At 42.0% G+C, this 57,671-nt stretch carries 53 protein-coding genes and 3 pseudogenes (1 of these 56 running past the window's edge); 8 read left to right on the top strand and 48 right to left on the bottom strand.

Annotated features, from left to right (window positions below):
- From M3205_RS12360 to M3205_RS12210, 31 genes are all read right to left on the bottom strand, one after another.
- A protein-coding gene (locus M3205_RS12360; protein ID WP_251170189.1) for a branched-chain amino acid ABC transporter permease crosses the window boundary here: on the bottom strand, positions 1-800 show its 5' portion. Its footprint begins 235 nt before the window's first position; the window shows 800 of its 1,035 coding nt (coding positions 1-800); its start codon is at positions 798-800; its stop codon lies off the left edge, out of view.
- Between the two features lie 2 nt (positions 801-802).
- Positions 803-1,666, bottom strand: coding sequence for a branched-chain amino acid ABC transporter permease (locus tag M3205_RS12355; RefSeq protein WP_251170188.1), 864 nt, complete (start codon positions 1,664-1,666; stop codon positions 803-805).
- A 325-nt stretch (positions 1,667-1,991) separates the two neighbouring features.
- On the bottom strand, positions 1,992-2,720 hold the full coding sequence (locus M3205_RS12350) for a 2-phosphosulfolactate phosphatase (RefSeq protein ID WP_251170187.1): 729 nt from the start codon (positions 2,718-2,720) through the stop codon (positions 1,992-1,994).
- A 25-nt stretch (positions 2,721-2,745) separates the two neighbouring features.
- The gene (locus M3205_RS12345) at positions 2,746-3,801 is read right to left on the bottom strand and encodes a phosphotransferase family protein (RefSeq protein WP_251170186.1); all 1,056 of its coding nucleotides are present in this window, start codon (positions 3,799-3,801) and stop codon (positions 2,746-2,748) included.
- Between the two features lie 88 nt (positions 3,802-3,889).
- Positions 3,890-5,059, bottom strand: coding sequence for a thiolase family protein (locus M3205_RS12340; protein ID WP_251170185.1), 1,170 nt, complete (start codon positions 5,057-5,059; stop codon positions 3,890-3,892).
- Positions 5,060-5,089: 30 nt separating this feature from the next.
- Positions 5,090-5,863, bottom strand: coding sequence for an SDR family oxidoreductase (locus M3205_RS12335; protein WP_251170184.1), 774 nt, complete (start codon positions 5,861-5,863; stop codon positions 5,090-5,092).
- A gap of 12 nt (positions 5,864-5,875) precedes the next feature.
- Positions 5,876-7,081, bottom strand: coding sequence for an acyl-CoA dehydrogenase family protein (locus M3205_RS12330; protein ID WP_251170183.1), 1,206 nt, complete (start codon positions 7,079-7,081; stop codon positions 5,876-5,878).
- A gap of 246 nt (positions 7,082-7,327) precedes the next feature.
- Positions 7,328-7,735: a MaoC/PaaZ C-terminal domain-containing protein gene (locus tag M3205_RS12325; RefSeq protein WP_251170182.1), complete on the bottom strand. Its 408-nt coding sequence runs from the start codon at positions 7,733-7,735 to the stop codon at positions 7,328-7,330.
- A complete protein-coding gene (locus M3205_RS12320) occupies positions 7,732-8,181 on the bottom strand; it encodes a MaoC family dehydratase N-terminal domain-containing protein (RefSeq protein ID WP_251170181.1) in 450 nt (149 codons plus the stop codon). The genes M3205_RS12325 and M3205_RS12320 overlap by 4 nt, the downstream gene beginning before the upstream one ends.
- A gap of 22 nt (positions 8,182-8,203) precedes the next feature.
- Entirely contained in the window at positions 8,204-8,968 is a 765-nt protein-coding gene (gene fabG, locus M3205_RS12315; protein ID WP_251170180.1) for a 3-oxoacyl-ACP reductase FabG, read from the bottom strand.
- Between the two features lie 36 nt (positions 8,969-9,004).
- A complete protein-coding gene (locus M3205_RS12310) occupies positions 9,005-10,180 on the bottom strand; it encodes an acyl-CoA dehydrogenase family protein (protein ID WP_251170179.1) in 1,176 nt (391 codons plus the stop codon).
- A gap of 230 nt (positions 10,181-10,410) precedes the next feature.
- Complete coding sequence (locus M3205_RS12305) at positions 10,411-11,610, bottom strand: iron-containing alcohol dehydrogenase (RefSeq protein ID WP_251170178.1); 1,200 nt, start codon at positions 11,608-11,610, stop codon at positions 10,411-10,413.
- A 40-nt stretch (positions 11,611-11,650) separates the two neighbouring features.
- On the bottom strand, positions 11,651-13,177 hold the full coding sequence (locus M3205_RS12300) for a class I adenylate-forming enzyme family protein (protein ID WP_251170177.1): 1,527 nt from the start codon (positions 13,175-13,177) through the stop codon (positions 11,651-11,653).
- Between the two features lie 48 nt (positions 13,178-13,225).
- Entirely contained in the window at positions 13,226-14,170 is a 945-nt protein-coding gene (locus M3205_RS12295; RefSeq protein ID WP_251170176.1) for an MBL fold metallo-hydrolase, read from the bottom strand.
- A gap of 197 nt (positions 14,171-14,367) precedes the next feature.
- Positions 14,368-15,147 carry an enoyl-CoA hydratase/isomerase family protein gene (locus tag M3205_RS12290; protein ID WP_251170175.1) on the bottom strand — a complete coding sequence of 260 codons (780 nt, stop codon included), beginning with the start codon at positions 15,145-15,147 and terminating at the stop codon, positions 14,368-14,370.
- 16 nt (positions 15,148-15,163) lie between these two features.
- Entirely contained in the window at positions 15,164-15,943 is a 780-nt protein-coding gene (locus M3205_RS12285) for an SDR family NAD(P)-dependent oxidoreductase (RefSeq protein WP_251170174.1), read from the bottom strand.
- A gap of 178 nt (positions 15,944-16,121) precedes the next feature.
- Positions 16,122-16,688 (bottom strand): TetR/AcrR family transcriptional regulator, encoded by a 567-nt coding sequence (locus tag M3205_RS12280; protein WP_251170173.1) that lies wholly within the window; start codon positions 16,686-16,688, stop codon positions 16,122-16,124.
- 663 nt (positions 16,689-17,351) lie between these two features.
- Positions 17,352-17,753, bottom strand: a complete 402-nt coding sequence (locus M3205_RS12275) for a PaaI family thioesterase (RefSeq protein ID WP_251170172.1) — start codon at positions 17,751-17,753, stop codon at positions 17,352-17,354.
- Between the two features lie 18 nt (positions 17,754-17,771).
- Positions 17,772-18,551: an enoyl-CoA hydratase/isomerase family protein gene (locus M3205_RS12270; protein WP_251170171.1), complete on the bottom strand. Its 780-nt coding sequence runs from the start codon at positions 18,549-18,551 to the stop codon at positions 17,772-17,774.
- Between the two features lie 155 nt (positions 18,552-18,706).
- Positions 18,707-18,919, bottom strand: a complete 213-nt coding sequence (locus M3205_RS12265; protein ID WP_251170170.1) for a hypothetical protein — start codon at positions 18,917-18,919, stop codon at positions 18,707-18,709.
- A gap of 38 nt (positions 18,920-18,957) precedes the next feature.
- A complete protein-coding gene (locus tag M3205_RS12260) occupies positions 18,958-20,166 on the bottom strand; it encodes a thiolase family protein (RefSeq protein ID WP_251170169.1) in 1,209 nt (402 codons plus the stop codon).
- Positions 20,167-20,294: 128 nt separating this feature from the next.
- A complete protein-coding gene (locus M3205_RS12255) occupies positions 20,295-21,272 on the bottom strand; it encodes an electron transfer flavoprotein subunit alpha/FixB family protein (protein ID WP_251170168.1) in 978 nt (325 codons plus the stop codon).
- Between the two features lie 13 nt (positions 21,273-21,285).
- Entirely contained in the window at positions 21,286-22,059 is a 774-nt protein-coding gene (locus tag M3205_RS12250) for an electron transfer flavoprotein subunit beta/FixA family protein (protein WP_251170167.1), read from the bottom strand.
- A 13-nt stretch (positions 22,060-22,072) separates the two neighbouring features.
- The gene (locus M3205_RS12245) at positions 22,073-22,951 is read right to left on the bottom strand and encodes a 3-hydroxyacyl-CoA dehydrogenase family protein (RefSeq protein WP_251170166.1); all 879 of its coding nucleotides are present in this window, start codon (positions 22,949-22,951) and stop codon (positions 22,073-22,075) included.
- Positions 22,941-24,563, bottom strand: a complete 1,623-nt coding sequence (locus M3205_RS12240; RefSeq protein ID WP_251170165.1) for a long-chain-fatty-acid--CoA ligase — start codon at positions 24,561-24,563, stop codon at positions 22,941-22,943. Before M3205_RS12240 ends, M3205_RS12245 begins: the two co-directional genes overlap by 11 nt.
- Positions 24,564-24,584: 21 nt before the next feature.
- Positions 24,585-25,595 carry a TAXI family TRAP transporter solute-binding subunit gene (locus tag M3205_RS12235; RefSeq protein ID WP_251170164.1) on the bottom strand — a complete coding sequence of 337 codons (1,011 nt, stop codon included), beginning with the start codon at positions 25,593-25,595 and terminating at the stop codon, positions 24,585-24,587.
- Between the two features lie 24 nt (positions 25,596-25,619).
- Positions 25,620-27,578, bottom strand: coding sequence for a TRAP transporter permease (locus tag M3205_RS12230; protein ID WP_251170163.1), 1,959 nt, complete (start codon positions 27,576-27,578; stop codon positions 25,620-25,622).
- Between the two features lie 34 nt (positions 27,579-27,612).
- On the bottom strand, positions 27,613-28,389 hold the full coding sequence (locus M3205_RS12225) for an SDR family oxidoreductase (RefSeq protein ID WP_251170162.1): 777 nt from the start codon (positions 28,387-28,389) through the stop codon (positions 27,613-27,615).
- A 6-nt stretch (positions 28,390-28,395) separates the two neighbouring features.
- On the bottom strand, positions 28,396-29,544 hold the full coding sequence (locus tag M3205_RS12220) for an acyl-CoA dehydrogenase family protein (protein ID WP_251170161.1): 1,149 nt from the start codon (positions 29,542-29,544) through the stop codon (positions 28,396-28,398).
- Positions 29,545-29,802: 258 nt separating this feature from the next.
- On the bottom strand, positions 29,803-30,714 hold the full coding sequence (locus tag M3205_RS12215) for a ketopantoate reductase family protein (RefSeq protein ID WP_251170160.1): 912 nt from the start codon (positions 30,712-30,714) through the stop codon (positions 29,803-29,805).
- 11 nt (positions 30,715-30,725) lie between these two features.
- A complete protein-coding gene (locus tag M3205_RS12210) occupies positions 30,726-32,402 on the bottom strand; it encodes a sigma-54 interaction domain-containing protein (protein WP_251170159.1) in 1,677 nt (558 codons plus the stop codon).
- A 610-nt stretch (positions 32,403-33,012) separates the two neighbouring features.
- Between M3205_RS12210 and M3205_RS12205 the strand changes: the two genes are divergently transcribed.
- The gene (locus M3205_RS12205; RefSeq protein ID WP_251170158.1) at positions 33,013-33,948 is read left to right on the top strand and encodes a transporter substrate-binding domain-containing protein; all 936 of its coding nucleotides are present in this window, start codon (positions 33,013-33,015) and stop codon (positions 33,946-33,948) included.
- A gap of 28 nt (positions 33,949-33,976) precedes the next feature.
- On the opposite strand, the gene M3205_RS25625 is transcribed toward M3205_RS12205, so the two are convergent.
- The 7 genes and pseudogenes from M3205_RS25625 to M3205_RS12185 all read right to left on the bottom strand — a co-directional run.
- Positions 33,977-34,099, bottom strand: a complete 123-nt coding sequence (locus tag M3205_RS25625; protein ID WP_285886280.1) for a hypothetical protein — start codon at positions 34,097-34,099, stop codon at positions 33,977-33,979.
- Positions 34,100-34,541: 442 nt separating this feature from the next.
- Positions 34,542-35,003, bottom strand: a complete 462-nt coding sequence (locus tag M3205_RS12200) for a YrhA family protein (protein WP_251170157.1) — start codon at positions 35,001-35,003, stop codon at positions 34,542-34,544.
- Positions 35,004-35,020: 17 nt separating this feature from the next.
- Positions 35,021-36,199, bottom strand: coding sequence for an HNH endonuclease signature motif containing protein (locus tag M3205_RS12195; protein WP_251170156.1), 1,179 nt, complete (start codon positions 36,197-36,199; stop codon positions 35,021-35,023).
- Positions 36,200-36,211: 12 nt separating this feature from the next.
- Positions 36,212-36,547: pseudogene (locus M3205_RS25925) on the bottom strand (T7SS effector LXG polymorphic toxin); the annotation flags it as partial.
- A complete protein-coding gene (locus tag M3205_RS12190; protein WP_251170155.1) occupies positions 36,531-36,746 on the bottom strand; it encodes a T7SS effector LXG polymorphic toxin in 216 nt (71 codons plus the stop codon). The gene M3205_RS12190 and the pseudogene M3205_RS25925, both read right to left, overlap by 17 nt.
- A gap of 531 nt (positions 36,747-37,277) precedes the next feature.
- On the bottom strand, positions 37,278-37,421 hold the full coding sequence (locus tag M3205_RS26055) for a DUF7662 domain-containing protein (RefSeq protein WP_445662645.1): 144 nt from the start codon (positions 37,419-37,421) through the stop codon (positions 37,278-37,280).
- Between the two features lie 50 nt (positions 37,422-37,471).
- Positions 37,472-37,678 (bottom strand): annotated as a pseudogene (locus M3205_RS12185) (SRPBCC family protein); the annotation flags it as partial.
- 105 nt (positions 37,679-37,783) lie between these two features.
- Here M3205_RS12185 and M3205_RS12180 point away from each other — a divergent pair.
- Both M3205_RS12180 and M3205_RS12175 read left to right on the top strand, forming a co-directional pair.
- A complete protein-coding gene (locus tag M3205_RS12180; RefSeq protein WP_251170154.1) occupies positions 37,784-38,131 on the top strand; it encodes a PadR family transcriptional regulator in 348 nt (115 codons plus the stop codon).
- Positions 38,118-39,119, top strand: coding sequence for an HAAS signaling domain-containing protein (locus tag M3205_RS12175; protein WP_251170153.1), 1,002 nt, complete (start codon positions 38,118-38,120; stop codon positions 39,117-39,119). The genes M3205_RS12180 and M3205_RS12175 overlap by 14 nt, the downstream gene beginning before the upstream one ends.
- A 39-nt stretch (positions 39,120-39,158) precedes the next feature.
- Here the strand turns inward: M3205_RS12175 and cyoE are convergent, their stop codons facing one another.
- The 9 genes from cyoE to M3205_RS12130 all read right to left on the bottom strand — a co-directional run bounded on the left by cyoE (position 39,159) and on the right by M3205_RS12130 (position 51,918).
- Positions 39,159-40,076, bottom strand: a complete 918-nt coding sequence (gene cyoE, locus M3205_RS12170; protein WP_251170152.1) for a heme o synthase — start codon at positions 40,074-40,076, stop codon at positions 39,159-39,161.
- A gap of 431 nt (positions 40,077-40,507) precedes the next feature.
- Complete coding sequence (locus M3205_RS12165; RefSeq protein ID WP_251170151.1) at positions 40,508-40,996, bottom strand: coiled-coil domain-containing protein; 489 nt, start codon at positions 40,994-40,996, stop codon at positions 40,508-40,510.
- A 184-nt stretch (positions 40,997-41,180) separates the two neighbouring features.
- On the bottom strand, positions 41,181-41,744 hold the full coding sequence (locus tag M3205_RS12160) for a competence protein ComK (RefSeq protein ID WP_251170150.1): 564 nt from the start codon (positions 41,742-41,744) through the stop codon (positions 41,181-41,183).
- 154 nt (positions 41,745-41,898) lie between these two features.
- Positions 41,899-42,933 (bottom strand): DNA sulfur modification protein DndB, encoded by a 1,035-nt coding sequence (locus M3205_RS12155; protein ID WP_251170149.1) that lies wholly within the window; start codon positions 42,931-42,933, stop codon positions 41,899-41,901.
- Positions 42,930-44,054 carry a DNA sulfur modification protein DndB gene (locus tag M3205_RS12150; protein WP_251170148.1) on the bottom strand — a complete coding sequence of 375 codons (1,125 nt, stop codon included), beginning with the start codon at positions 44,052-44,054 and terminating at the stop codon, positions 42,930-42,932. The genes M3205_RS12155 and M3205_RS12150 overlap by 4 nt, the downstream gene beginning before the upstream one ends.
- Before the next feature lie 322 nt (positions 44,055-44,376).
- Positions 44,377-45,510, bottom strand: a complete 1,134-nt coding sequence (locus M3205_RS12145; protein WP_251170147.1) for a glycerate kinase family protein — start codon at positions 45,508-45,510, stop codon at positions 44,377-44,379.
- A gap of 12 nt (positions 45,511-45,522) precedes the next feature.
- A complete protein-coding gene (locus tag M3205_RS12140; protein WP_251170146.1) occupies positions 45,523-47,211 on the bottom strand; it encodes an alpha-amylase family glycosyl hydrolase in 1,689 nt (562 codons plus the stop codon).
- A 2-nt stretch (positions 47,212-47,213) separates the two neighbouring features.
- Complete coding sequence (locus M3205_RS12135) at positions 47,214-49,874, bottom strand: glycoside hydrolase family 38 N-terminal domain-containing protein (RefSeq protein WP_251170145.1); 2,661 nt, start codon at positions 49,872-49,874, stop codon at positions 47,214-47,216.
- An 82-nt stretch (positions 49,875-49,956) separates the two neighbouring features.
- Complete coding sequence (locus tag M3205_RS12130; RefSeq protein WP_251170144.1) at positions 49,957-51,918, bottom strand: fructose-specific PTS transporter subunit EIIC; 1,962 nt, start codon at positions 51,916-51,918, stop codon at positions 49,957-49,959.
- A gap of 231 nt (positions 51,919-52,149) precedes the next feature.
- On the opposite strand from M3205_RS12130, the gene M3205_RS12125 reads away from it, so the two are divergent.
- Positions 52,150-52,914: a MurR/RpiR family transcriptional regulator gene (locus M3205_RS12125; protein WP_251170143.1), complete on the top strand. Its 765-nt coding sequence runs from the start codon at positions 52,150-52,152 to the stop codon at positions 52,912-52,914.
- A 184-nt stretch (positions 52,915-53,098) separates the two neighbouring features.
- On the opposite strand, the pseudogene M3205_RS12120 reads toward M3205_RS12125, so the two are convergent.
- A pseudogene (locus M3205_RS12120) lies at positions 53,099-53,299 on the bottom strand (type I phosphomannose isomerase catalytic subunit); the annotation flags it as partial.
- 233 nt (positions 53,300-53,532) lie between these two features.
- Here M3205_RS12120 and M3205_RS12115 point away from each other — a divergent pair.
- The 4 genes from M3205_RS12115 to M3205_RS12100 all read left to right on the top strand — a co-directional run bounded on the left by M3205_RS12115 (position 53,533) and on the right by M3205_RS12100 (position 57,533).
- Positions 53,533-53,766: a hypothetical protein gene (locus M3205_RS12115; protein WP_251170142.1), complete on the top strand. Its 234-nt coding sequence runs from the start codon at positions 53,533-53,535 to the stop codon at positions 53,764-53,766.
- 118 nt (positions 53,767-53,884) lie between these two features.
- The gene (locus tag M3205_RS12110) at positions 53,885-54,976 is read left to right on the top strand and encodes an endospore germination permease (RefSeq protein ID WP_251170141.1); all 1,092 of its coding nucleotides are present in this window, start codon (positions 53,885-53,887) and stop codon (positions 54,974-54,976) included.
- Positions 54,957-56,414 (top strand): spore germination protein, encoded by a 1,458-nt coding sequence (locus M3205_RS12105; protein ID WP_251170140.1) that lies wholly within the window; start codon positions 54,957-54,959, stop codon positions 56,412-56,414. The genes M3205_RS12110 and M3205_RS12105 overlap by 20 nt, the downstream gene beginning before the upstream one ends.
- A 3-nt stretch (positions 56,415-56,417) precedes the next feature.
- Entirely contained in the window at positions 56,418-57,533 is a 1,116-nt protein-coding gene (locus M3205_RS12100) for a Ger(x)C family spore germination protein (RefSeq protein ID WP_251170139.1), read from the top strand.
- Positions 57,534-57,671: the final 138 nt, after the last annotated feature.

Here is a 57,671-nt window from a genome sequence, read left to right as displayed (position 1 = left end):
AGAACAGTACCGACAATCGGTCCCGAAAGTGTTCCGATCCCGCCAACCAGCAAATATGTCAGCAGATCAAAAGTAATAACGGTATGCCCAATATCCGGACCTATAAATCGGATGAAGGATGCATAAAGGGCACCTGATAATCCTGCAAAAAAAGTGGAAAGCACAAATGCAGTCAACTTATTCTTTATTGTCGAAATTCCTATGGCCTGTGCAAGGTCCTCGCTATTACGTATTGCAATATACGTTCTGCCGGTCAGTGAATGAATAATCCGATACATTGCCAGGACGGACAGAAGCAAGATAGACAAGACCAGGTAGTATTGCGACAACGGTGTCTGAAATGAAATCGGTCCGATGTTTCCTGGTGCAGGAATACCTATCAATCCCCGGACCCCTTCGGTTAAACTCTCCCATTTATCAATGACCAAATAAATAATATAGCCGACACACAGGGTGTATATTGCAAAAAAATGTTCCTTAGTCCTTAACGCAAGGAGTCCCACCAAAAATCCTATAACACTGGTTATGACTAGTGCCAGAACAAATGCAGCCCAAAAATTCATCTGCGCTTTTACAGTCAGCAAGCCGAGCGAATAGGCTCCTATTGCAAAAAACCCCGCATGTGCCAAGGATAAATACCCCGTATATCCAGCCAATAAATTTAAACCATACACACCGATCATCCAGATGAATGAAAGTGTCATCACATGAACCAGGTATTCATTTTGAGTGACTAGAGGAAAGAAAATGGCAAATAACAGCATTGCCAGAATGATATATTGCCGTTTCAGTATTTTCATCTTTAATGCCCTCCCTTTGCAAACAGGCCAGTAGGCTTAATTGATAGGATAATGACCAGGAGGATAAATGCTATGATATCTTTATAATCATTTGAAATATAGGTTGCCCCTAGACTTTCAGAAAATCCCAAAATGTATCCCCCTACAATCGCACCAGGTATGCTTCCCATTCCGCCTAGAATAATAATGACAAAGGCTTTTAAAATGACCAGATGGCCCATCCCTGGAAAGACTAGGTTAATAGGTGCCGCCAGAGAGCTTGCGATGGCTGCCAGCCCTCCTGAAATTAGAAAGGTAAGGATTGCCACTCGGCTTGTATTGATTCCAACCAGGCTAGCACCGTCCCGATCCTGTGACATCGCAATAATTGTTGCCCCGGTAAAGGTTTTCTTCAGGAACAGATAAAGAAGTAGCATAACTACAATAGCTGAAACAATAATCAATAGCCTTTGCATGGTAAATGTCAGCCCGAAAAGCTGAACGACCTGACCGTATGGAGATGGCATCGTTTTATATTCAGCACCCCAGACATATTGTGCAAAAGCTTCCAAAAATAGCAAAATGCCAATGGCAGCAATTTTGTCATGAATAGGAGGGGCATTTCTTAAAGGATGAAAAACGAGCCTCTCCATAAGCACTCCGATCAAACCAACTGTTAAAACAGAAAAAAGAATGGCCAGCCAGTAATGAAGGCCGTAATTCACCATCATCATTAAGGTAATATAGCCACCCATCATGTACAAAGCGCCATGTGCAAAGTTTGGAATATGAAGGATACCATACACTAGGGTCAGCCCAAGGGCTACAAGGGAATATACACTTCCGATTGTCAGCCCATTGAATAGCTGCTGAATCAAAATCTCCATCAGTCTCCTCCTTTATTTGTTTAATCGTTTTTATACAGTCAGCATGAAATGTTGAAAAGAATATGTCCTCATCTACTTTTTTTGCTTTATTCATTCTATTCGCTCCTCGATAATAGCCACCAGTTCATCTAGGATCTTCAATTTTAGCCAGCTTTTTCAGCCTTCATGGCTCTGGCACGATCATTTAAATGCTATATAACCGATCAGGAGTCTCCTCTTCAATTACGATGCCGAATTTTTGGCGAACATTCCAGCAAGGCTTTAACTTCCTTTTTTATGACATAAAGTACGTCTCCTTTATGTAAACGCTATCATTTAAGGGTACTTAAACGGAGATTAAATACTTATTTCCTTTCAGCTTGGGAATCACTGTAAACACACCTTCTTGTGAGATAAAATCAATTTCCTTTTCAAACCCATTTCTCATAAGCATTTTGCCAACACGCGAAGCTTTTAACACATCGGCACCATCCCGTTTGTTTGTTTGGTAGAACTTATGGGAAGCGATAGCAGAGTCATTTAGATTAATCTTCCCCTTGTATTGTTTCAAAAGGGAATCAATGAAGCATCCTGCCCCAAAGAAGTCTTCTAAATTAAATTCGTTCGACGAGCCAGAGCAAACCAGGATGATTGTCTCATCCTTATATTCTTTTAAAATATGATTTCCAACTGCCACTGAATTGAGAATGGAAGCAGCATAGACAGCCTTTGCTTCAGAGGAATTTTTGAGTGCAACTGTTCCGTTTGTTGTCGATAGTATGATCGTTTTTCCTTGAATCTTTTCTTTTAATGCAAGTGGATTTGGGGATAGGAAGCCATCAATTGTATTCCCCTGATATTCCCCCACCAGAACAAAACTGCCCTCTTCCATCCCCTTTGATTCTTCTTCAGCTGCAGTGCCACCCAGAACCGGGATCACCTCTCTTGCTCCGAATTCCAGAGCAGAGACGACAGTAGAAGTTGCTAGCAAAACATCAAAAACGACAGCAATTTTATTGTTGCGCATTTTATTGCAGTCAATGTCTTCCTTCTTTAATAGAAGATGAATCTTCATTATATTCAGCACCCCAATCCGTTTTTCATTTCTTGTCAGCTGTATAAAGTGAATATTGAATCAGGCCGCTTACAAAATCATCAAGTCTTGAAAAACGTTCATCCTTTGTCTGTCCTTTTTTCCATCTGTAATAAATCTGCTGGCAAATGACTGCAAGCTTAAAGTAGGCAAAAGTTAGATAAAAATTCATACTGGTCAAATCCCTGCCGCTTTTTATGGCATAGCTTTCCATAAACTCTTCCCTGGTCATAAATCCGGAAGTGGCTGTAATTGGCGGCATGCCCATGCCCCTTTTCAGAAGATTAGAATCATCAGGCTCAATCCAATAGCTCATTGCCACACCTAAATCGGCTAGCGGATCCCCGACGGTAGTCATCTCCCAATCGAATAGCCCAACCATTTGCTTTAATTGCTCATCGAACATTGAATTATTCAACTTGTAATCGTAATGGATAATAGCTGGTTCTTCTGATTCAGCGACATGAGTGATCATCCATTTCTTCAGTTTCTCCACACCCTCAATGTCTTCCGTTTCAACCTTTTCATACCGCTGAATCCAGCCAATGACCTGCCTTTTCATGAATCCTTCCGGCCTGGTTATTTCTGTTAACCCTGTTTTTGTATAGTCGATACTATGAAGAGCCACGAGTTGATCGACCATCGTTTCTGACAGGTTTCTACAAATTTCTATTGTCGGGACAACTCCTTCAGGGAAATCTGTATCTAAAACGATCCCTTTTTTTCTTTCCATAATAAAAAATGGAGCACCAATTACACTTTTATCTGCAAATATAAAAGGCTTAGGAGCTGCCTGAAAATGCGGGCTGATTTCTTCCAGTATCCGGTATTCTCTTCCCATGTCATGAGCTCTTGGGGTAACCGGTCCTAATGGCGGACGTCTTAATACCGCTTCCCAATTCCCTAATTTAAGCAAATAGGTTAAATTTGACTTTCCAAAACTAAATTGTTCAACAGTTAGAGGTCCCTCAGGAAGGTTAGGTAAATGCTCTCTCATAAATGCCTCGATTGCTGCAGCATCCAATTCTTCCCCTTTTCTGATAGGAATCGTATCAGAAGCCATAAAACCCAGCCTCCTTTTTCAAATTATTATTTGGCACTCCTGCAAAGGGGGAGACCAGCTATTTTAGCGTATATCTCCCCTTTTGTTATTACTCTCGTTCAATAATGGTTGCAATTCCCTGACCGCCGCCTATACAAGCCGTTATTAATGCATATCTCCCACCTCTTCTTTCGAGCTCATACACTGCTTTTGTAATCAAAATGGCTCCCGTTGCACCTAATGGATGCCCATGAGCAATGGCTCCGCCATTTACATTCACTTTTTCCATATCCATGTCAAGCTCACGGTTACAGGCAATAACCTGAGCAGCAAAGGCCTCGTTGATTTCAATGAGATCCATGTCCTCCAGTGTTAGCCCAGATTTGTCAAGAACTCTCCTTACTGCTGGGACAGGACCTATTCCCATGATGTTCGGATCCACCCCTGCCAAAGCTTGTTCTCTTATTACAGCCAAAGGCTTTATATCGAGTTCTGCCGCTTTATCCCTTGACATGACCACAAGTGCTGCTGCCGCATCATTCAAGCCTGAACTGTTGCCCGCCGTAACAGTGCCTCCCTGTAAGAATGCAGGCTGTAGCTTGGATAAAGCTTCAAGTGTTGTTTGCGGGCGAGGGTGTTCATCTCTTTTAAATAGGAGAGGGTCCCCTTTTTTCATAGGAATTGCAATCGGGACAATCTGCTCCTCGAAACGTCCATCTTCCATGGCATATGCCATTTTCCTCTGGCTTAAGAGTGAGTATTCATCCTGCTCCCTCCTACTAATTGAATATTTTTCAGCAAGATTTTCCGCTGTGATCCCCATGGTCGGATCCCCTATTTCCTTTGGGGAAAGCTGTGATTTTCTGAACCTTGGAGGGACTGGGCTATAAGGTTTTTCAGGGCGATCCATCAGGTACGGTGCTCTGCTCATACTTTCAATGCCGCCTGCAAGGTAAATATCACCATCACCCGAGCGTATTGCCTGCGCAGCAAGGTTTACAGCATTTATTCCGGACCCGCACTGCCGGTCGATTGTCATGCCAGGCAATTCAAGTGAGAGACCAGCTTGCAAGGCCGTCAGCCTGGCGATATTCCCGCCTCCGCTAATCACATTTCCCATGATGACATCATCGATTTCACTAGACTCAACATTTGCACGTCTTACAGCTTCTTTCAGCACTTCCGCTCCAAAGTTATGCGCTGGAATTGTGGCCAGCGCACCTCCCTGCTTCCCGATAGCCGTCCTGACTGCTGACACAATGACTGCATCTCTATTCATTTCAATTGACCTCCTTTTTCCGGTTTAGTTTTATAGCACATGTGTTCCTCCATCCACGACAAGAACATCACCAGTAATATAATCCGAGGCTGGAGCAGCCAAAAATACTGCTACCCCCTTAAGGTCTGTATCAGAACCAAATTTTCTTAACGGAGTTCCTTCCAGTATTCCGCTGCCCCCTTCCTCCAGCAAAACTTTGGACATTTTTGTCGGGAAAAATCCCGGAGCAATCGCATTAACATAAATGCCGCGAGGCCCCCACTTTACGGCTAGGTCCTTTGTAAAAGTAATTACTGCCCCCTTACTGGAGTTGTATCCGATGGCATTCATATATTTTGGATTAGACCCTTTAAGTCCAGCTACTGAGGCGATGTTAATTATTTTTCCGAATCCCTGCTCCAGCATTACCTTGCCCGCTGCCTGCGACATTAAAAAGGTTCCAGTTACATTCACATTGATGACCTTCTGCCAGGCTTCGAGCGGCATTTCTTCGACGGGTGCACCCCATGAGGCACCGCTGTTGTTGACAAGAATATCTATGTTGCCAAATTTTTCTACAGTTCGATCGACTACATTCTTCACATCTTGGGGATTCGTGATATCACATTTTAAAGCCATTGAATTTACGCCTAGCTCCTTTAGCTTTTTGCTTACGTCTTCACATGCTTCCAGCTTTCTGGAACAAACAACGACATTGGCCCCTGCTTCAGCAAAACCTAGCGCGATTTGTTCACCAAGCCCTCTGCCTCCGCCAGTTACGATCGCTGTTTTTCCTGTTAAGGAAAATAACTCTTTCACATGCATAATCAAGCCTCCCTACATATATTTTTTTAATTCGTATCGTGCAATGGCTCTCTTGTGAACCTCATCAGGCCCATCAGCCAATCTCAACGTCCGAATATTTGCCCAAGCAGCTGCCAATGTATAGTCCTCACTGACCCCTGCTGCTCCAAATGCTTGGATAGCCCGATCAATGATTTTTAAGGCAATATTTGGTGCAACCACTTTTATCATCGCTATTTCAGCCTTTGCCTCTTTGTTGCCGACTGTATCCATCATGAAAGCCGCTTTGAGTGTAAGCAGCCTGGCCTGCTCAATGTCAATTCTTGCTTCTGCAATCCATTCCTGGATAACCCCTTGATCAGATAGCTTCTTTCCAAAGGCAACCCTGTCCTGAACACGCTTGCACAATTCCTCTAACGCCCGTTCTGCAGCACCGATGGTTCTCATGCAATGATGAATCCTGCCTGGGCCCAAACGCCCCTGTGCTATTGCGAATCCCTTGCCTTCCCCTAAAAGCATATTTGCTGCAGGCACACGCACATTCTTATATTCAATTTCCGCATGTCCATGGGGGGCATGGTCATAACCGAACACAGGCAAAACCCTTTTAATCGTCACACCAGGAGTATCCAGCGGGACCAAGATCATGGATTGCTGTTCATGCTTAGGGGCAGAAGGATCATTCTTGCCCATGACAATGGCTATTTTGCAACGGGGATCACCAGCACCAGACGACCACCATTTTGTGCCGTTTATGATATACTCCTCTCCATCCCTGACGATGCTTGACTGGATGTTCGTTGCATCAGATGAGGCCACTTCCGGCTCAGTCATCGAAAAACATGAGCGGATTTCTCCTCTTAAAAGCGGCTGGAGCCATTGCTGTTTTTGATTCTCAGTCCCATAGCGGACTAAAACTTCCATATTGCCTGTATCGGGAGCTGCACAATTGAAGACCTCAGGTGCCATACTGGATCTCCCCATAATTTCACAAAGAGGAGCATACTCAAGATTCGTCAGTCCTCCGCCATATTCGCTTTCCGGCAAAAACAAATTCCAAAGACCTTTTTCTTTCGCCTTTTCTTTTAGCTCTTCCATGATTGGAGGAACCTTTGAAAAACGATCACTTTTACCAATCTGCTCCTTATAAACGTTCTCATTTGGATAGATAAACTCTTCCATAAATTCTGTCAGCCTTGCTTCCAATTGCCTCACTTTTACGGAATGAGTGAAATTCATGAATCCCACCTCTTTACTAAAATTAATCATACTGACTAGTTGGTATTTTACCAGTTTGCAATATGTGAAGTTTTTAGTATTTTTAGACCCATTGTCTTATTTTAGGGTCATAATTTTTTTTTGTTAACTGGTTTTAACAGCCTATGGAGTCAATATATGTAAGCTGAATGATTGATAATCCCTCTTTGAGAATGGATATATACCCAGCAAATTACTGCCGGGTATGAGCATCCAGAATTAAATTCATTAATCGTAATAAGTATTAAAAAATACATCTCCCTTTATTACTTCGTTGCCATTTTGGTTTACAGCCTTTACCTCGAATCGAGAAATGCTGCCATTTTTTTCTGTGAGCTCTGCTTTAAGCGTAATCACATCATTCAAGAAAACCATTCCTTTAAATCGAATTGTATAATCCTGAATAAAGCCCTCCTGATAATAAGAACTAAATAGCTTTGCCAGATTTCCCATTGTCCACATTCCATGTGCAATAATTCCCGGCAGACCAGCTTTTGCTGCTTCACTGTCGATCGTATGGATCGGGTTATAGTCGCCTGAAGCTCCAGCATATTTAATCAAATTAAGCCGGTTGACCGGTTCAAGCTGAATATCCTCCAATTCGTCCCCTATATGAAGCTTTTCAATAGCTATCATCCGATCAGCACCTTTCTTACGGCTTCTGTGATAATGACGGTTTGTGTTGAGGTAAAAACAACTTTTCCCATCTCGTCTTCCCCAAAGCTTTCAAGTACAAGAAAACCCATCTCGCCATGAGTTCCCTTTTTCTCAAAATAATTTTTTACCTCTGAATAACAGATGATTTCTTCCCCTACCAGCAATGGTCTTTCATAATGATAAGTTTGTTCCCCATGTATAAGGCCTTTATTTGGAAGGTTGAGTCCCTCTATCGTTCCGTAATCAAACACCCTTGGAAAGGTTGGAGGGGCAATATTCCGGTTATACCTTGAATTCCTGCCCGTTTCTTCATCAACAAAAATCGGATGCATATCACCAATTGCTTCTGCAAATTTTTTGATAGCACCACGCTCAACAATGTTTTTCACTTTTTTGGATCGCTTTCCTATATGCTGCTGGAACAATTAATCTTCACCTCACTTTTATTTAATTCTTAGGGCCGCCTGCAACGTAAATAACCTGGCCGTTAACAAAGGATGAATTCTCATCAGCAAAAAATGCCACCGCATTAGCAATATCCGCAGGTTTTCCGCTTCTGCCGACTGGAATATTTGCAACACTGGCTTTAATAAGATCATCAAAAGAAATACCTATCCTTTTGGCTGTTTCTTTTGTCATCTCTGATTCGATAAAACCGGGAGCAACCGAATTGGCCGTAATCCCATATTTTCCGAGTTCAATTGCGAGCGTTTTAGTGAATCCCTGCAGCCCTGCCTTCGCAGCTGCATAATTTGCCTGTCCCCGATTACCAAGGGCGGAAGTTGAAGAAATATTAATGATCCGCCCAAACTTTTTTTCAACCATGTATTTCTGAGCAGCCTGTGATGCATAGAATGACCCTTTAAGATGTACATCCATGACGGTTTGCCAGTCAGAATCCGTCATTTTATATAGAAGATTATCTCGGATTACACCAGCATTATTGACCAGTATATCTATTGAACCAAATGTCTCATGAACTTCCTTGAATGCATCGTTAACCTGCTTAGGGTCAGTAACATCTGCAACCTTTGCATAACAATCGTATCCTTTTTCCTGCAGCTCTTTTGCTGTTTCTCCTAGGGCTTCCTCGTTCAAATCTATAAATGCGACTGTAGCCCCTTCTTCTGCAAAGAGCTGAACGATCCCTTTACCAATTCCTCGGCTTCCCCCAGTGATAAAAGCTACTCTTCCTTCAAACCTGCCTGCCATTTTCATCCTCCCTTTCCTTTCTGAAAATATTTATTTCTATACGAATTGGCCAAGCTTAACGTGGCCTTTTATCAGATTTCTTGCAATGATCATACGCTGAATTTCATCTGTTCCATCATAGATTCTCCACAATCTGGCTTCACGGTACCATCTTTCAATAGGCAATTCCCTTGTATAGCCCATTCCCCCATGGATTTGCATTACACGGTCTACAACACGATTGCCCATATTCGCGCCATAAAGTTTCGCCATTGACGCCATGTGGCGGTTATCCTCGCCTGCATCAAGTGTATAAGCTGCATTTAGTACTAGCCATCTAGCTGCTTCAATCTCTACTGCAGAATCAGCAATCTGCCATTGAATTGCTTGTCTTTCGGCAATTGGTTTTCCAAATGTAACGCGTTCTTTTGCATATTCTATGGCCATTTGAAGCAATCTTTCTGCGGCACCAATCGCTCTAGCTCCAACCACCCATCTTGCAAAACCGATCCATTCCAGCCCCAGATTATAACCTCCATCTACTTCACCTAAAATATTTTCTTCCGGGACTCTGACATTATCAAACACGAGACTTGCTGGACCCCATTCACCCATCGTATGTATATACTCAGATTTCCAGCCCATGTCCCGGTCAACTATAAAACAGGTAACTCCTTCACGGCCTGTTGCCTGATGCTTTTCTTTATCAGTAATCGCAATGGCCATTACAAAATCCGCTTCATTCCCGCCTGTAATAAAAGTCTTTTCGCCATTTAAAACCCACTCATTGCCTTCCTTTACTGCAGTCATTTTAATATTGCGTGTATCTGAACCGGCTCCAGGTTCAGTCATTGCAAAGCATGATTTTTTTTCACCCTCAATAGTTGGAATTAAATATTTTTGTTTCTGCTCGTCATTTGCATAGTATAGGATATTATCAGCAGATCCCCCAAATTGAAAAGGAACAAATGTCTTAGATACTTCCATTAGGACGATTGCCATCATCATCTGTCCCAAATCCGCTCCGCCATATTGCTCTGGTGTATTAATCCCCCAGAAGCCTGCTTCCTTTGCCTTTAGTTGCAGTTCTTTCAACTTACCTGGCGGAAGGCTTGGTTTTCCTTCTCTTTCATTTCTTAGGACATCATTTTCAAGAGGAATTAACTCCTTCTCAACAAACTTGCGGATTGTTTTCTGAACCATTTTTTGTTCTTCAGTAAGGCGTAACTGCATTCCTTTCACTCCTATCTAATCTTTTAGACTTTTAATTATTTTCTATTAATCTTTAAAATTGGATTTTCGTATACATACCTACCGGTTGGTATGTATACTTATTCTAGATTGAAATTTCAGAAAAATCAAGTTATTACTCTATATTTAGTACCGTTTAACTTAAAATTTCCACCTTTAGCTTAGAAAGACCAAAATTCAGAGGCAGCCACAAACGATCAATTTGCCAACCTCTATTTTATATGAATAGGTGCAACCTTAAGGCCAACAGCCTTGATCAGCTCCTTCGGTATTGGAAAAGCTGCAGCAGCAGGGTCGTTTTCTACTGCTTTCTCTGCATGCTTTAGCCCCTCTTCCGTAAGACTGTAAGCTGAAAAATCACGCGGAAGACCAGTCTTATGCTGAAGCAGGCGCAGTTTCTTAATGGCTTTTTTCAAGATTTCTTCCCGATCCTCACTTTCACCTGTCCTGACATTCAGAGCGCAAGCTAGATCCATTATCTTAGGAAGATACAGGTCTGGCAGCATTTCCATGACCACAGGAAGGAAAACTGCATTTGCCAGGCCATGGGGAATCCGAAAGAGAGCTCCATAAGCATGAGCAAAATTATGAACTGGGATGGCATTTAAAGCACAGCTAAATGCGGTAATACCCATTAAACTGGCATAAAGCATTTCCATCCTCGCATGAATATTTTCCCCGTTTTTAACCGCGACAGGCAGGCTTTGTTCAATCAGCTTTATGGCCTGAAGTGCATGCGCATCTGTCAAGGCAGTCGCATTCGGTGAAGCCAGAGCCTCAATGGCATGTGTCAATGCATCGAATCCTGTATATGCTGTAATGGCAGCCGGCAGTCCGACAGTGAACTCTGGATCCAGAACGGCTATATCGGAACTAATGTATGGATTGATGATGTTGCCTTTCATTTTGGTATTTTCATTGAAAATTACCGCAATGGGGGAAACCTCCGAACCAGTACCTGCAGTTGTAGGCACGGCAATATGCGGAATCGGTATATGGTTTGCATCTGGAAATTGTTCAAATAATATGCCCTTGGGAATCACCGTCTTTATATCTGACAAACCTTTATGCATTGCGTATTTTACCCCTTTAACCGTATCCAGGACGCTTCCGCCCCCGACGGCCAGCAGCGCATCAGCGCCAACTTTCCTTGCATAAGAGGTAGCACTGTTTACCGAGCTGCTCTCTGCATCCCGAGAAATATCTAGATAAATCCCTACTAGTTCTGGTGCAGAAGCAGATTCAAAAATTTTCAATACTTTTTCCACTATACCTGCTTTCTCAAGACCCCTGTCACTAAATAGAACAACCCTTCTTGCACCTAAACCGCAAAATAAATCAGGTATAAGGGCCCGGGAATTTGCACCGCTGTAAATAACAGTGCGCTGTATAAACTGAGATAATGCTTGCATACTATCACATCCATAACCATTATAATTTTTGCTGGATGTCTTATCCGGATGTAATACTTCCTGCAATTGATTGCCTTAAGCGGGTCTTAAGTATCTTTCCTACACCATTTCGTGGCAGGGACTCTACAAAAATAATCCTTTTCGGTGTTTTGTTCTTTGCAAGATAATCCTGGCAATATTGAATCAAGTCACCTTCAGTCACTGATGCACCTGCCTTTTTAGCGACACATGCAACGATCTCCTCCCCCATTCTTTCATCAGGGATCCCTATGACAGCAGCTTCAAATACCTGTTCATGCCCACTCAGCAGCTCTTCAATATCACGCGGATAAACATTGAACCCACCCCTGATAATTAAATCCTTTTTGCGGTCCACTATATACAGATAGCCATCCTCGTCTAACCTTCCCATATCCCCTGTATGCAGCCAGCCGTCTACTAATACTCGGCTTGTTTCCTCTTCATTCTGATAATAGCCAGGAGTAACATGATCACCGCATACAATCAGTTCCCCAACCTCTCCTGCTGGCACTTCCTGCCCATTACTGTTTACAATTTTTATTTTCGTTCCTGGAATCGGTATTCCAACTGACCCCGGTTTAACCGTGATTTTTTTATTATGGGCAGTAACCACAGGAGCTGCTTCAGATAAGCCGTATCCTTCAAAGACTTTGGCATTGAACTTTTTCTGGAATCCGTTCAGAAGCGCAATAGGAAGGGGTGCAGAACCGGACCCGACCCATTCCAGAGAGGAAGTATCATAGTGATCTGCATGTTCACTTGCGAGCATCGCATGAATCATTGCAGGTACGGCAGAAAATGCCTTAACCTGATATTTTTCAATGGCTTTAAACACCTTGACGGGATCAAATTTCGAGAAAACGACGACAGAACTTCCAGTTATATAGCTGACGTTTGAAATCGTAAGTCCATATACATGGGCAAGCGGCAAGACACCGATTGTTGCACCACGTTCAGTTTGGTTATGGACAGCGGAGTTAACTGCATTCGAAAACAAATTTTTATGGGTTAAGAGGACACCTTTGGGATTCCCTGTTGTTCCTGAAGTGTATAAGATCACAGCGGTATCTTCCTCCCTTGGATCTGGAACACTCTTTAAATTTCCAGGATCAGCTGACATCATATCGTAAAGATTTGTCATGCCCTTCCCCGAAGGAATGTCTGCAACGAGCATTAGAGGCTTGCTATCCAGTCCCTCGAGGGCATTTTTTACATTTTCCGCTGTGTATGAGGAGGTAATAATCACTTTTGCTTTACAGTTTTTGATTATAAAATGAATTTCCTTTTGATGGAGGGTAAACATGATAGGGACAATGACAGCACCGCACCTGGTGATTCCCTGATAGGAAAATATTACTTCAGGACAATTAGGCATACATACGGCTATACGGTCCCCAGGCTTGACTCCAAGTTTATGAAGGCCATTGGCGATTTGGTCAGCAAAGTTTATTGTTTCCACATTTGTATACTTCTTTTCTTCATAATAAATAAATGGGTACTCTCCGAATTCACTGACATTCCTATCAAGTAAATCCTTCAGCTTCATAGTATCCACTCCTTTTATAATATTGAAAGAAAGCAGAGTGACAAAACGCTATTTCAACTGATAGTAATATACTTTCTCTGTGTCCTCCCTCTCCACTTCCTGTCTTTGTTCCATTAAATCCAGGTGCCCCTGTATTTGCGAAAGCCCAAGAAAGACCGTTTTTCCTTTTAAGCGCGGATAAAGCCCCTGACAAAGCTCAAAAACATTTTTTTTGCCATCCTTTAATAAATGGTGAATTTGGCTGCAGCGGGACTCGTGCTCAGCCAATCTTCGGTCTATCAATTTAGTATGATGATTGAATGACTTTCCATGACCTGAGAAGCAAGTTTGCAGCGGCAACCTTTTAACCCGTTCTAAAGACTCCCTATACTGAATAAGCGGTTGGGGCCTCTGCCGTTCATCTGGGGGCGGGGGCTCCACAAAGGCGTTTACAGATATTTCCTCAATTAAATGATCGCCCATAAACGCTGAACTGCTTACAGCGCTCCAAAGAAGAATATCTGTCTGGCTGTGACCGGGAACATGCATGACATGGAATGGCTTTCCCCCTATATGAACCTCGTCTCCATCATGTAAATAATGAACATCTGTCCAAGTCTCTTCCTTATATTTTCGATTATGCTGATGCAGCATGTGATCTGCACCGCATTGCTCAATAAACTCGCTGAAAAATAGATTTATTCTCTGAAACTCTACTTCCCCTTTTGTAATTACATGCTTTGCTTCCTCATGGACATAGACCGGCAGCCCGGATTCCTGCTGAATCAGGCTTACACCTCCTGAATGATCAGTATGCATATGAGTTAACACGATACGGTCAAAATCCTTAAACCTTAGCCCCTGTTTTTTTAACTGGCTTCTTAATTGAAAAAAAGACCTCTCTCCCGGATTTCCTGTGTCTATAAGGGTCGCTGAATCACCCAGAACTGCATAAACCATGACAATACCTTCAGAGAATGGGGAATCCAGCGTAAGCGGGACAATCTTCTCCATAAAACATCCCCCTTTCGGTGAAGTATAATGAGCAAGGCTGAACCCTGAACATTGATGAGTAAGAACATTGAATTTGAAAGGCATATCTATGTGAAATTTATGAAAATGCTTTTATCCTCAAAACAGCCAGCTTTTTCACAGGTTAGTCAGCCGATTCAGGCAGGCCTTCTCTTATGTCCTGTCAATGGATGGTCTCCTTATTTCCCTTTAAATACAGGAAATCTTTTTTCCTTGAAAGCCGCAATGCCCTCGTGATGGTCCTCAGTTGAAACCATGAGCGTTTGTGTAATTCGCTCCTGCTCAAGGATTTCTTCAAGAGTGGACGTTAAGGAGTGGTCTACAAGCTTTTTAATCATTCCATAAGTCATCGTTGGCCCTTCTGCCAATTGGCTGGCCATTTTCTGAGTCTCGGCCTGCAATTTCTCCGCAGGTACGATACAGTTAATAACGCCCATTTGATATAGCCGCTCAGCCTTTATGGGTTCAGCTGTGAAGAAGAATTGCTTGGCCAGATGGGGTCCCAGGAGTCTAGATATAAAATAAGAGCCGCCACCATCAGAAACAAGCCCCACTTTGGAGAAGCTTAGTGCGAATTGACTGTCGTCTGCAGCAATAATCAGATCACATGCAAGTGCCAGATTAAAACCAGCTCCCGCTGCAAATCCGTGAACAGCTGCTATGATTGGCTTACCGGATTCTTTCATCGATAGAATGCATTGATTCAGTCTGCCTATATGCTCGTAAACACCAGTTCCGTTTGCCTGGCCCATGGATTTCACATCTCCTCCGGCACTGAAGGAGCGTCCTGTACCGGACAGGACGATCACTTTTATATCAGGATTGGTGCCGGCCTCGCGAATCGCTTCCGTTAAGCCCAAAATCATCTCAGGGCTGAACGCATTTAAACGGTCCGGCCTATTTAAAGTCAAGTTCAGAATTGCTCCGGTTTGATTTATGATTAAATGCTCATTTCTCATTGCATTCATCTCCCATTTATTTAATTAGCCAGCCGCCATCAACCAGGACATCCGAACCAGTCATATATGAAGCCTCACTGGAAGCAACAAAACTAATGACATTAGCTATTTCCCCCGGCTCTCCTGCCCGTCCAAGGGCGGTATTCCTCCGGATCGCTTTTACAAACTGTTCATTCTTCATTCCCTGCTCCGTTAAAGGGGTTATGGCAAATCCCGGTGAAACTGAATTAACCCTGATTCCAAACGGAGCAAGCTCAAGTGCCAATGCTCTCGTAAAATTAATTACTCCCGCTTTTGCAGCGCTATAATGTGGAATATGCGCACCAGCCTGATGACCGGATAAAGAGGCAATATTCACAATGGATCGGTTCTGTATAAAATCTCCATCTGCACTAGATGAATCAGCCATCAGCTTCCCAAGCAGCTTTGAGACGAGGAAAACACTTTTCAAATTGGTATTTTGCACAAAGTCCCAATCTCTCTCTGAAGTATCCATAATCTTTGAATGAACCGATCCGCCAGCATTGTTGACGAGCACATGCAAATCTCCATATTGTTCCTTTACAAAATCGGCTAATTCACGGACATCATCTTCATCTGTAACATCTGCAGTGAAAACATCTGCCCTAGGAATTCTATTCGCCTCATTAATTTCCATGGCAGCTTTCTCAAGTTTTGATGCTGTACGTCCTACTAGAATAACCCGGGCACCTTCTTTGGCGAGCTTAAATGCTGCAGCTTTTCCTATGCCGCTTCCGGCACCTGTTACAAGAGCAATTGAGTCTGTAAATCTCATGAACACTCCCCCTTGATTGTTGATTTGGGTTTATAATACAACCCAATACTGAATGTTCAGTTTTTAAAATAAATCGCTGGTTTCTTATTATAAACTGCTGTTGCCAGATTGAGGTTTTTCATACTAACCGGTAGGTATGCAAAGCCCAGAGAGAGAAGACTGGCCTCTCTTTAATATCTCAATCCACTTGAATACCCCTAAGGATCATTTCCACAAACGTTTCGGCTATCTCACGATCAGATGAACTGCCAGCTGGGTTAAACCAATGATAGCTCCAATTTGCTGCCCCAAGAATGCCAAGGGTGATAATGGAAGGATTTAAATCCTTACGGAATTCTCCGTTATCGATTCCGCCTCGAACAATTCGTTCAACGTTGAGCCTGAATTGATCCCGCTTTGATACAATTTGCTCCAGCCGGTCTGCACTCAAATGCCGCATTTCCCTGAAGAAAATTTTCGCAGAAGAGCCTTTTGTTTTAATGCTGCTGATCAGCATATAAACAATATCGAAAAGTTTTTGCTTGTAGCTTAATTGCTCATCCTCAAGGATTTGCTCCTGCCTATAAAGCAATTCATTAATGTATCCAAGATGAATATCCATTAACAGTTCTTCTTTACTGGAAAAATAATAATAAAATGACCCTTTCGTCACACCAAGAGAATCAACAATATTCTGTATAGAGGTATCTCTAAAGCCCTTTTCTTCAAATAGTTTTATGCTTTGCTCCGTTATTCTTTCCTTCACTATGCTGTCCTCGCAATCTTACTAATATTTACAAGGAAATTATATCACATCCCCTCTATCCCATTGGTCTCCTATTTTTGATTAAGGCTCTTTTCTCATGTATTACTGTTTTTGCTAAAGAGAGGTACCCGTTGATAAAATCCGTTTCACTTAACGAAACAGCCTAAATTATGTTTTTTTCTCTTAGGATTCATTCACCTGTCCCTGTTGATATAAATTTTTTTATGCTGATGAAAGAAAGAATTTACACAAGGAACATCGCCTCGTATTACATGTTAAGCCTTCCCCATCTACTGTAAGCGTGGCCCTCGTAATGAATGATGATCCTCGGATGCAAGGAACAATACTTTCCTGCTAATCTCATATATTTCCTCCTTCTGTCCCGGTCTTAACAGTTCAGATACTAACCGGTAGGTATGTATTTAAATATATTATAAGCATAATATTGAATTATTCAACAATTATTCTAAAAATTACAAAAATAAACCGAAATCCTGAGGGTATATGTATTTTAAAATTATCTTAAGAATCCTTTTCATTCTATTAACTTTTCGCCAGGTTCTTCTTAAGTTAGCTGAGGTTACTTGCCTGATCCTCTACAAGGAACTCCGGGAATCTGAGTGAGCTCCTGAATAATTACCAAAGAGGAACCTGACACTTATTTTAAGAACGCAACAGCTTAAAGTTTCCTAACCCTTTTGCCAGAATTTCACCTTTTGAGTTTTTAATTTCTGCTTCCATAAAGGCTAGCTTAAAACCAAGCTTCAGAATTTTTGATTCTGCAATAATTTCACCTTCTGATACCGGTGCGAAATATTGGGTCGTCAGGCTGGTTGTCATGCACTTTTCCTTTGTAATAGCTCTTAGAAGCATCCCTTGTACGTAATCAAGCATCGTTGCATGAATTCCTCCATGCAGTGTACCATTTACATTTAACAGCTGCTCCCTAATCCTAAGCTTTAATTTCACTCGGTTATCATCAAACTCTATGATTTCAAAACCAATATGCTTAAAAAAAGGACTATTTTCGAAAGTGGCTTTTATACCGTCAGCAGTCGACTGCACATTTTCACTCCCCTTATCTTATTTTGAAAGGAATTCCGGTTTTCTTTTTTCCAGGAAAGCTGCTGCCCCCTCTTTCTTATCCTCTGTTGAAAATAGCACTGCCTGAGCAAGCTTTTCAATCATTAAACCTGTTTTTTGATTTGTTTCAGCTCCAGTATGGACTGCTATTTTCGCCATTTTCACAGCAAGAGGGCCTTTTGTTAATATGATCCGGGCTATTTCCTCTGCTTTTGCCCGCAGATTTTCGGGTGACACTACCTCTGATACCAATCCAAATTGATATGCCTCTTCACTGTCAATTACTTTTCCAGTCAATATCATTTCAAGTGCTTTGCCTTTTCCTGCAAGTCGTGCCAGCCTCTGAGTTCCCCCTGCTCCCGGGATAATTGAAAGATTTAGCTCCGGCAGCCCAAATTTAGCATTGGATGAAGCAACACGTATATCGCAGGCAAGAGCAAGTTCACATCCCCCGCCAAGTGCAAAGCCATTTATCATCGCAATGGTAGGCTTCTCGTACATTTCAATATAGTCATAGACCTGCTGCATCCCTCCCGGTTTAAATACATCTAAAGCGCTCTTCTGCTTGAGCTGACTAATGTCTGCACCTGCAGCAAAAGATTTTTCTCCCTTCCCTGTAAAGATGACACAGCCAATCATTTCATCTTCCCTCAGCATGTTAAGGGCAGAAAGGATATCCTGCAGCGTTTCATAATTTAAAGCATTTCGAAGATCAGGTCGGTTGATGACTATATAGGCAAGACTGTTCTTTTTTAAGACTTCAATGTTTTCATAAACCAATTAAAAAACAGCTCCTTTACTCATTTTTATAGGATATTAATTTAAAGCTTGCCTGGACGTTTGCAATCATTCTGCCAGAAGCATCGAGGATCTCTCCTTCCCCAAATGCCGATTTAGCCGTACTATGCACGACTTTTGCCCGGCAGAATAGAATATCATTTTTTTGCAGAATTAATAATGTTCGAATGCAGCTGAAGAGTTACAGCAAAACACTTTGCCTTTTCGGAAGCGGCTGTTCCAATCGCAGTATCGAGCAGTATCTGAAAAACGCCTGCACCAATGTTCTCTTCATCTAATAAATGCTCCTCTTCTAGAACACTTTTAATAACAATGATTCCATTCTCATCAGGCTTACGTTTAAAATCCAAATGGTCAAATAATTAGGAATGCCTTTCTTTCATCTACATCACACCCTCTGATCTTTGGCAATATTTTCAATTAAGATAGCCATACCTTGGCCTCCACCTACACAAAGGGTTGCGATTCCATATCGTTCCTCCCTGCGGATCAGTTCATGCATTAGGGTTATAACAATACGGGCACCTGTAGACCCTACAGGATGACCAAGGGCAATTGCCCCGCCATTTACGTTCACTTTATTCGGATCAAGACCCAATTCTCTAATTACAGCAAGAGATTGAGAGGCAAATGCTTCATTTAGCTCAAAAAGAGCAATATCGTTAATGGATTTACCTGTACGTTCAAGAAGTTTTTTGACTGCAGGGACTGGACCTATTCCCATAATTTCTGGTGACACACCTGCTGCAGCCCAATCAATGATCTTGGCAAGAGGCCGCTGGTTTAGCTCTTCTGCTTGCTCGCTTGACATGACCAATACAGCTGCAGCTCCATCATTTCGCCCGCAAGCATTCCCAGCCGTTACTGTCCCATGGTCTCTGAAGGCCGGCTTTAATTTAGCCAGTTTTTCCATGGTAGTTTCAGGACGGGGATGCTCATCTGTATCCACTAAAATGGAACCTTTTTTTGATTTGATTTCGTACGGGGCAATTTCCTCCTTGAATCTTCCTTCTTGAATGGCTTCATGCGCTTTTCGCTGGCTTTCTAATGCAAAAGCATCCTGGTCTTCCCTTGCAACTCTATATTTTTCGGCTACATTTTCTGCGGTGATGCCCATGCCAAGGTTTTCACCATAAATTTCCTTGGGCTGCTGTCCTGCTTCAATATTAGAGTCAATCAATTTTGCCCGGTCTCCGCCAAAACGGGCTCCCCGTAAATACATAGGTGAACAGCTCATGCTCTCCGTTCCGCCTGCCACAACAATATCCGCCTGTCCAGATTGAATTTGCTGAACAGCAGAGGCAATTGCCTGCATCCCGGATGCGCATAAACGATTAACAGTGAACGCAGGCGCTGTTTCAGGAATGCCTGCCCTTAAAGCTGCAACTCTTGCCACGTTCGATGATTCTGTTGATTGCCGGACTTCCCCTAAGATGATCTCGTCAACCTGTTCTGCTTTAAGTCTCGCACGACCTATCGCTTCTTTAATTACGTGGCTGGCCAAATGTCCTGAGGTGACTTCCTTCAAAGCTCCGCCATAACGTCCAATTGGGGTGCGTACCCCGCTGACAATGACTATTTCTTTCCGAACTGCCATTTCCATTCTCCTTTTACCTGCAAATTTATTTCTTGGCCATTTCAGCAAGCATATGAGAAACAGCCTGGTGTTCTATAATCGGAACATTAAATTGAAGTTATACGAATCTATTGATCTTTCAAAGTACGCTATGCTTTTATTAGCAACGCTTTAAGCTCTCTAACAAGCATTGGCACCACTTCAAATAAATCTCCTACAATACCGTAATCGGCTACCTTAAAAATGTTTGCTTCCGGATCTTTATTAATGGCCACAACTACTTTTGAATTCGACATTCCGGCCAGGTGCTGGATAGCACCTGAGATTCCACAAGCGATATATAGATCGGGTGTGACCACTTTTCCTGTTTGTCCGATTTGGAGTGAATAATCACAATATTCCGCATCACATGCACCGCGTGAAGCCCCAACTGCACCGCCAAGCACATCAGCAAGTTCCATAAGCGGCTTGAATCCCTCAGCACTTTTCACTCCGCGCCCACCAGACACAATGACTTTTGCTTCTGACAGGTCGACATCCTGGACAGCCTTTTCTGCTACTTCACGGACGACGGTGCGCAAATCATTAATATCCGCGGAAACAGCAAAAATCCCTCCTTCTCGTGATACATCTTTTTCAAGCGGAGGAATGTTATTGGGCCTTATGGAAGCCATCAAAACACCATCCGTTATAATCTTCTTTTCAAATGCTTTTCCAGAATAGATAGGCCGTGTAAAAATAATATTGTCACCCTCTGCTTCAATGGCAACAGCATCAGAGATCAGTCCCGCGCCCAGCTTGCTTGCCATTTTAGGAGATAAATCCTTTCCTAGCGCTGTATGCCCAAAGATAATAGCTTCCGGTTTTACTTGATCAATAACAGCAAGAAGGGCTTGGGAAAATCCATCAGGCGTGTAGGCAGCAAGCTTAGGATCCTCAACAATGACAGCTCTGTCTGCACCATAATGAATCATCTGCGGTGCAAGACCGCGTACCGATTCACCCATCAGCACGGCAGTCACTTCTCCGCCTTCAGCGACCGTTTTCGCAGCAGCTATCCCTTCAAAAGATATATTTCTTAATTCTCCATTGCGGACCTCTCCAAGAACGATTACTTTTCTCGACATGTACATTCCCTCCTCAAATTACTTTTGCTTCTGAGTGAAGCAGATTGATTAGCTCCTTTACCTGATCCTGAGGCTCCCCTTCAAGAATACGGCCGCCTTCTTTATTCCGAGGCAGATAAATGTCAATGGTTTTCGTTTTTGCCGCTGCATCGTCTTCATCCAAATCGAGGTCATCAATTTCCAATTCTTCCAGCGGTTTTTTCTTCGCCTTCATAATTCCCGGCAAAGAAGGATAGCGTGGTTCATTTAATCCTTGCTGTGCCGTAACCAGCAGCGGAAGAGACGCTTCAATGGTTTCCGAGCTGCCCTCAACGTCCCTGATCATGTTCACATCTCGTCCCTCTATTTCAATTTTTGTAATAGTCGTAACGTAAGGGATGCCCAGAAGATCAGCAACACGGGGTCCGACCTGACCGCTTCCGCCATCAATCGCAACATTCCCTGCGAAAATTAAGTCTGCTTCCTTATCCTCTAAAAACTCAGCCAAAATTTTTGCTGTTGTAAACTCATCACCTATCTCCAGGTCATCTTCAATATTAATCAGCACGGCTTTATCTGCCCCCATTGCCAAAGCTGTTCTCAGCTGTTTTTCTGCATCCCCGCTGCCAACGGAAACCACTGTTACTTCCCCGCCCTGGCTGTCCCGAATCTGAATCGCTTCTTCTACTCCATATTCGTCATAGGGGTTAATGATAAATTCTGCTCCATCCGAATTGATCTCTCCGCCGGAAATGACAATTTTCTCTTCAGTATCGAAAGTCCTTTTTAATAAAACGTAAATATTCATCCATATCCCTCCGTTACACTTTTGCCTCTGGGGCAGAATAAGTATAGAAACCTTTTCCAGTCTTTCTTCCAAGCTCGCCTTTATCATATTTCTCCTGGACAATCCTTGAAGGTTTGTCTCTCTCATCTCCACTTTCCTTGTAGCGCTGCATTCGGACCAGATAATTTACATCAATTCCTGTCAGATCCATTAAAGCAAATGGTCCGATCGGATGGTTGAGTGCTTTCCGGCAAACGATATCAATATCTTCATGACTGGCAATTCCGTTTTCAAGAAGATAGACGGCTTCGTCCATCAGCTTTCCCAGAATCCTGTTTGCGACAAAGCCTGAAATTTCTTTATTTAAAAGGACTGGGTACTTTTGGATGGACTTTACAAATTCCATGGCTGTCTCAGTCGTTTCAGCCGAGGTATGAGGTCCTCGGACAACTTCAACAAGCTCCATGACCAGTGCCGGATTAAAAAAATGGACATTACACACTTTTTCCGGCCTTCCCGTTGCATCAGCGAGCTTAGAGCTTACAATGGTAGAACTGTTCGTGGCTATGATGGCATGTGCTGGCGCAAGCTTATCAAGCTTTGAAAATAGCTCTCTTTTAATCTCAAGCTTTTCTACAATCGCTTCAATGATAAAATCAGCATCGCCTAATTCATCAAGGGAATCGGTAAACTGTATTCTGCTGAACGCTGCTTCAGCAGATTCCCTCGTAAGCCTTCCTTTTGAAACCCTTTTTTGCATTTGTTCATCCAGCATTAGCCTGCCTTTTTCCAGGTTATCATCACTTACATCCTGCAGGATGACGGAATAGCCGCCCAGAGCACATACCATTGCAATTTGAGACCCCATTGTTCCAGCGCCAATCACTCCGACTTTTTCAATCTTATTCGGCATTGTTCTTCTCCCCTTTCTCAAGCTCCTCTTTTACAAGCAGCCTTTTCAAAAGCTTTCCGACAGTGTTCCTTGGAAGTGCGCTGCGAACCTCAAATATTTTTGGAACCTTATAGGGTGTTAATTTTGAGTAACAGTACCCTTTAAGTTCATCAATATCGATATCTCTTCCGCTTTTTGGAACAACATAAGCCTTTACCAGCTCCCCATGCTCCTCATTAGGGATGCCGGCAACTGCTGCTTCCTGGATATCCGGGTGTTCATACAGGACCCCTTCCACTTCCTGAGGATAAATGTTGAAGCCTCCTACAATGATCATTTCCTTTTTTCGGCCAACAATATAAAAATAGCCGTCGTCATCCATCATGGCGAGATCACCTGTATAAAGCCAGCCGTTCTGAAGGGCTGCAGCCGTTTCTTCTTTATTATTCCAGTAGCCCTTCATGATCTGAGGCCCTTTGATCAGCAATTCCCCGACACATTTTGGACCTAGTTCATTTTTGTTTTCATCAACGATCATGCAGTCCGTTTCAGGCATGGGAATCCCGATACTGGCAATCTTTCTGATTCCAAAAGGGGGGTTGCGATGGGTGGAAGGGGATGCCTCCGATAATCCAAATCCTTCCCCAATGGTTGCCCCTGTCAATTCTTCAAATCTTTTAATGACCTCAACAGGAAGCGGGGCCGATCCTGATGAACAGGTTTTCAGACAATTTAAACCGTATTGTTCTATCCCCGGGTGATTCACAAAGGATATATACATTTTGGGTACTCCCGGAAAGAAAGTAGGCCGATATTTCTTTATGTTTTCCAGCACCTTATTCACGTCAAACCTTTTACATAGCAGGATTCTTGCTCCTATATAGATTCCAAGATTCATTGCGCTAGTCATGGCATAGACATGATATAAAGGGGTCGCGGTGAGAATGGTCTCCTCACCGGTAATCATATTTCCGTTATACATATTAAAACTTTGAATCACATTGGCAACCAGGTTGTAGTGTGTCAGCATGGCACCTTTCGTCTTCCCGGATGTGCCCCCGGTATACTGAATAACTGCAATATCTTCATGTACATCAATTTCCGCTGGAGTATCGATTGGAGCTGAGAACGGAATCAGCTCATCCAGCGTTTTGCACCCTTCCGAATTCCCAACTTCAAACTGTGAACCGATTATGAACCGGAACTGGTAAAGCTTGTTCACCTCGAGAATTGTTTTTCTTGATAATGAATCCCCAACGATATAGGATACCTCTGAGTCATTTACTATTTGCAGAAGTTCTCTTTCCGTATACATCGGATTGATTTGGACGACCGTGAGACCCAGTGCCTGGGCTGCATAATAGCAGATGATGTAATCAGGATGGTTAGATAGCATTAAGCCTATCCGCTCACCCTTTTGAAATCCCATCTCCTGAAAACCTCCTGCAAGCCTGTCAACCTGGTCCTTCAGCTCCAGATAGGTTGTTTCTTCATTTTCAAAAATAATTGCTGTCTTATCTCCATAATGAAGAACCGATTGTTCCAATACCCGATAAAGAGGAGTCTCCGTAATTTCAATGCTGGTATTTTTCTGATAATGCTTAAACCATGGCCGGTACTTTAAGTTATGCAAGGGTGCTTCACCTCCTTGTTCTTATTTTAGAACCCCTTTTTCTTCAAAATATTTTTTTGCACCAGGATGCAGAGTTTCAGGGTCAATACCATCAAGAACAGTTTCCAGAGTGAAATGCTTTGCCCTTTCAGGTATTTGCTTTTCAAAGGCACTCATATTATCCCAAAATAATTTTGTAAGATTGTAAACATATTCCTCATCCAGCTCTTTTTGAACTGTCAGCATTGAAACGGCAGTATAGGTTGGAATATCCTTCTCCTGGCCTTTATAGGTTCCGGCAGGCAAATTATCAAAGGATATTCCGTAGTCCTTTTTGCTAATGCTTTCAAGTTTATCTTGATCGATCGGCAGCACTTTTACAGGGTTTGTCATTTCAATCTCCTGCAGGGATGCAATTGCCGGAGCCCCGCCTCCAAGGAACACATCGACATTTCCATCTGCCAGCATGGAAGCCCCGTCATTATAATTCCCGTAGGAGATTTTGCCGCCGGCTTTCTTGATTTTCTCCTCGTCAATCCCATACTCCTCCATCATTCGCCAGAATGCGACTGGCCCGCCGCCATCCTTAGGTCCCAGAAAAATATGCTTGTCCACAATATCTTGGATAGAATTGATGTCTTCTGATTTCTGTAAAGTCGCGATTGTCTGATAGACCGGGTATAAGGAAGCCACACTTGCAATGGTGTCGACCTTTTTCTCAAAGCTGCCTTCTCCTTTAATAGCATCTGAGAAATCTGAGGTATAGTTAATGCCCATTTCTATATCACCGACATGCAGTGATTTTAAGTTGGCCGTCGATCCGCCCTCAATTTGTGATGCATTCAATCCGCTGAAATTGTCCATATAAACCTCAGACATAATGGTCGTAATCGGAAACCAGCCCGATCCCATCGGACCTGAACCGATTCGAAGGAATTTACCTGGTGCTTCAAGTTTTCCTTCTCCCCCTGAGACTTCTTTATCACCTGAACCGCATGCAGCCAAAAGGAACGTACAAATAATCAGCAATAGCGTTAAAGACAGTTTTTTCATGGTTCTTTCCCCTCTCCTTCTTTACTAAGCATTCAATTCTTTTGCATTGACCACTGCAGACGTCCGTTTGTTCATGAAATAAACGAGGATGAAAATGGCTATGCCCGCAATATCCGTAAACAAGCCCGGCACAACCAATGTAAAGGAAGAAATAAACAGCAAAGTCCGATGTAACAAGTTCATTTCATTGACCAGATAATTTTCTATTGCCGCGGAAAAAATAAAGCAGCTGAATAAAGCGCTTACAACCGCGAGCGTAATTCCTAAGACACTTCCTTCCTGCAGCAAAAGCTGCGGATTATAGACGAAAATGAAGGGGATGAGAAATCCGCCCGCACCGATCCGGATTGCGTAGAAGGCTGTAGCATTAGGGTTAGATCCGGCTATTCCTGCTGTTGTGTAAGCCGTAATGGCAACTGGCGGCGTCAGGCCTGACAGGACTCCAAAATAAAAAACAAACATGTGGGCTGCAATTAGATTCACACCAGCGTCAGTCAGGGCTGGCACTCCCAAAACTGCGAGAATGACATAGGCTGAAACAGTTGGCATCCCCATTCCAAGTACAATGGACGCAAGACCAATTAAGAGAAGCAGCGGAAATAATTGGCCGCCTGCAAGGTCAATGACAAACCTTGAAAAATTCAGGCCGAGTCCTGTAAGAGATACTGACCCGACAATAATGCCGGCTGTCGCACAAGCGGCAATTACGGCCAGTGACCCGCGAATCCCGTCTTCCAGCGCTGCCAGGATGGATAAAAGGTTCATCCTTGTTGACTTCCTGATCCAGCTGATGGCGATAGTCAGCAGGATCGCATAAAACCCTGCTTTCATCGGACTGTATCCGTACATCATTAAGCCAATAATGATGAAGATCGGCAAAAACAAATAACCTTCCCGCAAAAGGACCTTCTTCGGATCAGGCAGCTGATCTTCCGGTATTCCAGCAAGCTTTAGGCGCTTAGCATGAAAATAGACGATAAAGCCAGCAATCAGGAAATAGATAATGGCTGGAATAAGCGCATATAATGCCAGTTTAATATAAGGAATGCCGGTTGCTTCCGCCATAATGAATACTGATGCCCCCATGATTGGCGGCATAATTTGTCCGCCTTGAGAGGCTACAGCCTCAACTGCTCCGGCAAATTTCCTGGAATAGCCGAGCTTTTTCATCAGCGGAATCGTAAAAGAACCAGTTATGGCTGCATTAGCGGCTCCATTTCCTGTAATCGTAGAAACAAGTGCGCTTGCACCAACCGCGGAAAGGGCAGGACCACCTGTTTTTTTCCCAAGTGCACCAAAAGCAAAGTTGGTAAAGAACTGCCCGCCTCCCGATTTCATCAAAAACGATCCAAACACAACAAACAGCACCAGAATTGTCGAACTCACATAAATGGGCGAGCTGAAAATACCAAGCGTACTATTAAACATCTGGTCTATCATCTTGCCGTATCTTGCACCCGGATGTGCAAGGATGCCTGGGAAGTATTGCCCAAAAAAAATATAAACAAGAAATAACAATCCAATTAGCATCATGGCCAATCCATTCGTCCTTCGGGTTGCTTCCAGCACAAGGGCAATTAAAATCGTTCCAAATACCATATCATACTGACCGACATTCCCCTGCCTGCTCTGGATTCCTTCAGCTCCAAACAGACAATAGGCGCCTATGGCAAGAGTGAGGATAACAAACAGAACATCTATAACACTAAATTTCTTGCCTTTTCTAAACGGAAATAACAGAAATATTAAAAGCAATGCCCAGACTACGTGAATGCTTCGCTGTTCCCATGAAGGCAGAGTTCCAAATCCCGCCGTATAAACATGGAAAACCGACATCCCGATTGCCAACACCGAAATAATCAGCAAAAATACCCTGCTTTTATTCCAGCCCTCTTTTCGGGAATGCCATAGTTCCTCAATATAAGCAGGTTTCACTTTTATAGAAGTATCAATGACTTTCGACTCCTGTACTTGATTCATCATTATCCCTCCCCTAACGGTTATAGCAAATGGCGGACTAGAGCGAGCTGCCGCCATCAACTGCCAGAACTTGGCCAGTTACAAATGCACTGGCAGGGCTGGCAAAAAAAAGGGCAGCACCCTTTAAGGCATCATCATCCCCAATTCTGCCGAGCGGATTATGCTTTCTGATTTCATACCCTTTTTCGACCAGAACATGGTTTGTCATTTTTGTCGGGAAAAATCCTGGTGCAATCGCATTGACATGAATATTGTACTGACCCCATTTACGGGCAAGATCCTTCGTAAAGTGATGGACAGCTGCCTTGCTTGTGCTATAGCCTATTGCATTCAGCACCTCAGGCGATTCTGCTTTAATACCAGCCACAGAACCAATGTTGATAATTTTGCCTGATTGCCGTTCGATCATATGCTTACCTACTTCCTTTGTCATAAGAAACATTCCAGTCAGATTAACGTTCATCACTTTTTCCCAGGCATCGAGAGGCATTTCTTCAACTGCGGCCCCCCAGGTGGCACCACTATTGTTTACGAGTATGTCAATTTGTCCAAAATCGGTTAATACCTGCCTGACCGTTTCTTTGACATCGTTTTCATTTTGGATATTGCAGGCGTACCCTTTACCCTGAATATCGAATGTATCAGATAAGGTTCGGGCGGTCTCCTCGCACTGTTCAAGCTTGCGCGAACAAATGGCGATGTGACAACCGGAGGATGCAAATATCTCGGCTATTTGCCTGCCGAGCCCCCTTCCCCCTCCAGTAATCAAGGCAACCTTGCTTTTGATATTGAATAATTCAATTTGGTTTGCCATCCTTCATCAAACCTCTTCCAAAATTCTTCTGGCAATAATCAAACGCTGAATTTCGTTTGTTCCTTCATAAATCTTTGTAATCCTCGCATCCCGATAAAAACGTTCCACCGGATAGTCAGAGACGTATCCCATACCTCCATGAATTTGTACAGCTTTGTCAGCTACTTTATTAAAAACTTCAGATGCAAATAATTTCGCCATCGATGCTTCTTTGATCACTTTTCTTCCTTCATCAATCATCATCGCGGCCCGCAGAGTCAAGGCCCTTGCAGCCTCCGTTTCCGTCGCCATGTCAGCCAGCATCCACTGGATAGCCTGATTGTCTGCAATTGGCTTTCCGAACTGGATTCTTTCTTTTGCATAAGAGGAGGAAAGTTCGATCAATTTGTCACACGAGCCGACTGATCTGGCAGCCAGCCCTATACGTCCTTCGCCAAGAATTTTCAGTGCTGATATATATCCCATTCCAATTTCGCCAATTACATTTTCCTCTGGCACAATACAATCTTCAAAAATCAGCTGGGCCGTGTATGAACCTCGTAAACCCATTTTTTTATCCTGCTTTCCAATCGTGAATCCTGGGAAATTTTTTTCAACCAGGAAGGCTGTGATGCCTCCTTTGGCACCTTTTTCCTTGTCAGTTAAGGCAAAAACGGTAAAAACATCTGCCACTGGTGCGTTTGTAATAAAATGCTTTGTTCCATTAATAATCCAGTTACTTCCCTTTTTCTCTGCGCGCGTTGCCAAATTTGTGGCATCCGATCCAGCACCTGGCTCAGAAAGAGCGAATGCAGCAATCTTATTACCTTCCGCCATATCAGGCAAATACTTTTGTTTCAAGTACTCAGAAGCGAGCTTAACGAGTCCTGTGCTGCCAATTCCGGTATGGGCACTGATCAGGCTGACGAAGCCGTTGTGTGTTCTCCCCAATTGTTCAAGAACAACTGCTTTGCCAACAGCATTTAATCCAATACCACCATACTCCTCGGGAATGCTCATTCCGAAGAGGCCCAGTTCTTTTGCCTTCTCAATCAAATGCTGCGGTATTCTGTCCTCTTCTTCAATCTGCTGGGCAAAAGGCTCAACTTCCCTTTCTACAAAGTGTTTTACCATTTGTTTCATTTGTTCAATTTCCAGCGGAAGTGCTGCAATCATATGTATGTCCTCCCCTATTTTATTTATATACATCAATATGCAATTACCGTGCCAAGTCTAAGAGTTCGCTATTCGCAATAGTTTGAATATTTTTTAAAAAATAAACTAATTCATTAATGAATCAAAAAAATAGATAGATAGACAAATTATGAAGTATACCGCATGATTCAAAATTGAATCACAGAATACTATTTTGAATTAATCATCATTTGCAAAAAAAAAACCACTATTTTTAATAAATAGCAGTAGAGGATTGTTTTAATATGCATTTGTTTCTAAAAATTTAAGAAGACTGTGTATGGCTTCTGTGTATGGCACTGAGACTTCACTTTCTTCAGCTTTTCGAATGAGATAGCCTGTCAAAGCATCTGTCTCTAATTTCTTGCCGTTTAATAAATCCTGGAGCATGGATGTTTTATGGCTTTTTGCCCTTTCTGAGCGAATAATGAGGTCTTCAGAGTAGGTGGGAGGGAAGCTAAGCCCTAGTTTGCCGGCCACCTCGATCCCTTCCTCACAAATTCCTTTTGCCAGCTTTTTCAGTTCCGGGCTGTCCAAAATTTCGCCAACAGAAGCACCGGTAACAGCTGATAAAGGATTAAAGGTGATATTCCAAATATACTTTTTCCATTTTGCTTCTATAATAGATTCCGATACTTTGGCAGGAATATCCGATTCTGTAAACAGTTCTGCATATAGGCGGCTGTCATCTTCTCCCTGTGCACTCAAACTTCCAAAAACAAGCTGGTAAAAGCCGGTTTGCTGAATCACTCCGTGGCCCTTCGTTTGAGCCTGCACATAAGTAGCAGCAGAGAATACCCGCTCCGGACCAAACACAGAGCTTAATATTTCTTCATTGCTGACTCCGTTCTGCAGCGTTAATATATGGGTTTTAGGACAGCATACTTCAGCAATCTGGCGGGCAGCATTAAGTGTATCAACAGATTTGACGCAAAATAAGATGAGGCTGGATCCTTTTAAATCATTTACATCATTTGAAAAACGGCCGTGCACATGGATGAGTTCATTATCTTTATAGACCTTCAAACCTTCCTGCTGCATTTTCTCCAAATTTTTTCCTCTTGCAATAAAGATTACCTCATGGCCCGATCTTTTCAGCAAACTCCCAAAAAAACCTCCTACAGCTCCAGATCCCATTATTCCAATTTTCATAAGTCACTCCCCTATACATTATTAACGAAATTCAAATTATACTTTTTTAATTTTCTTACTATTGTCGGCTGACTTGTATCAAGTGCCTCTGCCAATTCATATGTTGTGCTGTATTTTTTGACAGCCAGCTGGAGGACCTTCTCCTCTGCCAATTCGGCTGCTTGCTTTAGCGTCATCATTTCATTTACTTCAATGGCTTCACCATTCTTATTTTTATACTCTGCAGGCAGATGACTTAAAAGTAGGTTATCTTCATCCGTAATAAGGACGATTCTCTCGATTAAGTTTGCCAGTTCACGAATATTCCCCGGCCATGTGTAATGATAAAAAAACTCCTTAAGGCTTGAGGAAAGCTTCTTATGTACTTTATATTTGGTGTTCATTAATTCAAGATAATATTCGGAAAGCGGCAAGATTTCATCTTTTCGATCACTGAGAGGGGGAATTGAAATCGGTATCACATTAAGACGATAAAACAAATCTTCACGAAAATCTCCATTCAAAACCATTTCCTTTAGGTTTCTATTTGTTGCAGCGATGATGCGTACATTCACTTTCTTTGGTTTGGTTCCCCCAATCCGCTGTACCTCTTGCTCGTGGAGGATTCTCAAGAGCTTAACCTGTAATTGAAGGGGCAGCTCACCTATCTCATCAAGAAAAAGAACTCCTTCATCGGCCATCTCGAACATGCCGGCCTTCCCTTTAGAACTGGCACCTGTAAAAGCACCAGCTTCATAGCCAAATAACTCGGATTCCAGGAGGTCAGGCGGTATGGCCCCGCAATTAATCTTAATCAAATCACCGCTTTCGCTTCGATCACTTTGGTCATAAATATACCGTGCCAGAACGTCTTTCCCAGTCCCAGTCTCACCAAGTATCAGCACTGTAGCATCTACATTGGATATTCTGAAAGCGGTATCATAAATCCTCTTCATTACTTTGCTTCTGACAATAACACCCTTAGCACCGTACGCCCCTCCTTTCAGCCTTTCGATTTCCTTTTTGTAGCTATTATTTAATTGATTCGCCTCTAGCAGAGCCGACTGTAGGTCATTCAACTCGGATAAATCCCGAATATTGGTAACAATGCTTTGTATTTCACCTTGCTCATTAAAAACGGGATTTCCGGTTAACAGGACCTCTTTTCCTAAAAAATTTTGCTGGACAAGGGAGACGCTTCGTTTTTTCTCAAGAACCTGGTGTGTTACTGAATTTTTCAGGATCCCTCTCTTCATTAAGGCATCGACTTTTTTCCCTAAATAATATTCTTTGGGAATCCCAGTTAATCTTTCAATCGCAGAATTTGTTTTGATCGTAATGCCTTCCTTATTCGTAATATAAATGCCGTCATAAGAATTTTCGATCGTAGCATCAAGCTCCCAATTCACACGCTTCGCTTCCCGCAACTCCTCAATTAAGGATGTCAGCTCCGAGGAAAACGTTCCTATATAGACGATGTCTTGAGAATCAGCCAGACTGCTTTTTATGAACATACAATTTTTATTCTGATAAGACCCATGAATCAGCTGTCCTCCTCGTAACTCAACCCAGCTTTCAAAGACATCTCGAATATACATATGATCGATTTCAGCTATAGATAAGCTTTTCCGGAAGAATTCGTTGCAATAGGAAATGCAATCGTCAGGAGATGCGATAAAGAAAGGAAACGGAAGTTTATCTGCCACCATAAGATCACCTCAATTTTAGCTTTTTGTTTTTAAGAGCATTACTATATATTTCTTCGATTATTTTATTTTCCCTTTATCCCTTTTTTATCTAACACGTAAAAATCGCTCAAAGCTAAAGCAAAATGGTATCCTTTTTCAAAAGTAAGTGCTATAACAGGCACTTTAATGTTTATCCGTCTTCTATTTTGATAGGATGCTAGTTGTTTAGAATTCCTCGAGGAGAAACTGATCACAGTAATTCTTAGACATTGCCGCAAACCTGCGGCTCTTTTGTGTTTGAATTTTTTCTTGGCTGGGCAAAATATTGGTGCGAGCAAGAAAGATTGCCCACAATTAAACCCCAATAAGAAAATGCAATTTAACACATTTATATACGAGCGTTAATCCTTCTTAATGCAAATATGATTATTTAAAAAAATGCCAATCCCTTATATATCAGAGGTACGCTGGTATTAGGCTATTTAGGGCCAAATGATATTGTGTTTATATAATAAAGGGGCTATTTTCCTCGTATAAACGAACTATTTTATTGAAAATTCGGAAAATAAATTTACTTTATCTATCTTCCTAAAGATAATAGACATAACTAAATGAATAGGAGGGAAACATTTTGCCCAAAAAAGTACTCATCGTATTTGCTCTTTTTGCATTGTTGATTACCGGAGGGACAAACCTGTCACTTGCCGACAGTATAACCAAGCAGCTTGAGTTAAATGGAAAGACGTTAAGCACGGTTACTGTAAATGGAAAGCCTTATGTATCAGTGAAACAGGTAGCCCAAGCTTCAGGAGGGGAAGTACATAAAAATGCCAATACATTCGTCATTGGCTCAAGGCTCGACCATATTTTAAAGAAGGGTGTGATTCGGGTAGGAACAACTGGTGATTATAAGCCATTTACGTACTTTAATCCGGAAACAAAAGAGTATGAAGGCTATGATATCGAAGCGGCTAAATTAATGGCAGCAGACCTTGGGGTGAAGATCACTTTCGTTAAAACTTCTTGGCCAACCTTAATGGAGGACCTCCATAAAAACAAGTTTGATATCGCGGTTGGAGGAATCAGCCGCAATACAGAACGGCAAAAAACAGCACACTTAACACAGCCTTATATAAATGACGGAAAGGCTCCTTTAATCCGACAGGAAGATAAAGAGAAATATACAAGTTTGGAAGCGATTGACCAGCCAAATGTCACCATCGGTGTAAACCCAGGGGGAACCAACCAAAAATTCGTGAATGCCAACATTACACAAGCAAAGGTTGTCGTAATCGAAAACAATCTGGATATTCCGAACATGGTTGCTGAAGAAAAAGTAGATGTGATGATTACGGACAGCATTGAGGCCATCTACTATGCAAGCCAGGATTCCAGGCTTTACGCGGCTCTGACGGACAATACGTTCACGAAAAGCCAAAAAGGCTACCTTATGCATCGCGGGGATGCAGTATTTCAGAACTGGGTTAATCTCTGGATGGAGGAGATGGAGCTCAATGGAGAATTTGACCGATTAAAAGAAAAGTGGATATACAATAAGGGAGTATAATAGAAAAGATAGGCCAGACATCTATATCCTATGCTATTCTCTTAAAAAAAGAGATGACAGAATAAAACGGGTGGTTTTGCAGCAGAAATACTACTGGTTTAACTTCAGCTGTAATTGTTGCTGCCAGTACAACAGGAAAACGCTCTTCCATTAAAGGGCGCTTTTATGGAATAAAATATAGATTATAAAAAGACTTTATAGTTATTCATTTAAGAAATGTAAAGATATTAAACAACTATTTTAAACACCGTCTAGGTTAACTGGACGGTGTTTGTATGATTATAAAGGCAGAATTAAATATCTTTATTGTAACTGAACAGAAACGGCCCTATTATTCTCCAATTATCTAATGGGTATGGAGAAAGACCGGGACTTTAAGGTTTAAGCTATTAAGACCAAACAGAAAAGTTAATCAGTTGTCTAAGCCCTTGGGATTAAATTCCTAGCATTTTATGTTTGCTTAATATGCTAATACGTATATAAGTTTGTGTCTCTTATCCCATCTTTATTTAATAAGAAAAAGCTGCCTGGTTTTTGGCAGCTAGTATTGAAAAAACGAGATTGAGTTTACCCTAACCCTCAGTTAAGGATTATTAGGTTAGAGCTGTTTGTAAAGCTTCACTTAACATTGAATCAAAACTATCAAAAGATTGAATTATGGATCCGGACGGTTTATCAAGTTCAAGGAACCTTGCTTTTTGAAGTTCTAAACAGTACCAGGCAGTATCAGAGTCCCCAAAAAACATGTATTGCTTTTGCCAATCATTTTCATACCAAATATCATTAGTTTCAACAAACCCCTGAAGATTTTCACCTTCTTGGTCATAAAGTAGATGTTCGTCAACACCATAAATGACCAAACCATTAAAGTCTAATCCATTTACAGTTTTCAAAAAGTCTACATAAGACTTAGGTAATTCTATATTCCCTAATTTCTCCTGAATGTCTAGCCGCAACTTTCTTATCTCTACATCCGTAACTGGATTCCTTAGTGAACTGCCATATTTCTCTTCAATTTTCTTTATTTCAATCAATAATTCTTTCCACTGGGCCATATCTGCTCATCCCTTCTTTATTTAAAAGGTTCCGGTGGGTAAACCTCATCTTCAAACATTGGCCAATTAATCCTTTTTCTTTGTGTAGGAGTTAATTCTCTTGTTAGAGAGTTTTGTTCATTGGTAACTGCTTTATGATAGGGATCATTTTTTATCAATACCAAGTTAGTAAAATCATTGGTACCACCATCATCTAAAGGTAAATTATGATGGACTTGCCATCCCTTTGGATTAAGGCCATCTTTCATTCTGGCAATATCATTATCATTTAACCCTGCCCTTCGAAGAAATTGTACTCTTATTGGATCGTTAGCAAACGTTTTAAGAAAACTTTTCTTAACAGAATTATTAAAGGTTTTTCTTAATTGCGCAGTTTCTTCCGGATGTCTTTTTGTGTATATAATCTCTTCTACTTTTACGCCTTTTAAATGGACTTTTTCTCCCTTTAAAGTACCAACAAAGTAATTATCTTTTTCAATTTTATTAGGCTTTGCTCTATACTCTTTATCTGCTAGCTTCTTGATCTGTGTCAAGGGGTTATGAAATACATTGTAAGGTACTGGACCGTGAGCGACACCTCCCACCATTGCAGGAGCTGGTCCTTGTGTATGAAATGAAAGTCCCTTACCTCCCTTAGTAGCCTGGCCTACCGTCTTGGCTATTGTACCGGCTTTACCAATTCCTTTATCCCCGAGAATACCAATACCAAGGGAAGTCAGGCCATAGGTAAAGAAGGCTGTCCGGCTTTTGGCATCCCCATTTACAACATCCCGCTCCCAGGCACTGGTGATAGCAGCCCATATGTATTTCAGCATATCCAGAACCTGACGTACTTTTCCTATGGGGTCATTTAAAATGCGTAAATAACACTCCTGGTGCTTCCTTTGATTTTCTAGCAGATGGTCACGGTTAAACAGCAATTCACTACCTAAAAACAGCGGACTGAACGGTCCCATGATCTTTCTTCCCAGCTCATAGGTAGACTTAAGGCCTTCCAAAGTATCTCCTACAGCTTCAGAAGCCCCCTCAATGGCTCCTTCAACCATATCTTGAAGGAGACTTTTCTCCCTTTGTGGACTAGGATTCGATATTTCATCATGGAAATCCTTCCAGTTAAGAGCTCTTGGCTGATAATCGGCCAAAGATAAGTTGCCGCTTTGGAGCATGCCAGCCATTTTTTTTATGTAGTCTTCCATGTGGTCTAAATTTTTTAAGAGGGGGTCAAGCTCTGCAGTTTCCCGATGGTCAAAGGATTCTAATTTTTCAACTGTTCCCCGGCTTGAGTCCTGGGCATGTATTGATGCTTGGATAAAGCGGTTATCCTCCAGCAGCGGCAGCGGGACAATATCGCTTACGGTTTTTATTACTTCATTTGCTTCTTTAGTTAGTTCAGAGGCGATCTGAAGAGTGTTTCTTAGGCCCAATTGTAGCTCATTCTCAAGGAATTCCTGGCGGATGAATCCTGCAGGAGAAGATTCAAAGTCGTGGATTGTGTTTTCTAGACTGTTTAAATAGGATTGGTAATCTTCAATCCATTGATTCAAAGAATGATAGAAAAGGCAGGTGGCTTTCCTGGTAGCAGTTTATAATCGACCTACCGCCATCTCCTTTGAAAGAATCTTCATGAGAGACAAACTCCTTGATGGCCATTTGAACATGTTTAACTTGATTCTTAAGTATATTCAGTTGATTACTTGTCTGTTGGATACCTAAAAGTAAATCTTTCACATCTAATACTTTCAACTTTAATCATCTCCATACTTAAACTGTTCACCTGACATTCACATATTCCACATTTTTCTATTTTTATATTGATTTACTCATTAAACTAGTTGAATAGGGATTTTGATGTGAAAATTTCTTATGTATTGTTCTCTTTTGCAAGCAACGACAAATAACTTATTGAAAATGTATCTAGGCGCTTAATTACTTCTTACAAACTAGGCACTCCCGTATGCTCTCTTCATTTAAGATTTCCTTTAAATCGCCGCACCAGTAGTAACATCCATTCTTTTCTTGATTATTAATAACCTTTTGTTCAAAAAATCTTATATTAATATGAGGACAACTTGCCATATGTAATGTCTTAATTTTAATTGGTTTATCATCTATAAGGAAATTACCAATTTTATTATTTCTTATTAATTAAATTCATTTATACTGTTAATTTTAATCATTGTTCGCCCCTACTGTTATTTGTGATTACTATATTAACAACGCTGCTTTTATAAAGCTAATCTTCTATGTGCTTAACAAGCTCTACCTTTTGTTCTTTCAAGTTTGGTTTTGCAATAAAATGAGCATTTTTTCAAGCGAAGGACTGTGTATGAGAATCCGATTATACCACCACGCTTCATGTTCATAGGCTGATTTTGGGAGTGTGAACCCTAGAATGTCTTCTACCTCTAAAAAAGTCATTTTGATACTCTTAGTCTTTTGGAACTTTAAAAAATTTTGTAGCGGTTCGTATCTGAAAAGTAATCTATATAGCGGATGCTCTCCAGCTCGTTAATTTCCTTGTATATCCCCTTGCCCCAGGATTCCATACCATAGAATTGGCTCTGATTCCGATCCACACACTTCATGCAATAATGACAAACTCCTCCAGGCGTGAAGTCAACGGTGCAAACTGGGAGCTCCCAGCCTCTTGGACCCCACCAATGTTTCTGGTGTTTCCTCTTGAATGCAAAAGTTTATTGTTTTCATCACACTCATACTGTATGATACATAGTATAAACCATATAGTGTATGACATATAGTATAGCAAGCGAGGTGATTGAATGAGTACGCTGCTGAATTCGTTAACAACTGAACTGCGCAGAGGGACATTGACATTGGCAGTGCTGAGCCAGCTCCGGACACCGCAATACGGGTATTCACTGGTTCAGTTATTGGAAGACTCCGGCATCAATATTGATCAGAGCACATTATATCCATTGCTGCGGCGTCTGGAAAAACAGGAGCTTGTCACGAGCAGCTGGGATCATTCGGAGAGCCGGCCACGTAAGTATTATGTATTAAGCGAAATGGGTCTGGAGACATTTCTGCAGCTTAGAGAAGAATGGATAAACAATTCCAAACAGCTTTTCGGGCTGTTAAAGGGGGATGAGAAAGATGGATTTAATTGAAGTTTATATACAGGAAGTGACCCGGAGGCTGCCTGAAAAGAACCGTGCGGATATCGCACTCGAGCTGCAGTCAACGATCAGGGATATGCTTCCGGATGATTACAATGAGGAAGATGTTAAGGATGTCCTCAGCAAATTGGGCAGTCCCGCAGTCCTGGCGGCAGGATACCGGGATCAGCCGATGCATCTGATCGGGCCGCGCTATTTTGATGTTTATGTATCACTGTTAAAGATGATCCTGCCAATTGCCGCAGCGATTTCTTTGATTACGCTAGCTGCCGAGATCATATTCAATTTTAACCGTGACGAAACCATCATCAATGCCATACTGGAATTAATAGGCTACGGAATTTGGAGACTCATGGAAGTGGCTGTCCAGGTATTTTTCTGGCTGACTATTGTATTTGCTTTAATTGAAAGGATGGATAAAGGAAAAGAGCAGCATCCACTATCCCCAAGTCTAAAACCGTGGACTCCGGAGGATTTGAAAAGCATCACGTATATTCCAAAGAAAAAAGCTATTTCCAAGGTTGAGGTGTTCGGAAGCTTAATGTGGACCGCCATTTGGGCAACCCTTTACTTTTATGCTGACCGGCTTATGGGTGTCTATAGAGGTGGAAGTGAAGGACTCGAGTTTAAAATTCCCGCGATCAACCAGGATGTTCTGCTGGGATATTGGCCTATTGTGGTTGTCATCATTGCGCTCGAAGCGGGACTCGCTCTTTACAAACTGATCATTGGGCAATGGACGAAAAGAATGGCGATCTTCAACACCGTCCTTGAACTGCTTGCCACTATCGTATTTATCATCATTCTGCTGAATCCAAATTTGCTCCACGCAGAATTTATAGCATTCATGACTGATTTATTTTCAATATCCGCTGCCCAATTGAAGAGCTGGCTGCTAAGCAGCATCATCATCATTTTCATTATCTATGCAGGAATCAGTATTTATGATGGAATCCGCAAATCAAGAATCACCTCTTAAACAAGAACAGACACACTGATTTTCAGTGTGTCTGCTTTTTTATAAGTTAAAAATAATCCCCATAATCGAGTATATAATCACCGTCGAAAAAAGAACTGTCATATGGACTAGTGAAAAGATAAACAGGGATTTTGCCCATTTTTCAGGATCCATTCTTTTATAGCCGTAGATACTGAGTGTCAGCCAGGCAATCCCGAGGAGCAAGGCTACGAGCATCAGGCCGGTGCTTAAGGTACCTAACAGAAAGCTGATCCCAATCAGAATAACTAAGTAAACATTCGTCTGGATATATGTCCTTCTGACACCTTTAACAACAGGCAGCATCGGCACATTCGCCGCTTTATATTCATCATGCTTCCGGATCGCTATCGCATAAAAGTGCGGCATTTGCCAGATGATGGTGATGATAAACAGCCCAAGGATAGCAGGATGCGTGATATCCGGATGGATGGCAGCCCAGCCGATAAGCGGCGGCATCGCACCTGAAATACTTCCAATCTCAGTGTTATAAATGGTTTTTCGCTTGCTCCACATTGTGTAAGGAACCACATAAAAAAACAGCCCCAAAAATCCAAGCAGACCCGCTAACGGAGTCGTGAAGGCAAGAGCGAGTATTCCAAACACAGACATGAGACTTGCAAGCCACAATACCTGCTTCGTCGTGATTTCCCCTGTGACAGTTGGTCTGCTTTGTGTCCGCTTCATGATCGAATCAATATCACGATCATATAAATTGTTAAACGCCCCTGCTGCTCCCATTACAAGGCTTGAGCCAATAAAGGCAAGCATTATCTCGGGCAGCTTCTCCAGAAGCCCGAAGTTATACGTATATAAGGCCAGTGTTAATCCTGCAAACATCGGGATCAGGTTGGATTTAATAATCCCTGTTTTGACTGTCAGTGCGAGGATCTTTGATAAAGGCCGTCCCTGCATCTTGAGGGTTTCTTCCTCTTTCATGATTAATTCTTCCCCTTTTAATTATTCTCTCTTTCTCTATATGCAAATATTAATTATACACCTATTATAACAGGAGTTAATGCTCAATGATTTCTGAAAAATCCCATTGCTGGTAAACTCTTTGCAAAAGTAAAGAGAACCTTGCCTTCCGCTTAGTCCTCTATGTTAATTCTAACATTATTTACTTGGCAATGGGACTTATAATCGTGACAGCTTTGTTTCAGAAAATAATCCCCACCGGTCATGTATGATTTTCTCCTTTTTGAGTTATTTCATTATTCATTGTACAACGCTGCCCTGTTAAATTTCAGAGAGGTGGACCAGAAAAATAAAAACACCTGTCCTAAGTCCAATGCGATACATAAGGTCAGGTGCTTGATTTGGAAACAAATAGTGAAGATGAAGAAAGTACGAAGTGTTCTTCTTGAGGATTACTGATTGTTCAGCTTATAGATTTGCCGGGAGTGCTCTGATATCTTTTGATCATAATAAGCGAGATCATGCTTAGATGCTGCTGATTCTCTAAGATCAGCAATCTGTTCAATAGCCTGATCCGCTTTCGCATCAATTACAGACAATTTTTCATTCATTTCATTCATTTTAACATTTGTGCCAGCGACACTATGAATCAATTGCTGGATAAGGTCTTCATGCCGCTTTAAGTCCGCTGTCAGCCTCTTATCCATTGAGGTCACTTTCTGGTCCAATGTATCCAGCATTTTATCCATCGAGCTGACCTTTTGATCCAGTGCGTCCAGCCTTTCATCCATCGAGCTGACCTTTTGATCCAGTACGTCCAGCCTTTTATCCATCGAGCTGACCTTTTGATCCAGTACGTCCAGCCTTTTATCCATGAAATCCACTTTATTATTTAATGATTCAAGCTTGTTGAGGATTAAATTCAGTACTTTTTCCACCATTTCTCACCTCCTTCTCTTATCATTATATCAGGAACTATGTCGAATCAGACAAGAATTTTGGGATCTGAACTAGTCAGGATAACAGTAAAAATGTACAGCTGCCTCAGCAATATACCTTTTTAGAAAGCGCCTATCCTCAGATGCGGGACAGGCACTATTTAGCCGGCAAAAACGCTATCTGCTTCTACTCTTTCTTCCTTTCAATAATATAATTCCTCCTCCCTTTTTTTACCGAGTATGTATCGGTGGTTCTTTCCATAATAAAGCTGAAGGTATTTACCTTGCGCTTGGATATTCTTGATTCCAGCTTCTCTGCCCGGTCATATTTCATAGAGACCTCTTTTTCAGCCGCATTCAGTTTAAAGCAATGGCCTCCACTCACATAAACGTTTGAGGTATCATAGCCCTCAGCCTTGATGGCTTCCACATGATGAAACGCAAACCACACACATTCATCATGCCCTGGCGAAGTATGCGGAAACCAGTACATGTCCATTCCACCCGGAATTCGTACTGGTGCAGCCCTGCAGGGTCCAAGTATAGTTCTCGAACCGCTCGATGCACCATTCAGATCAAAGCCATAATAATTGATGCTATCATCTATGATCTCAATCGGTTTCTTTTTTACCATAAACGTATAGTTTCCTTCCAAAACGAGACTGCAGCATTCGCCTTCTTCGTTATAATGGGCCCTGATTGATTTCGTTTCCGAAATGATTATATACTCCCGTAATAGTAATGCATCCATTGTAATTAATATCCTCCCTTAAACTTCACTATTTAAAAATTGTATATTAAGGAGTATACTAACTTATGAGCTGGTATACTCCATCTCTGAGAAACTCTCAGGCTATCGTCGACCAAGACCCGCCTGAGGGTTTTTTTATGCTGTTACATCATGCTCACCTCCTTTGCGTCTCAAGCCAACTGGCGATCTCCTCTATATTTTTCTTGCTTTTTTCTGGGTAAAAGAATTCTCCCCTTTCCATTCCGTCAAACCTTCTCCACTCCGGATTCGCACTGCTCCAATTTACTTCCTTTAGGAAATCCATTCGTTCAATCAGACTTTGTTTTTTTGCTGACAATGATTGATTTTCCCAACCTTTCATTGCGTATAACGATACTGCCTGAATGACCGGAAAGCTTGCCAGCATGGTTCCTTGATAGTTTCCGATTCTTTTAGGAGATTCAAAGGAGAAGAGTTTATCGAACCAGGAATTTACGATATCCATATAGGCTTCATCGTCTCCTCCGGCATTCTCCTTCCATTCGTCCGATCTGTTTAACAGCTTGCCTGCCAGAAAAGTGGCCACAAGCAATCGCAGCTGGGAAAGTGAGAGGAATTTTTTATTAGCAGGCCGAATAATGGCTCTTTTTTCGGTTTCCACACCTGCTTCTATCAGCTTTGCATTGGATTGAAGAATCCGATTGGTAATCCCATTTAAACGGTCTCTGGAATCATAGGCGATTCGCTTGGACAATGCCACCTGTTTCCCTTTTGTGTTTAAATCAATAAAAAGCTGGTTTTCCTCATCCATGGAGAGTCCTTCAAGGACTTGAATGGCGATCTCTGTCTTCTCCAGCAAATATTGGAGATGATAAGCATTCCGGATTTCTTCGTCCTTCTCACTTTTCATACTCATGAAAATTTGATCCTCGAGCTGAAGCAGAGCTTTCATCCTGTGTGATCCATCTACCATTCTTAATCTGTCTGGCGTTTGCCCGCCTAACATCCCCTCTTCAACTGCGGCAACCAGCGGCGGCATATATATTTCTCCCCCTTCAGCATTCAAGAAGATATACTTTTTAATCCGTCTCACCTGAAGCTGATTCGTATCTCTCAGAATAAGCCTTTCTTGTTTATGCATCCTGATGAGTTCAGAAACAGGCAGCGCAATGAAAGTCTGCCGCTTAGTAAAAACATCTTGAACAATCACGGCTTCAGCCCTCCCTGTTCGATTTTCTTTTTGAATTCCAGTGAGGTCTGCTGGATTTTTCTTGTGGCTGAATGGCCTTTAATTTTCGAAGCTGACGGGTCAAACAGGTGACGGAACATCGGATCATCGTGCTTCCAGCTGCACTCGGACTTTAAGTTTTTAAGTTCGTGTAAAGCTACTTTGTAGGATAAGTTATGAGTTCTGGTCAGCTGATTGACACAGTAGGCTAAAGCTATTTGCACCCCTGAGTAACCGCATGCGAATTTAATTCTATTGGCACTTTTCTTTGGGAAAATCAGCGGCCATATCTTAAAAAATTCGATTGCAATCTCTTCAGCTTCCTTCGGATTGCATCTATAATACGGGGACCCTTTTTTTACTGTTAGAATGCCTTCAAATAGGGCGATGATGCACCTCTTCATGGTGGCTAATGATGTAAGTGCGGAGTTGTGAATGGATATTCTGGAAAGGCTTTGTTCGATTTCAAACATAGGCTGAAGATGTGCTGCAACGCTCCTTGTCAGCTCAGTATATTGGTCACGCTGATCATAGAGCATAACCTGCCCGATATGAGCATCTCTTCTTTCCGTATTTATATCAGTAAAAAGCTGCCTCTCCTGTGTTGTTGTCAAATCCAGGAATACCTGCATGGCAACGGGATATTCTTTCAATCTCTCAATATAGGTCTTCAGCATGATGGCTTCATCCAGCCTGCCTGTTTCTTCCGCTGATTCTTTTCTGGATTTAAGATGGCTTATGGCAGATGAGAAACTCGCACTTCTGTGCTGGCCATCTATGATATAAAGCTTGCTTCCTGGAGTCAGTTCCCATCCATCCTCCGTTTGGCGAATCGCGCCTCTGGCCGAAAACACAAATGGTGAAAAGTAAAAATCCCTGCCTTCTTCAAGCGATTGGATGATAAACTCTCTGATCTCTACCCGCCTTTTTGGATCCAGCTTTCTCTGAACTTCCTCATCCACTTCAAATATCGCTTCCAAAGTCGCATAACGAAGCTGAGTGACCAACACTTTTTTACTAAACTGATTGTATGCAGATCCCTTAATTCTGGTTAATACGCCAATATCTGTCATATTCCTCACCCCGGAGTTAATTATAGCCATGTTGTCTGATTATTGTAAAATCTTTTTTCGTCATTACACTGGTCCTGTTCATGCATATGCGTGATTTTGCTGACCCAGCCTATTTTCTTACTATTGACAGCTGTGGGATGAGATAATATAATACGCTGTTAAAATTTAAGACCATATGTAGGGCATAAATTTGTGATTAATGTCACAAACACACTCCTTACACATCCTTTGCAGTCTCTTTCACAAAAACCTTGAGTTAAGAAAATAAAATTTTTTTCTAAATTCGAACATTTTGTGACAGGAGCTGTTTCCCATAAAAAAAAAGCACGAGATTCACTCCCATGCTTCTTCTCTACCTTATCGCTCTTATCACCTGGCTGGCTGTAACCGCCAGCTGATTTAAAGTGATTGCCGGCAGCATTGCCTCATCAAGCATCCTGCACTCCGTCTGAATGGAGAAAACAGCGTCAAGATATTCGTTCATTTCTTTTAGTTCAGTATCGATTCTTCCGGCAAGGCCAATTACCTTTTTATTGTGAAGTTTGGCGTATTTAGCTATTGTTACCGGTACCTTCCCCAACAAGGACTGATGGTCAAGACTTCCTTCACCAGTGAACACTATATCAGCTTCCTGTATTTTACCCTTAAGCCCCGTTATGTCCATTAAGATTTCAGCACCTGATTGCATTATTGCATTAAGACATGCGGACATGGCGCCACCCAGCCCGCCTGCCGCTCCGGCACCTGGAATGCCCTGGACATTCTTACCTGTCACCCTGAAATATACCTCGCAGAGCCGCTCCAGAGCTTCATCCAATATCAGGATTTCTGAATCATTTGCACCCTTTTGCCTGGCAAAAATATGTGCCGCTCCGTCCATGCCATAAAAAGGGTTCATAACATCGCTCGCAATGGTAAACGAACAATCCTCCAGCTCTTTCAGCGTCTTCTCTGATGACATGGAGGCAATGTTCAAAAGGGGATTGCCTTCCTTGCTGATAACATCGCCTTTTTCATCAAAGAACTCCCAGCCAAGTGCCTGAAGCATTCCAGTACCGCCGTCATTAGTCGCACTTCCGCCCAACGATAGGAAAAAATGACGATATCCATTTTCGATGGCATCCCTGATTTGCTCACCAACACCAAAAGTGTTTGTTTTCATTGGATTTCTTCGTTCAGCAGGGATCAGTGTAAGCCCGCAGCTTGAAGCACTCTCAATAAATACATGATCCTTGCCTTGATAAGGGAAAACGATATATTCAGCCGTGACTTTCTCCATTAACGGACCATGAACACATACAGACCTCCTCGTTCCGCCTTTGGAGTGAATCAACGCTTCAACGGTTCCCTCTCCGCCATCTGCCATCGGGCAAACTTCGACTGAGGCATCGGGCCTAGAATCAAGTACCCCTTTTTTAATTGCCTCACCTGCCTGTAATGAGGAAACCGAGCCTTTAAATGAATCTACAGCAATAACCACTTTCATAAACAGACCACCTTAATTGAGAATCCAAACAAATTCATAAGGCTTTAAAGTGATTTCACTATCTGTTTTTTCACCTGTCAGCAGGTTGGTGCCGTTCAAGTTACCGGATAGTTTCACTGGTGATGATTTGACATTGACTGCGAACAATATTTCTTCACCGGTTTCTTTATTAAAGCGTTTCAAGGCAAAGACATCAGTTCCCATGTCAACTACTTCCTGTTCGGCAAACGGTGAGAAGGCTGAATGTGCCTGACGGATTTCGATCATTTTCTTCAGTCCGCCAAAAATGGCTTTTCTGCGCGGACTTTCAGTCAGTTCACGGGAAATCGTATCAAAATCGAATTTCTCCCTGTTAATCCGGCGATTGATTCCTGACTCCTCAACTCCCCGCTGGTCATTCTGTGACCCAAGCAGGGAATGATAATAAATCGCAGGGACGCCTATGAAGGAAAGAAGAATCGAATGTGCGGCAAGCATTTTCTGCACCTTCAGTTCATCGGTAATATCTTCTCCTTTATTCACGAGCGCTTCGCTGTAGTTAATATTTAATTCATAGACCGATTGAGTGCCGTCACTATTATTTTTATAGGAGACACGTCCGCCATTTTCGACAACCTTATTCACTAGCAGCTGTTTCTCTCCTTCTGTCAGGATTCCTTCCGTTGGACGCATGCCGATTCCGTCATGGCTTGCCAGGAAATTGAAGTAGGTTGCCGTGTCAGAAACCTTGCCAATGGTCTTCGCCCAGTCTGTCAACTTGCCGGAATCATGTGTCGTCATGGTATACAGAACCAGTGGCGGCAGTGAAAACTGGTAAACCATTTGCGCTTCATTCGTTCCATCGCCGAAGTAGCTGATATTTTCCTTATGCGGTACATTTGTCTCGGTAATAATTTGGGTTCCCGGCTTGAAATGATCGAGCAGTGTACGCCACATTTGTATAATCGTGTGGGTCTGCGGCAAATGCATGCAGCTTGTGCCTGATTCCTTCCACAGGAAGCCAATGGCATCAAGGCGGATACTGGTGCCGCCTTGATAGGCATATGTGAGTAGGATGTCCGTCATTTCAAGCAGAAGCGGGAAATAAGCGACATTCACATCAACCTGGTCTTCGCTGAATGTCGTCCAGGCCGTTTTCACTCCATTCTTCCCTTTGTATTCATGGAATAAAGGCGAAGTTCTCGGCCTTACAACGTTTTTTGTATCGAATTCAGGATCATGCGGGATAAAATAATGTTTATATTCAGGATCATCCTGAAGGTAACGTTGGAACCATTCACTTGATTTTGAAATATGGTTGGCAACGAAATCGAACATCATTCGGTAATCCTTCGACAGAGTTTCGATATTACTCCAATTCCCCAGCTCAGGATGGATTTCCCGGTAATCAGTGACCGAGAAACCATCATCTGAGGTATAGGGGAACATTGGCAGCAGATGAACATCAGTAATGACACCCTTAATATATTCATTTAAAAATCGGTGCAGTGTTTCAAGAGTTGGCATTCCTTCTTCATGAATACTGTCACCATAAGTGATCAGATACACATTTTTCTCGGAAATTGCGTCATTTTGCGGCCAATCAGCATCAGACCACTTCCTGATAAGCCCGCTGGCCATTTCCATGTATCGCTTGTCATATTGATCTCCATAAATTTGTTTCAATTGATGCTCTATGGTTTCGAGGAGAACTGTCTTCATTCTTATTCCTCCTTTAATTTCAAAGTGATATACCCTTTTGCAGGCACTGTGATGGTTTCTAAATTCTTTTCCTGTCCTTCTTTTTCATACAGGTCAGTTTCAACTGCTTTTGTAAAATGATCCGATGTGATAGCACATGTTTCATTTTTACTGTAAGGGTTGAACAGTCTGATGATCAGGCTATTATCTTCATAAGCTCTTTTGCAGGTACTGACAAAGATCCCTTGATGATCAAGTTCAAACAATGAGAAAACTTCCGGAGCCTTCTCGATCGGCTGGGGCAGTTCAAAACGCTCGAGCCTTTCTTCGAATGTGTTGTAGGATTGCAGCTGATAAGCTGCATAACGGCCACGGTAATTCTCAACTTCAGCAAACAATACCTTTTCGGAAAATGCCTCATCAAGGAATACAATCCCATACTCAAACTCCATTTTCTGCTGCATTTGCGCATCCGGAGTGTACACCGTTTTGTTGTTAATACCTGATGCACGTCCCGGGCGCCAAGCCAGATTGTCACGGCCCAGCAGCCCAACGCTTCTGAATAGCGTCAAAGCTATTGTCCCGGAATCTTTGATCACTTCATATTCTTTGATTCCTTTAGTGATTACAGCAAATGTGGCTTCCAGGTCTCCAACTGCGGCGAAATTTTCAATTGGATAATAAGGAACCGGCGCTTCTGCAAATCCACGTTCTTTCCAATCAGCCAGGTAGGCGTTCTCAGCCGGACGCTCCAATACGCTGAATGCCTGGTCTCCGTATGAAAGCTCAGGATTCACAACGGGGGTGTCTAAAAGGACACGAACTCTGTGGTCACATACATGGTTATCGATTTCATGTGTAACTCTGATCGTTAACTCACCTTTCCGAAGTTCAAAAGTAGTTATAATCTCAAGCGTCGTGGTATCAGTGCCAGATTGTCTTTCCTCCAGATTTCCCGGAACCATCGCTTTGTGAACTATAGTCATCGTTTCAGCCATTTCCCCTTTTTCAATCTTAAGGAGAGACGCATTGGCAAGAATACGCTGTTCATCACCCTCAAGCGGTGAAAAATCATAAGAATCACCGGCATCAGCGACATTCTCAAACTTCAAAAAGTCCTGAATAGCCTTCCCGGATTGTTTGTTCAGCAATTCGAGTTCGCCATCATTCAAACTCAATGAATAGAAGCTATTTTCAATATGAGTCTCTTCAGAGTGGCTCATGCCTGCAATGCCATTCTGCCCTTCTTCAATCAACAGGGTTTTGTATCCCACCGCGGGGACTTCCTCTAAGTCGATTAAAACCACATTGCGGTAATAACCGGGCTGTTCCACTTCCTTCTCACCCTCGGCTGTGACCACAATGATTTTCCCGCCACTGATGTATTCCTGGCCAGTCAGGGAAACCGGGAGTTTGCTGCCGTCTAAATCGGTGACCGCAAATTCCTTTTCTCTTGTAAAAATAACACTCTCAGCCAATCCGGAAAACGGTTTGGGCTGTGTATTGAAAACAATATTCAAGCCATCTTTCCCAACCTGTTTGCTGATTGCGCGAGTCATCTGCTTTTTCAAGATATTGATCAGCCCATCCGCAATCCTGTCAACTTTAGTCAGGCGCTGCATGATGTCTGAATTCGTATCATCCGAGTTGCAGCCGCCTATGCTGTCATGAGCATGGACATCAAACAGTTGCTTCCACATTTGATCAAGCCATCTTTGCGGATATTTCAAGCCGAGCGTCAGTCCGATCATGGCCAGCGGCTCAAGGGTATGGAGAATTTTTTGTTCAACCACGTCATTAAGCTTCTTGATGTCATAGCGCTGTGATCGGATCGTATTATGGATTCGCGATTTTTGCGGAGCAATGAGCTCGCCTTCAATCAGGTTATCAAAGCTCCCATTCTCCCAGGCTGCCTTCATGAAGCTTTCATAATCAGAAAGAATAAATTCGTGTACAGGGTCCATTTCATTCAGCTTTTCGATCGTTTTCGGAAAATGTTCCCTTACCATCACCTGGTCCCCTCCTGCCGGTAATAGCAGATGTTCACTTTTCGCATTCAGATCTGACAGTTTTTCAAGTAAGGGCAGCAGGCGTTCTTTGTAATAAGTTTCATCAGCAGAGAGAAATTTTCCCGGACCATAGCCGAAATAAATATTGTTCGCCCGAACTGTTTTACCATCCGGTGACTTCCAGGTGAAATTCAAATCCCCTTCAAGCTGGTCAGTATAAATACCTCTTTGCAAAATGCTGTTTTCAATTCCGAAACCGGTAAAAATCGACGGCAAATACGCATTTTGCCCAAAAATGTCAGGCAGGTAGCCTACCTCCATACTGTGTCCGAATTCACTTGCAATGCGCGTTCCATATAAAAGGTTGCGTATCATGCTCTCCTTATGGACCAATAATGAATCGGTCTGCGTATACCAAGGTCCGATGAATAATCTTTTTGCAGTGACCAGCTGTTTAATCCTCTCTTTATCCTCAGGATTAATTTGTAAATACTCCTCAATTACAGAAACCTGAGCATCAAACACATAGCCATGATATTCTTCATCATTTTCAAGTACGGTCATAAGGTGATCTAGATTTTCAGCAAGCAGGACATTGGAATCCTCGATTGTGAAATACCACTCCCGGTCCCAGTGGGAATGCGGGACAACATAAACATATTTCTTTTTCTCCATCTGACTGGCCTCCCTGCAGTGTGTGTGTCGATATAAAATAGATGAAGGTGCCTGTTGATGACAGACACCCCTTTTCGGTTTTTTACTTAGCTGCTTCTTGTCGCTTAATAAGTGCGAAGCGTATGAATATATTGCTTAGTGCAATGAATAATGCGCCGGCAAGAAGTCCGGCAAAATAAGCCCAGAAATTCTCTACTAACGGCCAGCCCCATACAGCAGGCAGTGGATACCATTGAACGGCTCCAAGTGCCACAGCTGTTATAACACCGATGATGGCTCCGATAATGTTAAGCGGAATCGTGATCAGCGGGTTGCGCAGCATGAAAGGAATGGCTCCTTCACTAATAGCGATAAATCCAAGCAATAGTGATGTATTTCCTGTGATACGAAGGTTATCATCAAACACTCTTCTGCCAACAACATATTTATCCATAATAGTAGCAAGTCCTAATCCGATAGGCGGAATGACAATAGCCAATACCCGTGCAGTAAGCGGAAAGATCTGGTCTGCAGCCAGACCAATCGCTATCGCGCCTGCTGCTTTATTAATAGGTCCGCCAAGATCAAATGCCGTTGCAGCTGCAATCACAGCTGATAAGAACAATGTACCTGAACCTTGCGCAGATTCAATATAATTTCTAATTGCTACATTAAGTGCTCCAAAGACCGGATCTACAAAGTAAAAATTCAGGAAGAAAATCGTTAATACACTGATAGCCGGAATAATCAGCATTGGCTTCATAGCCTGCAGGTTTTTGTGCAGCTTGATTTTTTCATTCAGGAATCTTGAAACATAACCTGCAACCAAGCCGAGAATCAATGCACCAAAGAAACCGGATGGAATTCCATCTTCAATTCCCCAGAATGTATAGTGCAGGCCGGCTGCGAATGCTCCTCCGATAAGACCTGAAACAAGACCTGGACGTCCTGCCAGTGAATAAGCGACGAACGCTCCGAAAATCGGATACATGAACTTAAAGATCAGACCGCCAAACTTATCGAGATGATGCAGAATCACTAATAATTCATTCGAATGCTCTATATATTTTGGATCGTGGATCTCTCCGGACAACCCAAATGGCATAGCTCCGAGCTTTGCAATCCCGATCATCAAACCTGCCGCAACAATGACAGGAATCATGTAAGAAATACCGGTCAGGATCGCCTGTGACATTTCCGCCCATAATCCTTTTTTCTCACCTGAATCCGTGCCGGAATCTCCATCTTCACCTGATGCCTGTACCACACCATCCGGATTGTTCAATGCACGATTGATCATGTCCCCGGCGCTCTTTAAAGGTTCTGCAACCTTTGTTTGTACATAAGGCTTCCCATTGAATCGCTCCATTCCTCTTGGAGAGATATCGGTTGCGAAGATCACAGCATCCGCTTCGGCAATCAATGCCTTTGTATGCTGGTCTTCAAGTCCATTGGCACCTTGCTTCTCGGTAATTACACGGATACCCATTTCCCTTCCCGCTTTTTCCAAAGCCTCTGCAGCCATGTACGTATGGGCAATACCTGCCGCGCAGGCCGTGATGGCCAGTACCGTTTTTGTATATTCATCTGAATGTGCTTTTTTCTCCTCAACCTGGTCTATCGCATCCAGGAATTGATCAGCATTTTTTGCGTTCATTAAACGCTGATAGTAGCTTTCATTCATTAAGCGTGTGCTTAATTCAGATAGGAGGCTTAAATGTGTCGACCCTGCTTCAGCACCAGGAATCGCCAATAGGAACACAAGCTCCACTTCATTGTTAGGGTCAATGCTTTCCCATACATTCAATTTATTTTTCAGACGGGCAACCGCAAAGGCAGCCTTTTTTACAGCAGTAGATTTACCGTGCGGAATCGCAAGCCCTTTTTCAAAGCCTGTGGGTGAAATTTTCTCCCTTTCCATTACAGCTTGGAAATACTCTTCTTTTGAGTCAAGGTATCCATTTTGGTCAAGCGCGTCCACTAGATTGCGGATCACATCTTCCTTAGTTCCCCACTCAACATCGAAAAAAAGCAGACTTTTGTCAGTCATGTTCTTTAATTCCATGTCATTCCCTCCTCTTCTTGATTCTCAATAATAGCGTTTTCAATAATTCTCAGATTCAAGAAAGTCTTTTTTAAATCGCTTACAATATAGTTTTAACATGATTCGACTGCTTCTCGTTGTACATTCAGCGTACAAATGTACAACATTGAACAGATAAAGAATATAAGATCAGTTTAGCTTGCCCTGATCGGTATGATATAATCAGGAAAACAACGCAAAAGAGGTACTCCCATGGGAAAAATCACGGAACACTTTGCTCATGCCATTCCCTCACTCACACATGCCGAGAAGCACGTACTCTACTACATCGAGTCTAATGTGGAAAAGGCCAGGCAACTGTCCCTGACAGCAATGGCTGCGGAAAACAATGTCAGTACGACGACAATAGTGAGAATGTGCCATAAGCTCGGCCTTGAGGGATTTACGGAACTGAAGTTTATTCTTAGGGGAATCAAGGATGCGAGTCTGCCGGAAGAAACGAATCCTCTTGTACGCTACAGGCACGATTTGAATGAGACTCTGGAATCCATCCAGCTGGAAGAAATCGAGAAGATTGCTGAGCAAATAGTGAAATCAAGCCGGGTAATCATCGTGGCAGTCGGCCTTTCCAAAATGATGGGCGAATACTTCAGCAAGCTATTCATGCAAGTGAACAAGACGACTGTATACGTGTACGAGTCACATATCATTGATATCCTGACGAACATGCTCGAACCAAAGGACATGGTAATCTTCATCTCATCGAGCGGAGAAACAAAAACAATTACCAAAGTCGCTGATAAAGTCAAATATAAAACGATGCAAACATTATCCATCACAAATTCACCGGACAGCCAGCTCTCAAACTTAACAGAGTATTCTCTAAGTGCAAATGTCCAGCGGGTAACCTATGCAGGATACGACTTAACCGCCCGGTCGACGCTTGTCATGATGATTGACCTCTTGTTTGAGGTTTTCTTAAAAAAAGAATTAGAGGCAAAGAAGAAACGCAAATAAAGGCAACATCGTATAAAAAGAAGCGGACCATTATCATGAGATAATGGTCCGCTTCTTTTATCATTACAAATGCAAACAATCATTTTTGCATTTCTGCTGCGTTTCCAGAATGACAATTCCTGCCCCGATTGCATGTCTTGGAACAAAGTAGAAAACACCTGGCTTAACCAGTACCTTGGTAAGGGTTATTTTCCCATATCTTCCCTAAAGTCAACCCTTTTAATTCTCCTTTCTTCACAATGCTCTGGCCATGGCTATGCGCTGCAAATGCCCAGTACTCGCCAGTTTGTTTAAACGGGAGCTCATAGCCAAAGTCTCTTAGCTGCTCCCCGCCCCATATTCGGTCTTTAAATACCGGATCAAAAAATAATGGTTTTATTGACATGTAATAACCTCCAAGTAGCGATTCACTATACATATTAAAAGAGAACTCAAGGTTGAGCACTCTGCAGGATATCTTCACACTAGAGAAGGTTTCTTTTGAATTGTGTTGGAAGAATCAGCGCATACATTGATCTCTTCAGACAAGATTAATAATAAATCGTTAAGGAAACATCAAGATATTCTATTAAGAACGGTAAATCTGAGCAGATTTTTACTGAAAAGGGAGAGGAAATTATGAAAAATGTTGCTAACAATGTCCATATAGGTGAATTAATAGCTGTCTCCAGCGTTTTTAATTTGAATACTTTTCGAATGACTACACTACTGGAAAATGGCTTAATGGAAGTATTCGATAACAAGGATGCTTTTTTTAATAAGTATGGACATAAGGAAACATATGACGGGATAGATTGGTGTGAGCTGAATAATGGGAGAATCTTTACTTTGGCAATTGGGGCAACGGACTAAAATACCTCTATCACAAGCACAAAAATCTTTTTCTACTCCCCTAAAAAGAATTTACATAATTAAACAAGTCCTAGGTCAAAATATGTGAACTGACATTATAGAATTTAAAGGTGATCGAATGAATCAGAGAGTAATACAGTCCGTGCACATCTATATTCTGCAAATTATTTCTACGGGATTCCTGGTGCATGTGCTTATTCTGCCCATCCTGCTTTCCACAGCGAAAAGGGATTCCTGGCTGAGTGTTCTTTGTTGTATCGCCCCTGTCACTCTTTGGTGCCTGATAATCTTTTATATCTATAAGAAAATGAATTCTCAATATGATCTGATCACTCTAATGAAAAGCAGACGATCGCCTTCATGGATCTATTCCATTTTTTCCTTTTTGTTTGGAATCTATTTTTTGTTTTCCGCCTTCATCACCCTTAAGTTCACGTTAATTTGGGCCAAAACCAATTACTCTTTTGAAGTCCCGAATTTTGTTATTGTGCTTCTCTTCTCTATTATTTGTTTTTACGCATCAGTCAAAGGAATCCGTTCGATAAGCGCAATTGCCTTAATTGTCATTCCGTTTGTTTCATTTTTTGGTTTTTTTGTCGGTGCCGGGAATCTCCAAAACAAGAATTACGAGTTGCTCTTTCCTCTTTATGAGAATGGCTTAGATGGTTTATTCAAAGGGATCTTTTATTCTTGTGCAGGCCTGTTCGATATAACGGCCATTTTATTTCTGACACCCTTCCTAAAAGACAAACTTAAGTTCAAGTGGATTGCATTGGTAGGAGTCATCCTTACTCTGTTAACATTTGGCCCATTAGTTGGGGCCATCTCGGAATTTGGCGTAGAGGAAGCGGCCAAAATGCGAAATCCTGCATATGAGCAATGGAGGCTTTTGCGGATCGGTGACCAATTTACCCGTCTGGACTATCTCTCCATCTTCCAATGGCTTTCGGGTGCATTTGTACGTGTTAGCTTGACTACTTTTATCGCGAACAAATTATTATCGTTCCAATCAAAAAACAAGTGGATTCTCCCAATTCTATATCTGCTATTAATCGCAAGTGCTACTGTAAATTGGGATGCCACCTCTTTTTACTATTTTTTGCAGCAATACTTTTTCCCTTTTAGCGTACTCTTTCAAATTTGCGCACTTCTATTTATCGTTATTCTAATTAAAGTAAGTGGTGAAAAACATGAAAAGAATTCCGCTTAAAAATGATAAGCAATTAATAGAATGGTTTAAGGATTCAGCCGGTATGGTAATCAGAGAGAAAACCTATGCAGAAAGTCCGGGGGTTCAAACCCTTATCTTCCTGTATTGCTCCCATTTAGTGGATTTAAAATATATGAATGAGGTGATATTCCCCGCAATCAAGAATGTCATGCTTGAGAATGGATATTTGGACAAGAATCAATTGTTAAATGAATTAGAAGTAACTCAGCTGGAAGAAAAGGATTATGTGAAAACGGAGATTGAGCAAAAGCTTTTTTCAGGTGAACTGCTGATCATGAATCCCGAGAACAAGGAAATCTTCTTTATATCTGTCTCCAGTATACCTAAAAGAAGCCCAGAGGATTCCAATATTGAAACCTCCATTCGCGGTCCCAGAGATGGATTCGTGGAAAGCCTTACAGATAATATGGCTTTAATTAGGCAAAGACTGAAGTCCTCTTCTTTAAAAAGCATTGAGTATACAGTCGGAGACGTCAACAGAACCAAAATCAACTTACTTTATATGGATAACAAAATAAAGCCCAGAGTTCTTGAAGAAGTAAAAAAAAGACTCGACAACATTGAAATTGACATCGTACAGAGCACAGCTGAAATCGAAGAATTATTATATGATAAAACATTTTCTCTGTTTCCGTTGATGGACAACTCAGGCAGGCCTGATTTCTCTGTGTATGTCTTAACACAAGGATACTTCGTCATTTTAGTGGATGGAAATCCAACATGTTTGTATGGCCCTATTTCATTTTATAATCTGCTCTACTCACCCGAAGATCTTCACGACAGCTTTTTTTATATAAGCTTTATAAGGGTGTTAAGAATGGCGGCCGTCATGACGACGATTTTATTACCCGGCTTCTATATCTCTTTGATTTCGTTCCAGCTCGAGCAAATTCCTTATCACCTAATCGCAACCATATCCGTATCGAGAATTGGGTTGCCATTGGCGGCTCCAGTTGAAACATTTCTTATGCTTGTTTTATTTGAATTATTTAAAGAAGCTGGAGTCCGTCTTCCAAAAGCCGTGGGACAGACTGTAGCAGTACTTGGGGGATTATTTATTGGAGATGCAGCTATTCGGGCAGGATTGACCTCTCCTTCCTGTCTAGTCATTATTGCGATAACAGTCATTTCCGGCTATACGCTTATTAATCAAAACATTTCAGGCAATATTATATTCCTCCGCTATTTTGTTTTAATTATATCATCTATTTTTGGAATATACGGCTTCTATATTTCCATGTTTCTGATCCTGACAGCTGTGGTTTCCCTGGATAGTTTTGGGCAGCCTTATATTCCATATTTGATCAAACCTCATTTGAGAGATCGAATCAAGTCTGCCTTTAAACAGCCATTTCAGCTTCTGACCAGAAAAAGCCGGAACCATAAACTCTTCGGGCATGACAGTCAAAAGGAGTAGCGTATGAGAAAGATCCTATTAATCATGATGATCATTGGATTGCTTTTGGGATTAACGGGATGCTGGGGGAGAAAAGATATACAGGGTCAGGTTTATGTGACAGCTGTTGGCATTGATTACACCGAGGATGAATTTACTGTCTATTTGCAAGCATTGAATTTTGGCAATATCGCTAAACAGGAAGGTGCAAGTTCTATAAAGGCCGTTCCGAATACTATTGCGAAAGCAAAAGGAAAGACCATTCAGTCAGCCATAAGCAAAGTTGAACGAAAATCAGCATACCCGCTCTTTTTTGGTCATGTTGAAACAATTATTCTAAGTGAAAATGCCCTTAAGGAACAACTAAAATCGGTTATTGAGTATATCGGGCAAGATCATTTCTTGCGGTATAATTCCAATTTTTTTGGAACAAAGCAGTCCATGAAAGATATCTTGAATAGCGAAAGTTTTTTTAATTACTCATCGTTATTTACAGTCCTTCATAACCCGGAGGAATTGACCCATAGCAACTATATCCTACCTGTTCAAAAGTACAATAAATTCATTTCCACATATTATGAGCCCGTGGGGTCTTATATCGTTCCTGAGATAATGATAAATGATACGCATTTCACAGAAGGAAAAGACAAAAAGAAGATAGCAGCAATCATGGGTGGCTTTGTCATTTCAAACCAGCAGTATAAAGGTTACGTTCCTAAAGAGGATTTGACCGGCGTAAAATGGACTGCCAATGAGGCTGTGAGAATCCCTCTTACCCTTTTTGACGAAAAAGCGAGTGTCATGATTACTAAGCCCAGAAAGTCAGTGAATGTCCTGGAAGGCACTAGACCTGCTTATGAATTAATAGTAAAAGGGAAAGCTCAGCTAATTCAAAATGAGGAAAGTTTGAGCATAGATGAAATTGAAAAAGAGCTAAACAAAAAAGTAAAACGGCAAATCCGAAAAACGCTGGAGAAAGGCGGTGAACTCCAAGCTGATTTGCTGAATATTAGTGAACCTGCTTATCGGTATTATCTAAATACCTGGAGCCTTCATGAAATCCAATCGTTTGATCTTAGTTCTGTTGAAAAGATTAAAGTTGATATTATGATTGAGAAAAGTGTTAATTATAAGCGTTAAGAATACTGTTGGAGGCTGGGACAAAACCCACCTCTGAAATGAAAAAGCCGGTGACATTTTACGACGAGTAAAATGTCACCGGCTTTGATTGTTTTTGAGAAAAATAAGGACCACTTCTGATACAATTAAGTTACCATA

Source organism: Cytobacillus firmus (assembly GCF_023715565.1).
In the GTDB taxonomy this organism is placed as follows: domain Bacteria; phylum Bacillota; class Bacilli; order Bacillales; family Cytobacillaceae; genus Cytobacillus; species Cytobacillus firmus_C.
Note: the sequence above shows the minus strand (reverse complement) of the source record. Positions and strands in the feature narration are given on the sequence as shown.

What these genes read in the sequence shown, in the direction of transcription:
- M3205_RS12355 (WP_251170188.1), bottom strand. Translation starts at nt 1,666, where the DNA reads ATGGAGATTTTGATTCAGCAGCTATTCAATGGGCTGACAATCGGAAGT.
- M3205_RS12350 (WP_251170187.1), bottom strand. Translation starts at nt 2,720, where the DNA reads ATGAAGATTCATCTTCTATTAAAGAAGGAAGACATTGACTGCAATAAA.
- M3205_RS12345 (WP_251170186.1), bottom strand. Translation starts at nt 3,801, where the DNA reads ATGGCTTCTGATACGATTCCTATCAGAAAAGGGGAAGAATTGGATGCT.
- M3205_RS12340 (WP_251170185.1), bottom strand. Translation starts at nt 5,059, where the DNA reads ATGAATAGAGATGCAGTCATTGTGTCAGCAGTCAGGACGGCTATCGGG.
- M3205_RS12335 (WP_251170184.1), bottom strand. Translation starts at nt 5,863, where the DNA reads ATGCATGTGAAAGAGTTATTTTCCTTAACAGGAAAAACAGCGATCGTA.
- M3205_RS12330 (WP_251170183.1), bottom strand. Translation starts at nt 7,081, where the DNA reads ATGAATTTCACTCATTCCGTAAAAGTGAGGCAATTGGAAGCAAGGCTG.
- M3205_RS12325 (WP_251170182.1), bottom strand. Translation starts at nt 7,735, where the DNA reads ATGATAGCTATTGAAAAGCTTCATATAGGGGACGAATTGGAGGATATT.
- fabG (WP_251170180.1), bottom strand. Translation starts at nt 8,968, where the DNA reads ATGGCAGGCAGGTTTGAAGGAAGAGTAGCTTTTATCACTGGGGGAAGC.
- M3205_RS12310 (WP_251170179.1), bottom strand. Translation starts at nt 10,180, where the DNA reads ATGCAGTTACGCCTTACTGAAGAACAAAAAATGGTTCAGAAAACAATC.
- M3205_RS12305 (WP_251170178.1), bottom strand. Translation starts at nt 11,610, where the DNA reads ATGCAAGCATTATCTCAGTTTATACAGCGCACTGTTATTTACAGCGGT.
- M3205_RS12300 (WP_251170177.1), bottom strand. Translation starts at nt 13,177, where the DNA reads ATGAAGCTGAAGGATTTACTTGATAGGAATGTCAGTGAATTCGGAGAG.
- M3205_RS12295 (WP_251170176.1), bottom strand. Translation starts at nt 14,170, where the DNA reads ATGGAGAAGATTGTCCCGCTTACGCTGGATTCCCCATTCTCTGAAGGT.
- M3205_RS12290 (WP_251170175.1), bottom strand. Translation starts at nt 15,147, where the DNA reads ATGAGAAATGAGCATTTAATCATAAATCAAACCGGAGCAATTCTGAAC.
- M3205_RS12285 (WP_251170174.1), bottom strand. Translation starts at nt 15,943, where the DNA reads ATGAGATTTACAGACTCAATTGCTCTTGTAACAGGTGCCGGAAGCGGC.
- M3205_RS12260 (WP_251170169.1), bottom strand. Translation starts at nt 20,166, where the DNA reads ATGGCAGTTCGGAAAGAAATAGTCATTGTCAGCGGGGTACGCACCCCA.
- M3205_RS12255 (WP_251170168.1), bottom strand. Translation starts at nt 21,272, where the DNA reads ATGTCGAGAAAAGTAATCGTTCTTGGAGAGGTCCGCAATGGAGAATTA.
- M3205_RS12250 (WP_251170167.1), bottom strand. Translation starts at nt 22,059, where the DNA reads ATGAATATTTACGTTTTATTAAAAAGGACTTTCGATACTGAAGAGAAA.
- M3205_RS12245 (WP_251170166.1), bottom strand. Translation starts at nt 22,951, where the DNA reads ATGCCGAATAAGATTGAAAAAGTCGGAGTGATTGGCGCTGGAACAATG.
- M3205_RS12235 (WP_251170164.1), bottom strand. Translation starts at nt 25,595, where the DNA reads ATGAAAAAACTGTCTTTAACGCTATTGCTGATTATTTGTACGTTCCTT.
- M3205_RS12230 (WP_251170163.1), bottom strand. Translation starts at nt 27,578, where the DNA reads ATGATGAATCAAGTACAGGAGTCGAAAGTCATTGATACTTCTATAAAA.
- M3205_RS12225 (WP_251170162.1), bottom strand. Translation starts at nt 28,389, where the DNA reads ATGGCAAACCAAATTGAATTATTCAATATCAAAAGCAAGGTTGCCTTG.
- M3205_RS12220 (WP_251170161.1), bottom strand. Translation starts at nt 29,544, where the DNA reads ATGATTGCAGCACTTCCGCTGGAAATTGAACAAATGAAACAAATGGTA.
- M3205_RS12215 (WP_251170160.1), bottom strand. Translation starts at nt 30,714, where the DNA reads ATGAAAATTGGAATAATGGGATCTGGAGCTGTAGGAGGTTTTTTTGGG.
- M3205_RS12210 (WP_251170159.1), bottom strand. Translation starts at nt 32,402, where the DNA reads ATGGTGGCAGATAAACTTCCGTTTCCTTTCTTTATCGCATCTCCTGAC.
- M3205_RS25625 (WP_285886280.1), bottom strand. Translation starts at nt 34,099, where the DNA reads ATGGAAGAGCGTTTTCCTGTTGTACTGGCAGCAACAATTACAGCTGAA.
- M3205_RS12200 (WP_251170157.1), bottom strand. Translation starts at nt 35,003, where the DNA reads ATGGCCCAGTGGAAAGAATTATTGATTGAAATAAAGAAAATTGAAGAG.
- M3205_RS12195 (WP_251170156.1), bottom strand. Translation starts at nt 36,199, where the DNA reads ATGGAAGACTACATAAAAAAAATGGCTGGCATGCTCCAAAGCGGCAAC.
- M3205_RS26055 (WP_445662645.1), bottom strand. Translation starts at nt 37,421, where the DNA reads ATGACTTTTTTAGAGGTAGAAGACATTCTAGGGTTCACACTCCCAAAA.
- M3205_RS12180 (WP_251170154.1), top strand. Translation starts at nt 37,784, where the DNA reads ATGAGTACGCTGCTGAATTCGTTAACAACTGAACTGCGCAGAGGGACA.
- M3205_RS12175 (WP_251170153.1), top strand. Translation starts at nt 38,118, where the DNA reads ATGGATTTAATTGAAGTTTATATACAGGAAGTGACCCGGAGGCTGCCT.
- cyoE (WP_251170152.1), bottom strand. Translation starts at nt 40,076, where the DNA reads ATGAAAGAGGAAGAAACCCTCAAGATGCAGGGACGGCCTTTATCAAAG.
- M3205_RS12165 (WP_251170151.1), bottom strand. Translation starts at nt 40,996, where the DNA reads ATGGTGGAAAAAGTACTGAATTTAATCCTCAACAAGCTTGAATCATTA.
- M3205_RS12160 (WP_251170150.1), bottom strand. Translation starts at nt 41,744, where the DNA reads ATGGATGCATTACTATTACGGGAGTATATAATCATTTCGGAAACGAAA.
- M3205_RS12150 (WP_251170148.1), bottom strand. Translation starts at nt 44,054, where the DNA reads ATGGCTATAATTAACTCCGGGGTGAGGAATATGACAGATATTGGCGTA.
- M3205_RS12145 (WP_251170147.1), bottom strand. Translation starts at nt 45,510, where the DNA reads ATGAAAGTGGTTATTGCTGTAGATTCATTTAAAGGCTCGGTTTCCTCA.
- M3205_RS12140 (WP_251170146.1), bottom strand. Translation starts at nt 47,211, where the DNA reads ATGAAGACAGTTCTCCTCGAAACCATAGAGCATCAATTGAAACAAATT.
- M3205_RS12135 (WP_251170145.1), bottom strand. Translation starts at nt 49,874, where the DNA reads ATGGAGAAAAAGAAATATGTTTATGTTGTCCCGCATTCCCACTGGGAC.
- M3205_RS12130 (WP_251170144.1), bottom strand. Translation starts at nt 51,918, where the DNA reads ATGGAATTAAAGAACATGACTGACAAAAGTCTGCTTTTTTTCGATGTT.
- M3205_RS12125 (WP_251170143.1), top strand. Translation starts at nt 52,150, where the DNA reads ATGGGAAAAATCACGGAACACTTTGCTCATGCCATTCCCTCACTCACA.
- M3205_RS12115 (WP_251170142.1), top strand. Translation starts at nt 53,533, where the DNA reads ATGAAAAATGTTGCTAACAATGTCCATATAGGTGAATTAATAGCTGTC.
- M3205_RS12110 (WP_251170141.1), top strand. Translation starts at nt 53,885, where the DNA reads ATGAATCAGAGAGTAATACAGTCCGTGCACATCTATATTCTGCAAATT.
- M3205_RS12105 (WP_251170140.1), top strand. Translation starts at nt 54,957, where the DNA reads ATGAAAAGAATTCCGCTTAAAAATGATAAGCAATTAATAGAATGGTTT.
- M3205_RS12100 (WP_251170139.1), top strand. Translation starts at nt 56,418, where the DNA reads ATGAGAAAGATCCTATTAATCATGATGATCATTGGATTGCTTTTGGGA.